General features: G+C 60.4%; 44 protein-coding genes and 2 riboswitches (1 of these 46 running past the window's edge). Of the genes, 27 read left to right on the top strand and 17 right to left on the bottom strand.

Going from position 1 to position 57,671, the window contains the following annotated elements:
• Positions 1-130, bottom strand: partial view of a porin gene (locus J4E42_RS16060; protein ID WP_008040029.1) — the 5' portion only. 1,055 nt of this gene lie to the left of the window's left edge; 130 of the gene's 1,185 nt are visible here — the first part of the coding sequence; it begins with the start codon at positions 128-130; the stop codon falls past the left edge of the window.
• Positions 131-305: 175 nt separating this feature from the next.
• Positions 306-1,112, bottom strand: a complete 807-nt coding sequence (locus J4E42_RS16055; protein WP_008034065.1) for a sulfite exporter TauE/SafE family protein — start codon at positions 1,110-1,112, stop codon at positions 306-308.
• A gap of 160 nt (positions 1,113-1,272) precedes the next feature.
• Between J4E42_RS16055 and J4E42_RS16050 the strand changes: the two genes are divergently transcribed.
• On the top strand, positions 1,273-2,136 hold the full coding sequence (locus tag J4E42_RS16050; protein ID WP_008034066.1) for an MBL fold metallo-hydrolase: 864 nt from the start codon (positions 1,273-1,275) through the stop codon (positions 2,134-2,136).
• A gap of 320 nt (positions 2,137-2,456) precedes the next feature.
• On the opposite strand, the gene bkdR is transcribed toward J4E42_RS16050, so the two are convergent.
• On the bottom strand, positions 2,457-2,945 hold the full coding sequence (gene bkdR / locus J4E42_RS16045; RefSeq protein ID WP_008034067.1) for a Bkd operon transcriptional regulator BkdR: 489 nt from the start codon (positions 2,943-2,945) through the stop codon (positions 2,457-2,459).
• A 186-nt stretch (positions 2,946-3,131) separates the two neighbouring features.
• Here bkdR and J4E42_RS16040 point away from each other — a divergent pair, with 186 nt between their 5' ends.
• The 5 genes from J4E42_RS16040 to J4E42_RS16020 all read left to right on the top strand — a co-directional run bounded on the left by J4E42_RS16040 (position 3,132) and on the right by J4E42_RS16020 (position 9,346).
• Entirely contained in the window at positions 3,132-4,367 is a 1,236-nt protein-coding gene (locus J4E42_RS16040; RefSeq protein WP_008034068.1) for a 3-methyl-2-oxobutanoate dehydrogenase (2-methylpropanoyl-transferring) subunit alpha, read from the top strand.
• Between the two features lies 1 nt (position 4,368).
• Entirely contained in the window at positions 4,369-5,427 is a 1,059-nt protein-coding gene (locus J4E42_RS16035) for an alpha-ketoacid dehydrogenase subunit beta (RefSeq protein ID WP_008040031.1), read from the top strand.
• Positions 5,428-6,699, top strand: a complete 1,272-nt coding sequence (locus J4E42_RS16030; RefSeq protein ID WP_207285629.1) for a dihydrolipoamide acetyltransferase family protein — start codon at positions 5,428-5,430, stop codon at positions 6,697-6,699.
• A gap of 3 nt (positions 6,700-6,702) precedes the next feature.
• Positions 6,703-8,085, top strand: coding sequence for a dihydrolipoyl dehydrogenase (lpdA, locus tag J4E42_RS16025; protein WP_207285628.1), 1,383 nt, complete (start codon positions 6,703-6,705; stop codon positions 8,083-8,085).
• Between the two features lie 241 nt (positions 8,086-8,326).
• Complete coding sequence (locus tag J4E42_RS16020; RefSeq protein ID WP_207285627.1) at positions 8,327-9,346, top strand: branched-chain amino acid aminotransferase; 1,020 nt, start codon at positions 8,327-8,329, stop codon at positions 9,344-9,346.
• Between the two features lie 180 nt (positions 9,347-9,526).
• On the opposite strand, the gene J4E42_RS16015 is transcribed toward J4E42_RS16020, so the two are convergent.
• Positions 9,527-10,357, bottom strand: coding sequence for a helix-turn-helix transcriptional regulator (locus J4E42_RS16015; RefSeq protein ID WP_207285626.1), 831 nt, complete (start codon positions 10,355-10,357; stop codon positions 9,527-9,529).
• 82 nt (positions 10,358-10,439) lie between these two features.
• On the opposite strand from J4E42_RS16015, the gene J4E42_RS16010 reads away from it, so the two are divergent.
• The 4 genes from J4E42_RS16010 to J4E42_RS15995 all read left to right on the top strand — a co-directional run bounded on the left by J4E42_RS16010 (position 10,440) and on the right by J4E42_RS15995 (position 14,572).
• Positions 10,440-11,552, top strand: a complete 1,113-nt coding sequence (locus J4E42_RS16010) for a cytochrome P450 (protein ID WP_207285625.1) — start codon at positions 10,440-10,442, stop codon at positions 11,550-11,552.
• A gap of 116 nt (positions 11,553-11,668) precedes the next feature.
• Positions 11,669-12,700 (top strand): D-cysteine desulfhydrase family protein, encoded by a 1,032-nt coding sequence (locus J4E42_RS16005; RefSeq protein ID WP_207285624.1) that lies wholly within the window; start codon positions 11,669-11,671, stop codon positions 12,698-12,700.
• A gap of 301 nt (positions 12,701-13,001) precedes the next feature.
• Entirely contained in the window at positions 13,002-14,240 is a 1,239-nt protein-coding gene (locus J4E42_RS16000; RefSeq protein WP_008040039.1) for an S-type pyocin domain-containing protein, read from the top strand.
• Positions 14,241-14,263: 23 nt separating this feature from the next.
• Complete coding sequence (locus J4E42_RS15995; protein ID WP_219739876.1) at positions 14,264-14,572, top strand: hypothetical protein; 309 nt, start codon at positions 14,264-14,266, stop codon at positions 14,570-14,572.
• Between the two features lie 101 nt (positions 14,573-14,673).
• On the opposite strand, the gene J4E42_RS15990 is transcribed toward J4E42_RS15995, so the two are convergent.
• Complete coding sequence (locus J4E42_RS15990) at positions 14,674-15,012, bottom strand: FKBP-type peptidyl-prolyl cis-trans isomerase (RefSeq protein WP_207285623.1); 339 nt, start codon at positions 15,010-15,012, stop codon at positions 14,674-14,676.
• Positions 15,013-15,175: 163 nt separating this feature from the next.
• Here J4E42_RS15990 and J4E42_RS15985 point away from each other — a divergent pair, with 163 nt between their 5' ends.
• From J4E42_RS15985 to J4E42_RS15970, 4 genes are all read left to right on the top strand, one after another.
• Positions 15,176-16,249 (top strand): sensor domain-containing diguanylate cyclase, encoded by a 1,074-nt coding sequence (locus J4E42_RS15985; protein ID WP_008040041.1) that lies wholly within the window; start codon positions 15,176-15,178, stop codon positions 16,247-16,249.
• Between the two features lie 127 nt (positions 16,250-16,376).
• Positions 16,377-16,982: a LemA family protein gene (locus J4E42_RS15980; protein ID WP_207285622.1), complete on the top strand. Its 606-nt coding sequence runs from the start codon at positions 16,377-16,379 to the stop codon at positions 16,980-16,982.
• 24 nt (positions 16,983-17,006) lie between these two features.
• The gene (locus J4E42_RS15975; RefSeq protein WP_207285621.1) at positions 17,007-18,026 is read left to right on the top strand and encodes a M48 family metallopeptidase; all 1,020 of its coding nucleotides are present in this window, start codon (positions 17,007-17,009) and stop codon (positions 18,024-18,026) included.
• Between the two features lie 151 nt (positions 18,027-18,177).
• Positions 18,178-19,986 carry a monovalent cation:proton antiporter-2 (CPA2) family protein gene (locus J4E42_RS15970; RefSeq protein WP_008040046.1) on the top strand — a complete coding sequence of 603 codons (1,809 nt, stop codon included), beginning with the start codon at positions 18,178-18,180 and terminating at the stop codon, positions 19,984-19,986.
• Positions 19,987-20,036: 50 nt separating this feature from the next.
• On the opposite strand, the gene J4E42_RS15965 is transcribed toward J4E42_RS15970, so the two are convergent.
• Both J4E42_RS15965 and J4E42_RS15960 read right to left on the bottom strand, forming a co-directional pair.
• Positions 20,037-21,596, bottom strand: a complete 1,560-nt coding sequence (locus J4E42_RS15965) for a TerC family protein (RefSeq protein ID WP_207285620.1) — start codon at positions 21,594-21,596, stop codon at positions 20,037-20,039.
• Between the two features lie 405 nt (positions 21,597-22,001).
• The gene (locus tag J4E42_RS15960) at positions 22,002-22,868 is read right to left on the bottom strand and encodes a LysR family transcriptional regulator (protein ID WP_207285619.1); all 867 of its coding nucleotides are present in this window, start codon (positions 22,866-22,868) and stop codon (positions 22,002-22,004) included.
• A 165-nt stretch (positions 22,869-23,033) separates the two neighbouring features.
• Here J4E42_RS15960 and J4E42_RS15955 point away from each other — a divergent pair, with 165 nt between their 5' ends.
• Together J4E42_RS15955 and J4E42_RS15950 are read left to right on the top strand one after the other, a co-directional pair.
• Entirely contained in the window at positions 23,034-24,575 is a 1,542-nt protein-coding gene (locus J4E42_RS15955; protein WP_207285618.1) for an MFS transporter, read from the top strand.
• Between the two features lie 108 nt (positions 24,576-24,683).
• A complete protein-coding gene (locus tag J4E42_RS15950) occupies positions 24,684-25,907 on the top strand; it encodes an NADH:flavin oxidoreductase/NADH oxidase family protein (RefSeq protein WP_207285617.1) in 1,224 nt (407 codons plus the stop codon).
• A gap of 151 nt (positions 25,908-26,058) precedes the next feature.
• On the opposite strand, the gene J4E42_RS15945 is transcribed toward J4E42_RS15950, so the two are convergent.
• From J4E42_RS15945 to cobW, 5 genes are all read right to left on the bottom strand, one after another.
• Positions 26,059-27,705, bottom strand: a complete 1,647-nt coding sequence (locus J4E42_RS15945) for a phospholipase D-like domain-containing protein (RefSeq protein ID WP_207285616.1) — start codon at positions 27,703-27,705, stop codon at positions 26,059-26,061.
• A 202-nt stretch (positions 27,706-27,907) separates the two neighbouring features.
• Positions 27,908-28,519 carry a VWA domain-containing protein gene (locus J4E42_RS15940; protein ID WP_207285675.1) on the bottom strand — a complete coding sequence of 204 codons (612 nt, stop codon included), beginning with the start codon at positions 28,517-28,519 and terminating at the stop codon, positions 27,908-27,910.
• 53 nt (positions 28,520-28,572) lie between these two features.
• A complete protein-coding gene (locus J4E42_RS15935; protein ID WP_207285615.1) occupies positions 28,573-29,571 on the bottom strand; it encodes an ATP-binding protein in 999 nt (332 codons plus the stop codon).
• A 153-nt stretch (positions 29,572-29,724) separates the two neighbouring features.
• Complete coding sequence (gene cobN, locus J4E42_RS15930; protein ID WP_207285614.1) at positions 29,725-33,582, bottom strand: cobaltochelatase subunit CobN; 3,858 nt, start codon at positions 33,580-33,582, stop codon at positions 29,725-29,727.
• A 3-nt stretch (positions 33,583-33,585) separates the two neighbouring features.
• A complete protein-coding gene (gene cobW / locus J4E42_RS15925; RefSeq protein WP_008035722.1) occupies positions 33,586-34,653 on the bottom strand; it encodes a cobalamin biosynthesis protein CobW in 1,068 nt (355 codons plus the stop codon).
• A 95-nt stretch (positions 34,654-34,748) separates the two neighbouring features.
• Positions 34,749-34,961: riboswitch (cobalamin riboswitch) on the bottom strand.
• Positions 34,962-35,154: 193 nt separating this feature from the next.
• Positions 35,155-35,383, top strand: a riboswitch (cobalamin riboswitch).
• A gap of 120 nt (positions 35,384-35,503) precedes the next feature.
• On the opposite strand from cobW, the gene J4E42_RS15920 reads away from it, so the two are divergent.
• The 4 genes from J4E42_RS15920 to cobM all read left to right on the top strand — a co-directional run bounded on the left by J4E42_RS15920 (position 35,504) and on the right by cobM (position 37,654).
• On the top strand, positions 35,504-35,698 hold the full coding sequence (locus J4E42_RS15920) for a CbtB-domain containing protein (protein ID WP_008040066.1): 195 nt from the start codon (positions 35,504-35,506) through the stop codon (positions 35,696-35,698).
• An 11-nt stretch (positions 35,699-35,709) separates the two neighbouring features.
• Positions 35,710-36,414, top strand: coding sequence for a CbtA family protein (locus J4E42_RS15915; protein WP_008040067.1), 705 nt, complete (start codon positions 35,710-35,712; stop codon positions 36,412-36,414).
• Positions 36,411-36,836 (top strand): cobalamin biosynthesis protein, encoded by a 426-nt coding sequence (locus tag J4E42_RS15910; protein WP_192227416.1) that lies wholly within the window; start codon positions 36,411-36,413, stop codon positions 36,834-36,836. Before J4E42_RS15915 ends, J4E42_RS15910 begins: the two co-directional genes overlap by 4 nt.
• Positions 36,837-36,907: 71 nt before the next feature.
• Positions 36,908-37,654, top strand: a complete 747-nt coding sequence (cobM, locus tag J4E42_RS15905; protein ID WP_207285613.1) for a precorrin-4 C(11)-methyltransferase — start codon at positions 36,908-36,910, stop codon at positions 37,652-37,654.
• A gap of 170 nt (positions 37,655-37,824) precedes the next feature.
• On the opposite strand, the gene nfuA is transcribed toward cobM, so the two are convergent.
• Positions 37,825-38,409 carry a Fe-S biogenesis protein NfuA gene (nfuA, locus tag J4E42_RS15900; RefSeq protein ID WP_008035804.1) on the bottom strand — a complete coding sequence of 195 codons (585 nt, stop codon included), beginning with the start codon at positions 38,407-38,409 and terminating at the stop codon, positions 37,825-37,827.
• Between the two features lie 201 nt (positions 38,410-38,610).
• On the bottom strand, positions 38,611-40,908 hold the full coding sequence (locus tag J4E42_RS15895) for a fatty acid cis/trans isomerase (protein WP_192227414.1): 2,298 nt from the start codon (positions 40,906-40,908) through the stop codon (positions 38,611-38,613).
• Between the two features lie 156 nt (positions 40,909-41,064).
• On the opposite strand from J4E42_RS15895, the gene metH reads away from it, so the two are divergent.
• Both metH and J4E42_RS15885 read left to right on the top strand, forming a co-directional pair.
• Positions 41,065-44,775, top strand: a complete 3,711-nt coding sequence (gene metH, locus J4E42_RS15890; protein WP_207285612.1) for a methionine synthase — start codon at positions 41,065-41,067, stop codon at positions 44,773-44,775.
• A 180-nt stretch (positions 44,776-44,955) separates the two neighbouring features.
• A complete protein-coding gene (locus J4E42_RS15885) occupies positions 44,956-45,174 on the top strand; it encodes a DUF2970 domain-containing protein (RefSeq protein ID WP_008035799.1) in 219 nt (72 codons plus the stop codon).
• Here the strand turns inward: J4E42_RS15885 and J4E42_RS15880 are convergent.
• Positions 45,171-46,244 (bottom strand): ABC transporter substrate-binding protein, encoded by a 1,074-nt coding sequence (locus tag J4E42_RS15880; protein ID WP_207285611.1) that lies wholly within the window; start codon positions 46,242-46,244, stop codon positions 45,171-45,173. The two genes, J4E42_RS15885 and J4E42_RS15880, sit on opposite strands and share 4 nt — an antisense overlap.
• A gap of 523 nt (positions 46,245-46,767) precedes the next feature.
• On the opposite strand from J4E42_RS15880, the gene J4E42_RS15875 reads away from it, so the two are divergent.
• Positions 46,768-48,426 carry a nitrite/sulfite reductase gene (locus J4E42_RS15875; protein ID WP_008035698.1) on the top strand — a complete coding sequence of 553 codons (1,659 nt, stop codon included), beginning with the start codon at positions 46,768-46,770 and terminating at the stop codon, positions 48,424-48,426.
• Complete coding sequence (locus J4E42_RS15870) at positions 48,410-48,904, top strand: DUF934 domain-containing protein (protein ID WP_008035700.1); 495 nt, start codon at positions 48,410-48,412, stop codon at positions 48,902-48,904. The genes J4E42_RS15875 and J4E42_RS15870 overlap by 17 nt, the downstream gene beginning before the upstream one ends.
• A 54-nt stretch (positions 48,905-48,958) precedes the next feature.
• On the opposite strand, the gene J4E42_RS15865 is transcribed toward J4E42_RS15870, so the two are convergent.
• Together J4E42_RS15865 and sohB are read right to left on the bottom strand one after the other, a co-directional pair.
• Positions 48,959-52,804, bottom strand: coding sequence for a dermonecrotic toxin domain-containing protein (locus tag J4E42_RS15865; RefSeq protein WP_207285610.1), 3,846 nt, complete (start codon positions 52,802-52,804; stop codon positions 48,959-48,961).
• Between the two features lie 192 nt (positions 52,805-52,996).
• Positions 52,997-54,019, bottom strand: a complete 1,023-nt coding sequence (gene sohB, locus J4E42_RS15860; RefSeq protein WP_008035703.1) for a protease SohB — start codon at positions 54,017-54,019, stop codon at positions 52,997-52,999.
• 203 nt (positions 54,020-54,222) lie between these two features.
• On the opposite strand from sohB, the gene J4E42_RS15855 reads away from it, so the two are divergent.
• The 3 genes from J4E42_RS15855 (at position 54,223) to J4E42_RS15845 (ending at position 57,467) form a co-directional block, all read left to right on the top strand.
• Entirely contained in the window at positions 54,223-54,933 is a 711-nt protein-coding gene (locus tag J4E42_RS15855; RefSeq protein WP_008035704.1) for a histidine phosphatase family protein, read from the top strand.
• 64 nt (positions 54,934-54,997) lie between these two features.
• Positions 54,998-55,312, top strand: a complete 315-nt coding sequence (locus tag J4E42_RS15850) for an SCP2 sterol-binding domain-containing protein (RefSeq protein WP_007976511.1) — start codon at positions 54,998-55,000, stop codon at positions 55,310-55,312.
• A 307-nt stretch (positions 55,313-55,619) separates the two neighbouring features.
• A complete protein-coding gene (locus tag J4E42_RS15845) occupies positions 55,620-57,467 on the top strand; it encodes an amidohydrolase (protein WP_032832524.1) in 1,848 nt (615 codons plus the stop codon).
• The last annotated feature ends 204 nt before the right edge of the window (positions 57,468-57,671 follow it).

Raw genomic sequence — 57,671 nt, 5'->3', positions numbered from 1 at the left:
TGGAAAACGTAGTCTGGTCCTTGTCGTACAGCATGATTTCGGCTTCGGCCATTGAGCTCAAACCCAGGGCCGACAGGCTGGCGATGAAGGCTGGCAAGTAACGGTGCTTGAAATTCTTATTGTTGTGCATGACGCGCTCCGCAGCGGGGGACTGGATGTCGGAGGCGATTATCGAAAGCGGACCGGCGGCGTCATACGCTGCCTTGGGGGTGGTTTTGAAGTGCTTTGGCGTGGCCGGTGGAGTGCAGCAAGTTCGGTGTAAGACCGGGCCACGACGAGGGCCCGGAACTTAAGGTGTAAGACGCCTAGATGCCGGCCTTGAACAGCATGTAGGCCGCGACCACCACGCAGAGGCTGGCGAAGCCGATCTGCAAGGCCCGGGCCGGGACTCGGGCGCACAACTGTCGGCCAACGATCATGCCTATGACGCTCGCGACAATGAACGCCACGCCCAGACCATCGATCCGCACCCCGGCATGAAATGCACCGATCACGCCGATGGCAGAAATCAGGCTGATGACCATCAAGGACGTCGCGACGATCCCGCGCATCTGCACATCGGTCAGTTGCTTGAACGCCGGGACAATCAGAAACCCGCCGCCGACCCCGAGCAACCCGGAGACCACACCGGTCACCGCGCCAAGTGCCGCCAGGGTTGCGGTGCATTTGGCGGTCCAGGAAAAGCGCCCGGTCTGTTGATCGAGCATGCAGTTTTTCTGGCCCCAGTTGGCGTGGCCGTGATCGCTCGGCCCTTCTTCATGGCGCTCGCGGCGCAGCATCCGCCAGGCCACCATGACCATCAGCAGGCTGAACAGAATCATCAGGATTTTTTCCGGCAGTTGATGGGCAAAGTAGATGCCGACCGGGGAAAAAATCGCCCCCAGCAAGGCGATCAACAACGCCGCGCGATAACGCACCAGGCCATGGCGCAACCCATCGACGGCGCCGACCGCCGCTGCGCTGCCCACCGCAAACAATGCAACGGGGGCCGCTTGTGTCATGGTCAAACCCAACCCCAGCACCAGGGCCGGAACCGCAAGAATGCCGCCACCGGCACCGGTCAATCCGAGGACCAGGCCCATGGCCACACCAAAAAAACTTGCCAGCAACATAAAACGCTCGTGATCCGTGAGAAGAGCCGGGAACGCCCGGTATCGATGACTGACAGGATAGAGCCCGCGCAGCTTTTTTCCTGCATTGAATTGATCGGGGCTGGTCAGCGCAGGGAAAATGAAACTACCCTGAACACCTGTCCCAAAAGAAACGGCCACCATGCCCGCCTTGATTGAAGCCTTCCTCGACCCCGCCTCATCGACCTACAGTTACGTCGTTTACGAGGCCGACGGCAGCCAGTGTGCAATCGTCGACCCGGTGCTCGACTACGACCCGGCCGCCGGGCGCACCGCCACCACCCAGGCCGATAAAATCATCGCCTTCGTGGGTGAACATCAGTTGCAGGTGCAATGGCTGCTGGAAACCCACGCCCACGCCGATCATATGTCTGCCGCGCCTTATCTGCGTCGGGAGCTGGGCGGCAGGATTGCGATTGGTCAGTCGATCAGCAAGGTGCAGGGCGTGTTCAAAGGCCTGTTCAACCTTGAGCCGGAATTTGCCGTGGACGGTTCGCAGTTCGATCACCTGTTCGCCCCCGACGAATCGTTCATGATTGGCAACCTCAAGGCCACGGCGCTGCACGTGCCCGGTCACACGCCGGCGGACATGGCCTATTTGATCGACAGCAGCGTCATTCTGGTGGGCGATACGTTGTTCATGCCGGATGTCGGCACTGCGCGCTGCGACTTTCCCGGCGGAAATGCCAATCAACTGTTCGCCTCGATCCAGAAGCTGCTGGCGTTTCCGGCCAGCGTGCGGCTTTACGTTTGCCACGACTATCCGCCTGAAAATCGCAAGCCCCAGTGCCAGACCACGGTGGGAGAGCAGCGCAAGAGCAACATCCACATCCATGACGGCATCGACGAAGCGGCATTCGTCGCCATGCGCACCCGGCGCGATGCGGGGCTGGGCATGCCGACGCTGTTGTTGCCGGCGATTCAGGTCAACGTACGAGCCGGGAATTTGCCGCCGCCCGAAGAAAACGGCGTCACCTACCTGAAAATCCCCCTGAACAAACTCTGACTCTTGCTGGCGATGGCGATTCCGAGGCCGCCATCGCCGGCAAGCCAGGCTCCCACAATTGCGCGGTGTCACACAAACCCGAACCCACCACAAAGCCCGTAGGAGCCAGCTTGCTGGCGAAGGTGATTCCGAGGCCGCCATCGCTGGCAAGCCAGGCTCCCACAATTGCGCGGTGTCACACCAACCCGCCCCCACCACAAAACCTGTAGGAGCCGGCTTGCTGGCGATAACGGTGTGTCAGGCAACAATGATGGTGGCTGATGCGCCGCCATCGCCGGCAAGCCGGCTCCTACAGGTTTTGTGGTGTTTGGGGGGGCAGGTCAATTGGTCAGGGTCAATCCATTCGCCGGCAGCGGCAGCGCGGTTTTATAGCGCACTTGCTTGAGCGCAAAGCTTGAGCGGATGTTCGCCACACCGGGCACTTTGGTGAGGAAGTCCATCATGAAACGCTCCAGCGACTGAATGGTCGGCACCAGCACCCGGATCAGATAATCCGGATCACCCGCCATCAAATAGCACTCCATCACTTCAGGACGATCCGAGATCGCTTCCTCGAAATGCTGCAACGCCTCCTCCACCTGCTTCTCCAGGCTGACATGAATGAACACATTCACATGCAGCCCCAATAGGTCGGCGTCCAACAGCGTCACTTGCTCGCGAATCAGGCCCAATTCTTCCATCGCCTTGACCCGGTTGAAGCACGGCGTCGGCGAGAGATTCACCGAGCGTGCGAGGTCGGCGTTGGTGATGCGCGCGTTCTCCTGAAGGCTGTTGAGAATGCCGATATCGGTACGGTCCAATTTGCGCATGAGAAAAAACCACCTGTTATTTTTGTTTATGCAGATTTTTTAACCTCAAATGACCACCAACGCAACGAAACACAGATAAATATTCTCCTGCGCCGGGCCTATGATGTTTGTAGGACAAGATTTCCATAACACGTGGAATGACGGTCAGCTCACTACAAGAAATTCACAAGATCGAGCGTAGAAGCCATGAACCAAGCGTATGAACCGCTGCGCCTGCACGTCCCTGAACCCTCGGGCCGTCCCGGCTGTAAAACCGACTTCTCCTACCTGCATCTGACCGATGCCGGCACGGTGCGCAAACCCCCAATCGACGTTGAACCCGCCGACACGGCCGATCTGGCCCGCGGCCTGATTCGCGTGCTCGACGATCAGGGCAATGCCCTGGGCCCGTGGGCCGAAGGCGTACCGGTAGAGATCCTGCGTAAAGGCATGCGCGCCATGCTCAAGACGCGGATCTACGACAACCGCATGGTGGTCGCCCAGCGTCAGAAAAAAATGTCGTTCTACATGCAAAGCCTTGGCGAAGAAGCCATCGGCAGCGCCCAGGCCCTGGCCTTGAACATCGACGACATGTGCTTTCCGACCTATCGCCAGCAAAGCATCCTGATGGCACGTGAAGTGCCACTGGTGGACCTGATCTGCCAGTTGCTGTCCAACGAGCGCGATCCGCTCAAGGGCCGTCAGTTGCCGATCATGTACTCGGTCAAGGAAGCCGGTTTCTTCACCATTTCCGGCAACCTCGCCACCCAATTCGTCCAGGCTGTCGGCTGGGGCATGGCCTCGGCGATCAAGGGTGATACCAAAATCGCCTCGGCCTGGATCGGCGACGGCGCCACTGCCGAGTCGGACTTCCACACCGCCCTGACCTTCGCCCACGTGTACCGCGCGCCGGTGATCCTCAACGTGGTCAACAACCAATGGGCCATCTCCACCTTCCAGGCAATTGCCGGTGGTGAAGCCACTACATTCGCCGGTCGTGGCGTCGGTTGCGGCATCGCCTCCCTGCGCGTCGACGGTAACGATTTCTACGCGGTCTACGCCGCTTCCGCCTGGGCCGCCGAGCGCGCCCGCCGCAACCTTGGCCCGACCATGATCGAATGGGTCACCTACCGCGCCGGCCCGCACTCGACCTCCGATGATCCGTCCAAATACCGTCCTGCCGACGACTGGAGCCACTTCCCGTTGGGCGACCCGATTGCGCGCCTGAAGCAGCACCTGGTGAAAATCGGTCACTGGTCCGAAGAGGAACACGTCGCCGTCAGCGCCGAACTGGAAGCAGAAGTCATCGCCGCGCAGAAAGAAGCCGAGCAGTACGGCACCCTAGCCGGCGGCCAGATTCCGAGCGCCGCGACCATGTTCGAAGACGTCTATAAAGAGATGCCGGAGCACTTGAAGCGCCAGCGTCAAGAGTTGGGGATCTGACATGAACGATCACAACAACAATATTCAACCGGAAACCGCCATGACCACGACCACCATGACCATGATCCAGGCCCTGCGCTCGGCCATGGATGTGATGCTTGAACGTGACGACAACGTCGTCGTGTTTGGTCAGGACGTTGGCTACTTCGGCGGCGTGTTCCGTTGCACCGAAGGCCTGCAGAACAAGTACGGCACCTCCCGCGTGTTCGACGCGCCGATCTCCGAAAGCGGCATCGTCGGCGTTGCCGTGGGCATGGGCGCCTACGGTTTGCGTCCGGTGGCCGAGATCCAGTTCGCCGACTACGTGTACCCGGCGTCGGACCAGATCATTTCCGAAGCCGCCCGCCTGCGTTATCGCTCGGCCGGCGAGTTCACCGCACCGATGACCCTGCGCATGCCTTGCGGCGGCGGCATCTACGGTGGCCAGACGCACAGCCAGAGTATCGAGGCGATGTTTACCCAAGTCTGCGGCTTGCGCACGGTGATGCCGTCCAACCCGTACGACGCCAAGGGCCTGCTGATCGCCTCCATCGAAAACGATGACCCGGTGATCTTCCTGGAGCCAAAACGCCTGTACAACGGCCCGTTCGATGGTCACCACGAACGTCCGGTCACGCCATGGTCGAAACACCCGGCCGCGCAAGTCCCGGACGGTTACTACACCGTGCCGCTGGACGTCGCCGCCATCACCCGTCCGGGCAAGGATGTGACCATCCTGACTTACGGCACCACCGTTTATGTGTCGCAAGTCGCCGCTGAAGAAAGCGGGATCGACGCTGAAGTCATCGACCTGCGCAGCCTGTGGCCGCTGGACCTGGAAACCATCACCAAGTCGGTGAAGAAAACCGGCCGCTGCGTGATCGTTCACGAAGCGACCCGCACCTGCGGTTTCGGTGCCGAACTGGCTGCCCTGGTGCAAGAGCACTGCTTCCACTACCTGGAAGCGCCGATCGAACGCGTCACCGGTTGGGACACCCCCTACCCGCACGCGCAAGAGTGGGCGTATTTCCCTGGTCCGTCCCGAGTGGGCGCGGCTTTGCATCGGGTTATGGAGGTCTGAATGGGCACGCACGTTATTAAAATGCCGGACATTGGTGAAGGCATTGCAGAAGTTGAACTGTCGGTATGGCACGTCAAAGTCGGCGACATGGTCGTCGAAGATCAGGTGCTGGCCGATGTCATGACCGACAAGGCGATGGTCGACATCCCTTCGCCGGTGCACGGCAAGGTGATTGCGCTGGGCGGCGTGCCCGGCGAAGTCATGGCGGTTGGCAGCATCCTGATCAGCATTGAAGTCGAAGGCGCGGGCAACGTTAAAGAGTCGGCCCAGCCTGTGGTTGCCGCCGCGAAAGAAGCGCCGGCACCCAAAGTCGAAGCTGTTGTGGCAACCAAGCCGGCTCCTGCCGCAGCGCCGCGAGCGGCCGTCTGCCAGGGCCCGATGGTGGCTCGCGAAGCCGACGAGCGTCCGCTGGCCTCCCCGGCCGTGCGCAAACATGCACTGGACCTCGGCATTCAATTGCGTCTGGTGCGTGGCACCGGCCCTGCCGGTCGCGTGCTGCACGAAGACCTGGACGCCTATCTGGCGCAAGGTCAGTCGAATGCAACGACTGCCACCGCCGCTTACGCCCAGCGTAACGACGAAGAACAGATCCCGGTGATCGGCATGCGCCGCAAGATCGCCCAGCGCATGCAGGACGCCACCCAGCGCGCCGCCCACTTCAGTTATGTCGAAGAAATCGACGTCACGGCCGTGGAAGAACTGCGTGCGCACCTGAACGAAAAACACGGTGCGACCCGTGGCAAGCTGACCCTGTTGCCATTTTTGGTCCGCGCCCTGGTTGTCGCCCTGCGCGACTTCCCGCAGATCAACGCCCGTTACGACGACGAAGCCCAGGTCATCACCCGCCTCGGCGCGGTGCATGTGGGCATCGCCACTCAAGCCGACATCGGTTTGATGGTGCCCGTGGTGCGTCACGCCGAAGCCCGCAGCCTGTGGGACAACGCCGCCGAAATCTCCCGCTTGGCCAACGCCGCGCGTAACGGCAAGGCCAGCCGCGATGAATTGTCCGGCTCGAGCATCACCCTGACCAGCCTCGGCGCATTGGGCGGGATCGTCAGCACCCCGGTGCTGAACCTGCCGGAAGTGGCGATCGTCGGCGTCAACAAAATCGTCGAACGCCCGATGGTGGTCAAAGGCCAGATCGTGATCCGCAAGATGATGAACCTCTCCAGCTCCTTCGATCACCGCGTGGTCGATGGCATGGACGCGGCGCAATTCATCCAGGCCGTTCGTGGCTTGCTCGAACAACCCGCTACCTTGTTTGTGGAGTAAGGCATGCAGATTTTGAACACCACGCTGCTGATCATCGGCGGCGGTCCTGGCGGTTATGTGACGGCGATCCGTGCCGGTCAGTTGGGCATCTCGACCATTCTGGTGGAAGGCGAATCGTTGGGCGGTACCTGCCTGAACATCGGCTGCATTCCGTCGAAGGCGCTGATCCACGTTGCCGAGCAGTTCCACCAGACGCAGCACCACAGCCGGCACTCTGCGCTGGGCATCAGCGTGTCGGCGCCGACCCTCGATATCAGCAAAAGCGTCGAGTGGAAGGACGGCATCGTTGATCGCCTGACCACTGGCGTTTCGGCGCTGCTGAAAAAGAACAAAATTCAGGTTATTCAAGGTTTTGCGAAAGTTATCGATGGTAAAACCGTAGAAGTCGGCGACACGCGAATTCAGTGCGAGCACCTGGTGCTGGCCACCGGTTCGAAAAGCGTGAACCTGCCGATGCTGCCGATTGGCGGGCCGATCATCTCCTCCACCGAAGCCTTGGCACCCACATCGGTACCGAAACGGCTGGTCGTGGTGGGTGGCGGTTACATCGGTCTGGAACTGGGGATTGCCTATCGCAAGCTCGGCGCCGACGTCAGCGTGGTCGAGGCGCAGGATCGCATCCTGCCGGCCTACGACGCTGAACTGACCCAGCCTGTTCATGATGAATTGAAAAAACTCGGCGTGAAGCTTTACTTGAAGCATAGCGTCCAAGGCTTTGATTCCAATAACAATACATTGCAGGTTCTCGAACCGAACGGCGAAACCCTGAACCTTGAAACCGATCAGGTACTGGTCGCCGTTGGCCGCAAACCCAACACCCAGGGCTGGAACCTCGAAGCGCTGAATCTGGACATGAACGGCTCGGCGATCAAGATCGACAACCGTTGCCAGACCAGCATGCGCAACGTCTACGCCATCGGCGACCTCAGCGGTGAACCGATGCTTGCGCACCGGGCCATGGCTCAGGGCGAGATGGTGGCCGAGCTGATCAGCGGTAAAACCCGCGAGTTCAACCCGACCGCTATCGCTGCCGTGTGCTTCACCGACCCGGAACTGGTGGTGGTCGGCAAGACCCCGGACGAGGTCAAGGCCGCGGGCCTGGACTGCATCGTTTCAAGCTTCCCGTTCGCAGCCAATGGCCGGGCGATGACGCTGGAATCGAAAAGTGGCTTCGTGCGAGTGGTCGCTCGTCGGGACAATCACGTGATTGTTGGCTGGCAGGCCGTTGGCGTGGGTGTTTCGGAATTGTCGACCGCGTTTGGCCAAAGCCTGGAAATGGGCGCCCGACTGGAAGACATCGCCGGCACCATCCATGCGCATCCGACCTTGGGCGAAGCCGTCCAGGAAGCGGCGTTGCGTGCGTTGGGGCATGCGTTGCACCTGTAATTCAGAACAATGGATGGCGGCAGAGATGGCCCCATCGCTAGCAGGCTAGCTCCCACTTTGGAATGCGTTCTCCTGTGGGAGCTAGCCTGCTAGCGATTTCTTGAGGCCAACACAATTTATCTGTCTGTCATCCGATAGTCCGGGCTGCGATTTAGGCCCGGAATGAAGTATTGTTGTCCCCATCCAAAAAACGTCAGAAGCCTTGAACCGTTTCGACGGTTGTTAAGTGATAGAGGGTGTCATGGGTAACGAAAGCATCAATTGGGACAAGCTGGGTTTTGATTACATCAAGACAGACAAGCGCTATCTGTCGCACTGGCGTAATGGCGAGTGGGACAAAGGCACCCTGACCGAAGACAATGTGCTGCACATCAGCGAAGGCTCGACTGCCCTTCACTATGGCCAGCAATGCTTCGAAGGCCTGAAGGCCTACCGTTGCAAGGACGGTTCGATCAACCTGTTCCGCCCGGACCAGAACGCCGCCCGCATGCAGCGCAGCTGCGCCCGCCTGCTGATGCCGCATGTGTCGACCGAGCAGTTCATCGAAGCGTGCAAGGAAGTGGTCCGCGCCAACGAGCGTTTCATCCCGCCTTACGGCACCGGCGGCGCGCTGTACCTGCGCCCGTTCGTGATCGGCGTGGGTGACAACATCGGCGTGCGTACCGCACCCGAGTTCATCTTCTCGATCTTCTGCATCCCGGTTGGCGCTTACTTCAAAGGTGGCCTGACCCCGCACAACTTCCTGATCTCCAGCTACGACCGTGCCGCCCCACAAGGCACCGGCGCAGCCAAGGTCGGTGGCAACTACGCCGCCAGCCTGATGCCTGGCTCCCAGGCCAAGAAGGCGCATTTTGCCGACTGCATCTACCTGGACCCGATGACCCACACCAAAATCGAAGAAGTCGGTTCGGCCAACTTCTTCGGGATCACCCAAGACAACAAGTTCGTCACCCCGAACTCGCCGTCGGTGCTGCCGGGCATCACCCGTCTGTCGTTGATCGAGCTGGCCAAGACACGTCTGGGCCTGGAAGTGGTTGAAGGTGACGTGTTCATCGACAAGCTGTCCGACTTCAAGGAAGCCGGCGCTTGCGGTACGGCTGCCGTGATCACCCCGATCGGCGGTATCAGCTACAACGACCACCTGCACGTGTTCCACAGCGAAACCGAGGTCGGCCCGGTCACCCAGAAGCTCTACAAAGAGCTGACCGGCGTGCAAACCGGTGAGATCGAAGCGCCAGCAGGCTGGATCGTCAAGGTTTGACCTGACCTCTGCTGCATCCAAGCCCCCCATCGTCTTGGCGATGGGGGGCTTTTTTATGAGCCAGACATTCCATTCGCCTCAGAACTGTAGGAGCCGGCTTGCTGGCGATGGTCGTTAACGATAACGCTTACTGACTGGTTCACCGCGGTGCACTGGAGTCCATCGCCAGCAAGCCGGCTCCTACAGGTTCTGTGTTTCCCGAGAGTCCGTGTCAGAAACTCCGTTTGCCAGTGTGAGTCGCTTGCCCACCCTGCCCTCGATACCGCTGACCTGACCGGCCTGGGTGATCAATCCCGGAATCAGCTCGCCGACGGGCAGATTTTGCTTCAGGTCAAACCGGGCGCCGATTTCCTTGCGGCCCAACGCGGTCAACGTCAGCGCCCGGCTGTCCAGATCCTGCGTCACCCATTTGCGCTTGATCGCCGTTTGCAGCAACGCCGCGCCCAACGAACCACCCAGATGCGGTCGGCGCATGCTCCAGTCCAGGCACGGGCAGGCAAACCGTCGGCGCTGCGTGGTCAGGTCGTTGACTTCAATGCCCAGCCCTTCGAACAACGCCTCGCCGCTGTCACTCAACCGATAAGCCTGTTCATCGGTTTCCAGCAACCAGCCTTTTTCCAGCAGCCGGTCATGCAGCAACACCGCCAGCGTGCCGGCCATGTGGTCGTAGCACGTGCGGGCAAATTGCAGGCGGTCCGGAGTGCGTGGGTTGAACGTCGGCGCGGTGTTCTGGCCGATCACCATCAACGCTTCCAGCGCCTGGGCCACGCGTTTGTCCGCGAGGCTGTAATAGCGATGGCGCCCCTGGACGTGCAGACGCAGCAGCGCCAGTTCCTTGAGTTTGGCCAGATGCGCGCTGGCAGTGGAAGCGCTGACTTCGGCAATCGCCGCCAACTCGGTGCTGGTGCGGGCGTGGCCGTCCATCAAAGAACACAACATTTTGGTCCGGGCCGGTTCGGCAATGGCCGCCGCCACCTGTGAAACACCGAGGTCGTGAAGTTCTGCGTTCATATTTCGCTCCCGGACGAATCAAGCCCCTTTCGGACTGGAGATAGTAGCAACACTTTTCCCACCACGAACAAGGCTGCGACCCATGGACCCGATCATCGCTGCGACTCATGCCGATCCTTATCCTTATTACGCGCAACTGCGCGCTCAAGGCGGACTGGTTTTTCACCAGGGACTGAAACTGTGGGTGGCCAGTAGCGCCAAAGCGGTGGCGGCGGTGCTGGCGCATCCTGACTGTCACGTGCGGCCGACTCACGAATCAGTGCCCAAGGCCATTGCCAGTGGCATGGCCGGCAAGGTCTTCAGTCAGTTGATGCGGATGAACGAGGGCGAACGCCAGCGTTGCCCAAGATCGGCGATCCAGCCGGGACTGGCGCTTATTGACGGGGAGGAAGTTAATGCGTTGGTCGGTGCGCGGTTGCTCAGCCCCGACGCCGAAGGGCTGCACAAGGCAATGTTTCTTGGCCCGGTGTGCGTAGTGGCGGCGTTGCTGGGTTTTTCGCCCGCACAGTCTCGGGTGATCAGCGAGCTGACCGGGGATTTCGTCGCGTGCCTGTCGCCCCTCAGCGCTCAGGCACACCTGGACGCTGCCCATGCGGCGGCGGAACAGTTGCGCGGTTATTTCATTGAGTTACTGGACGACCCGGACAATCAAAGCGCCCTTCTTGCCGGTATCCGCCAGCGGTTTTCGGCAACCTCCGACGACAGCGAAGCCCTGATTGCCAACCTCATCGGCCTGTTCTCCCAAACCTATGAAGCCACCGCCGGGCTGATCGGCAATGCGTTACTGGCGTTGATTCGACATCCGCAGTGGCTGAACGATTCGATCGACATTGACGACCTGTTAGCCGAAGTCCAGCGCTTCGATCCGCCGGTACAGAACACCCGTCGCTTCGTCGCCGCATCCTGTGAAATCGAGGGTATGAACTTCAATGCGGGCGATGTGATCCTGGTGATGCTGGCGTCGGCCAATCGCGATCCGCAGTTCAATGAGCAGCCTGATGCATTCATGCTTGAACGCCCGCAGCGACGCAGTTTCACCTTCGGTGCCGGTCGTCATCAATGCCCGGGGCAGGTGCTGGCCATGAGTATCGCCAGCGCCACGCTGAGGCAGATTCTGGCCTTGAAGCCCGCGCTGGAGCACTTGACCTGGCGCTACCGCCCTTCCTTGAATGGCCGAATCCCGCTGTTCTCGTGAAGAGCATGCCGGCGCATTTGTTACATCAGGTTAAGGGTGTAATGACTGGCAATGCGTTTATCGCGAGTGACTTTCTCCCTAGAGTCACTCTGATAAACGTCAGCGAGGCGCCATCGATGCAAACCCAACTGGACAAAGCCCTGAGCGCATTTGCGCGAGCAGACCTTCTGCAAGGCCCCACGCCCATTCAACGAGCCGAACGCCTCGAACAGCTGTTGGGCCTGGGCGCGCGGGGAATTCGCCTGTTTCTCAAGCGCGACGATCACATGTTGCTGGGTGGTGGCGGCAACAAACTGCGCAAACTCGAATTCCATATCGGTTCGGCGCAGCAGGCCGGCATTGATACGGTCATTACCGTCGGCGGCGTGCAGTCCAACCATGCGCGCCTGACCGCCGCAGCCTGCGCACGCCTGGGCATCGCCTGCGAATTGATCCTGACGCGCTCGGTCCCCAAGACTGATGTGGATTACGAACTCAACGGCAATGTGCTGCTCGACCAATTGTTTGGCGCGCAACTGCAAGTGCTGGCGGGAGGCACCGACTCGCTCGCCCGGGCCGAGGCTCGCGCGGCGCAACTTCGGGACGCGGGGCACAAGGTGCTGGTGATTCCCATGGGCGGTTCAACGCCCCTCGGCAGTCTCGGTTATGCGCGTTGCGCCGCAGAAATCACGCAGCAGGAGACGGCACTCGGCCTGGTCTTCAATCAGGTCGTGGTGCCCAACGGCAGCGCCGGCACCCACGCCGGGCTCGCGGCAGGCTTCCAGTTGCTGGACCGAGGGGCCTCGATGGTCAAGTCTTATTCGGTGTTGTCGGATCGAGAAACGTCAGCGACCAGAACCCTGAAATTGACCCAGGAGACGCTGGCATTACTCGGCGGCAATACCAGCGTACGACCCGAAGAGATCGTCGTTGACGGCAGTCAGTTGGGCGAAGGTTACGGTCTACCTACTGAAGCCATGCAAGACGCCGTGCGGCTGATGGCTCGCGCCGAAGGCTTGTTGATCGACCCGGTGTACTCCGGCAAGGCGTTTGCCGGGTTGGTGGCGGATCTCAAGCAAGAACGTTTTCGCACCGGGGACAACGTGCTGTTTGTGATGACGGGCGGGACACCGGGGTTGTATGCGTACCGGGAGATGTTTCAGGGTTAGCCCCAATTCGCCGAACGCCTGATCGACCGCGTTATCGTTCATCGCCGGCAAGCCGGCTCCTACAACGCCCTTTGTAGGAGCCGGCTTGCCGGCGATGGCGGCATGACAACCAACATCGTTTTCGCGCGAACATCTAAGAACAAAACACCCAGCACCATTGCCAACAACTACGTCCGTTCAGGAAAGATCAATTGAGTCAATCTTGTAACAACAGGCATGTTTTCAGATCCGTCCTACAGCCAGGCATAGCCTTCACGAGATAACGTCCGCATCGCTTTCAAAGGATGTAACAAGGACGCTCATGTCTCGCAAAACAGACATTCCACGGATTCAAAACCCACCCTCAGGGGACGGACATCACGTCACCAGCCGGTATATGACCGCAACCGAACTGGCGGAGCGGGATGCCAGACAAAAATCTTATGACGACATGATGGCCCGCCAGCAGGCTTACGAAGATCGTATTGTCAGGCAACCTCTGCAGGAAAATCGACCCACTAAGGGTTGCGTGTTCACCAAAAGCTGCAACCTCCCGTACGGAGTAATCGACCACGACAACCCAGCGGGGTTTGTTCCTGTCGAGAAACTGGCTGACTACGGAAACTTCTCTCTTCTGGGTGGTCGCGAAAGGGACGCGGCAGGAAACATTCCTCTCAAAAAAATCAGCGGTAGTGCGTTACCTGGCTCTCTTGGAACGCTTCTCTTGGGCGGGGCTGGAACGGCTGGTTTCGGGACCACAGTTGCCGGTGGTACAGGGGTAATAACTGCTGGTGTTGCTGCCGGCGCGTTAGCGGGCGTCGTTGCACTGCTCTGGCCGTCCAGTCTTGGGGACAGTTCCCTATACTCAGAGGAACAGCTCAAGACACTCAAGGAAGGTCGTACACGTGTCCGCCTGCATGTAGAACAACAGGCCGATGGAATTTTAAAGGGCTATGGGTACAACACCCAGAAGCGCAGCGACTGGGAAATGATTCCCGTCGTGCAGTTCGTGGCTCAAGGCTCTCAACAGGTGGCTGACTTTGGCAACGGGACAACGCTGATATGGACACCTGCCGTAGACCCGTCCAGCAATTCGGGAATCCCACCGCTGGAAGGTGCTCCACAAGTCCCGCACATCTGGATTTATCCGCCTACGCCAGCCGCAGACAGCATCATCGTTAATCCGATCTACCCGCCTGAGTATAAGGATTTCATTCTTGTATTCCCGGCTGATTCTGGCATCAAGCCTCTTTACATCGTCTTAACCCTGGAGTTCGATGCAGCCAGTTACCATGGAAAAACGGATACCCCAGTGAAAAGCAAGGGACCCGCCAATGGACAGGAAGCGCTCGACAACTCAGTGCAGGTAAAACCTACATCGGCACGTCGGATTGGTGTTGATCCAGAAACCAAAGAATTTGTCGTCTTTGATCGTACGGGAGGGGACATTTACCACGGCCATGTCAGGCCTTGGGATAAACTCCATCAAGATATGAAAAATGCTCTGATCAAGGCTAAAAAAGCCGACAACAAAGGAAATATTCTGGGGGTTGAAAGGTGAGTCTTCTCTATCAAGATCCATCAATGAGCCACGACGAAGCGGTCAGTCTTCTTGATACCGGCTTAGAAACAAGTATTGTCACCGCGCTGATTTCCATTGGCTTGAATGAGCAGGATAGATTTTGGGCCCAGACCATTTGCTTGAAATATCTCGACAGTGGCAGCGAGCGAGTCGTGGCATCGGCTATCACGTCGCTCGGTCATATAGCCCGCAGACACGGAACATTGGATATGAACGCAGTGCTTCCCGCCCTCGATACTGCGAAAACAAAATTCCCGGCACTTGAAGCGACCGTTGCTGACACGCTAGATGATATTGAAACTTTCATCTGACTCGCTAAATAAAAACCGGAAATCCTCCCAGCAGAACATAAAACCTGCCATCACCTCTAATCTGGATGACAGGTTTGTGTTTTCAGGCCACAACCAACAAATCAATCATCCCGCGTCAAAACTTCCAGCAATTCAATCTCGAAAATCAGGTTCGAGTTCGGCGGAATCGCCCCCATCGTGCGCTCGCCATAGCCCAAATGCGCCGGCACCAGCAATTTGCGCTTGCCACCGACCTGCATCCCCATGATCCCCTGATCCCAGCCCTTGATCACGCGTCCGGTGCCGATCACGCACTGGAAAGGTTTGCCCCGGCTGTAGGAAGAATCGAACTCGGTTCCGTCTTCCAGCCAGCCACGATACTGGGTGGTGATCAGCGCACCTTTGACGGCAGCTTTGCCGTCGCCCGCTTCAAGATCGATTACCTGCAGTTCATCATTCATCATGTTCACTCTATTGTTCACTCGCCCAATTGGACGTAACGGCGCCGTTTTCCCAGAAACGTGCGCGATTGGCAACCCATACGGCCTGTTTCTGCCACTAAGCGTGAACTAAGATATGCAGCACCGACCATAGGAATCAAAACGCCATGACGGCAACCTCTGCATGATTCATGTCTGGACCGGCGCAGCCATTTGCGCGTTGCTGCTTGCCTTGATTATCGCGCTGATCTGTCGCGAGCGTTCGCTGCGAAAGCAGCTCGACGAATATCGCGTGCTCATCACCCACCTGTCCGAACGACAAAACATCCATCAGGACAGCGACGCCGAACGCTTCAAACGCAGCCAGTATTTCGCCCGAATCGGCACCTGGGACTGGGATGTCGACACCGATCGGCTCTACTGGTCGGACGCGATTTACGGCATGTTCGGCTTCAAGATCGGCGAAGTGACGCCCTCCTACGCCTTGTTTTGCGCCTGCGTGCATCCCGACGACCGGGTCAGGGTGCGGGCCGGTGAGCTGCGTTGCCTGGAAACCGGCGAGAACCATGACGAGGAATACCGGGTCATCTGGCCCGACGGCACCATCCGCTGGTTGCGCGAGACCGGCAACGTGGTGAAAAACAACCACGATGAAACGATCAAGATGATGGGCGTGGTCCGCGACATCACCGAGGAAAAAGCCTCCGCCAGTTACCTGCAGCACCTGGCCCATTTCGACCCGTTGACCGGCCTGCCCAACCGGCTGGTGCTCGAAGAGCGTTTGTCCGAGGCGCTGGAACAAGCCCGTATCACCGCCACCCGAGTAGCACTGGTGTTCGTCGACCTCAATGGTTTCAAGGCCATCAACGACCGTTACGGCCATGCCGCCGGCGACCGCGTACTCGTCACCACCGCCACGCGCCTGAAGCGAATCCTGCGCTCAACCGACACCGTCGCCCGCATCGGTGGCGACGAATTCGTGGTCATCCTCCAGGGCCTGCCGCAAGGCGGCAGTTTGCAAGACGAAGCCCGCAACATCTGCCAGAAAATCTTCGTCGAACTCTCACCACCCGTGACCATCGGCAACGACCAGCGCCACATCGGCACCAGCCTGGGCGTCGCGGTGTTCCCCGATCATGCGCCGAGCATGGACCGGTTGATTCATATTGCAGACCTGGCGATGTATGAAGCCAAGCGCAGCGGGAATAATCAGTATCGGTTGGGCACCGAGCCCCCGGTGCGGGTTCACAGCGAATAGGGTTTGACGCTCCACTGGCCGACATGAAGCTGCACGATCAACCTGACTTGGCCGAAAGCAGTCAAGCCTTGGGTTTTCCGTTAACATCCTGCGCAAAATCTCCTTCCGTGAACAAGGACATCACACCATGAGCACTAACAGCATCGTCTTGCTGGTCATTTTGGCCGTTCTGGTTCTAGGCATTCTGTACCTCATCGGGCTCTTCAATAGCCTGGTCGCCCGCCGCAATGAAATAGCAAATGCCTTCGCGCAGGTTGAGGTGCAACTCAAGCGCCGCTATGACCTGATCCCCAATCTGGTAGCAACCGCCAAAGGTTATCTGACCCATGAGCGCGAGACGCTCGAGGCCGTCATCGCCGCGCGCAACAACGCACTGGCCGGGCTCAAGGCCGCCCAGGCTCAACCGGGCGACGCACGAAATATTGCGCAACTGAGTCTGGCCGATGGTGTTCTCAGCAGCGCCATGGGGCGACTGAATGTAACCCTGGAAGCCTACCCGGAACTCCAGGCTTTGCAGGCCATGCAGCAACTCAGTGAAGAAATCAGCAGCACTGAAAACAAAGTGACTTTCGCGCGCCAAGTGTTCAACGACGCGGTGCTGACCTACAACAATCTCAAACAAAGCTTCCCCGCCGTGCTACTGGCCGCTCGCTTCGGCCATGCCGCCGATGCCACCCCGCTGGAATTCCCCGACACCGCGTCTATTCAACAAGCACCTCAGGTTTCCTTCTAAAACGCTTTGCCCACGGATGGTCCGATGAATTTTTTTGAGCAACAGCGCCAGGCCAGACACCGAACGGCGCTGCTCGTCCTGTTGATGATCCTGTCGGTGCTAAGCCTGATCACCATAACCTGCCTCGCATTCAGTCTTGACCATGCGAATGACGGCAGCCGCAGATTGACCCTCAACTGGCAAGCCGTCGGGGTTGTGGCGCCGTTAATCATCGGCGTTGTTCTGCTGGGCAGTCTGGTCAAGTACGCAGAGCTCCGGGCCGGCGGCAAGGTCATCGCAGAAAAACTGGGCGGACGTCTGATCAATCACGGCGGGCGAACGCTCGAAGAGCAACGTCTGATCAACATCGTCGAGGAAATGGCGCTTGCCTCAGGCATCGCTGTGCCGACGGTTTATCTGTTACCGGATGAGGGCATCAACGCCTTCGCGGCCGGGTTTACCCCCGAAGATGCAGTGATCGGCGTGACGCAGGGTGCGATATCGCTGCTCACGCGAGAAGAGCTGCAAGGCGTGATTGCCCATGAGTTCAGCCATATCTACAACGGGGACATGCGTCTCAACATGCACATGCTGGCAATCATTAGCGGACTGCTGGTGCTCGGACTGGCGGGCAGCCTGATATTGGTCAAAGCGAGTCAGAGCAACCACCGTGACCAACGACTGAAACTGGCGGGTGTACTGATCGGCATTTTTTTGTGTATAGCCGGATTCGCCGGGAGTTTTTTTGGCAGTCTGATCAAGGCCGCCGTCAGTCGGCAACGTGAATTTCTGGCCGATGCCACAGCGGTGCAGTACACCCGAAATCCGCAAAGCATTGCCGGCGCACTGAAAAAAATTGGCGGTCATGCACAAGGTTCGCACATCAAGGCCGCCAGGGCGGGTGAGTTCAGTCACCTGTATTTCAATACTGGCGTGTCGTCGGCAATGGATCGTTTATTTGCAACCCATCCTGATTTGAGTGAGCGAATCCGGCGGATCGATGCGCAATGGGACGGCACTTTTCCTCACGTTGAGATCCCTCGTTCTCAACTAAAAAGGACCTGAATAAACATTGGGGGTTTCTGTTCATCGGCTTTGTTGCAGGTGAAGTACGCAACAACGCGCCATCCATACAATCATTGCAGGCCTGGCTTGCGCCCGTCGTCTCAGCCTTTATCCTTGTACCCCCCGCCGTACCGAGTTCTGGAGTTTCCCCATGCCCCATGAAGGCAACCTGTTGCAAGCCGCTGTCGTGTTCCTGTTCGCGGCGGTGCTCACCGTTCCTTTAGCCAAGCGCCTGCAACTCGGGGCGGTGCTGGGTTATCTGTTTGCCGGGGTGATCATCGGGCCGTCGGTACTGGGGCTGATCGGCAACCCGCAAAGCGTCAGTCATATTTCCGAGCTCGGCGTGGTGTTGCTGCTGTTTATCATCGGCCTGGAGCTGTCGCCGCGACGCTTGTGGGTGATGCGCAAATCGGTGTTTGGCGTCGGTCTGGCGCAGGTGCTGCTGACCGGATCGGTGATTGGCGTGGTGGCGCTGTTCGTGTTTGGCCAGCCGTTGAACAGCGCGATTGTTCTGGGGCTGGGCCTGGCACTGTCCTCCACGGCCTTCGGCCTGCAAAGCCTGGCCGAACGCAAGGAATTGACCAGCCCCCACGGGCGCCTGGCATTCGCGATTCTGCTGTTCCAGGACATCGCAGCGATCCCGCTGATCGCCATGGTGCCGTTGCTGGCGGGCGGTGATCACACCACCACCGCGACCGAGGATTTGAACCACGGCTTGCGCGTTTTGGGCAGCATCGCCGTGGTGGTGATCGGCGGCCGGTATCTGCTGCGACCGGTGTTCCGTGTGGTCGCCCGCACCGGTCTGCCGGAGGTTTCCACCGCTACTGCGTTGCTGGTGGTGATCGGCACGGCGTGGCTGATGGATCTGGTCGGCGTATCGATGGCACTGGGCGCGTTCCTCGCCGGTTTGCTGCTGGCGGATTCCGAATACCGCCACGAACTGGAAGCGCAGATCGAACCGTTCAAAGGCCTGCTGCTGGGGCTGTTTTTCATCAGCGTCGGCATGGGCGCGAATCTCAGCCTGCTGCTCAGCGCGCCGATCACGGTGCTGGGCCTGACCCTGCTGCTGATCGCCATCAAGCTGCCGCTGCTTTTTGTCGTGGGGCGGCTGGCTGGCGGTTTGGGCAAGGTCAGTGCGATTCGCCTCGGCATCGTACTGGCGGCGGGCGGTGAGTTTGCGTTTGTGGTGTTCAAGATCGGTCGCGACCAGGGTTTGTTCGAACCGCGCCTGTACGATCTGCTGGTGCTGACCATCACCCTGTCCATGGCGGTGACGCCGTTGTTGTTGCTGATCTGCGCGCGACTGGTCAGCCCCAAGGTGCAGCCGGTGGTGGTGCCGGAGAAATTCCGCGAGATCGACACCGACGAGCCGCGTGTGGTGATTGCCGGCATGGGCCGGATGGGGCAGATCGTCGCCCGTATCCTGCGCGCGCAGAACATCAAGTTCGTCGCCCTCGACACCTCGGTGGAAACCATCGAACTGTCGCGCAGCTTTGGCGGCGTGCCGGTGTTCTACGGCGACCCGATGCGCCCGGAAATCCTCAGCGCGGCCAAGGTCGAGCAGGCGGAATATTTCATCATCGCCACCGACGACCCGGACACCAACATCAAGACCGCCGAGGTCGTGCACCGGCTGTATCCGCACATCAAGATCATCGCCCGCGCCCGTAACCGTCAGCATGTGCACCGGTTGGTGGACCTGGGGGCCGAGGCGATTCGGGAAACCTATTATTCGAGCCTGGAAATGAGCCGGCGCACGCTGGTGGGATTGGGCCTGACCCAGGCGCAGGCCGATGCGCGGATCAAGCGTTTCCAGCATCACGACGAGCAAGTGCTGGAAGCGCAGCATGCGGTGTATGACGATGCGGCGAAGGTGTTGCAGACCGCGCAGGAAGCCAGGGCAGAACTGGCGAAGCTGTTTGAGTCGGATCAGCTGGAAGAGCAATCCGCGAAGGGTTGAGGTGAATGTGAGGGCCTCACCGCGATGAGGCCCTCAAACTCAACGAACAATCACCCGCCGATCCGCGCCAGGAACACCCGCGTCACCCGCCGCTCTTCAACCGCCATCACCGTCATGCGCCAGCCTTCCCACTCATGGCTGTCGCCAATCATCGGCAGTCGATCAAGCATGCTCATCACCAGTCCCGCCAAGGTCTGATAGTCCTCGGTCGGTTCTACGGCGAACCCGGTCCGCTGGCGAACCCGCATCAGGTTCAACGCACCATTGACCCTGAACCCGCCCGGCTCTTCCACCACGTCCGGCCCCTCGATTTCGCTGGCGTCGGGCAACTCACCGGCAATCGATTCGAGAATGTCGGTCATGGTCAGCACGCCAACGAAGTCACCGAACTCATTGACCACAAAGGCGATGTGCGTCGAGGCCTGGCGCATCTGTTCCAAGGCATTGAGGATCGAATAACTGTCCAGCAAGTTGATGGTCTTGCGCGCCAGATGCTCAAGGTCCGGCTCGTTGCCGGCCAGGTATTCCTTGAGCAATTCCTTCTTGTGCACGAAGCCCAGCGGCTCATCCACCGCACCGTCGCGTATCAACGGCAGGCGCGAGTAGGACGAATGCATCAGCCGTGTACGAATGGCTTCTGCATCGTCGGACAGGTCGATGTGATCGACGTCGGCGCGGACCGTCATCAACGTGCGAATCGGGCGTTCGGCCAGTTGCAGCACGCCGCTGATCATCACCCGCTCACGACGGTCGAACAGCTCTTCGCTCGGCGCCTCGCCGTTGTCGAGCATGTCGGCAATCTCTTCGCCGACCTCTTCCACCGCCAGTTTGCGCCCCCCCAGCAAACGCAAAACCGCATGGGCCGTGCGCTCGCGCATCGGTCGCAGGCCCTGCATGGACTTTTTGCGGCGCGCCCGGGCGATCTGGTTGAACAACTCGATCAGGATCGAGAAACCAATGGCCGCGTACAGGTAGCCCTTCGGAATATGGAAGCCCAGGCCTTCAGCGGTCAGCGCGAAGCCGATCATCATCAGGAAACCCAGGCACAGCATGATCACCGTCGGGTGTGCGTTGACGAAACGGGTCAGCGGCTTGCTGGCGACAATCATCAGGCCGATGGAGATGATCACCGCGATCATCATGACCGCCAGCTCATCGACCATGCCCACGGCGGTAATCACCGCGTCGAGGGAGAACACCGCGTCGAGCACCACGATCTGCGCGACGATCGGCCAGAACAGCGCGTAAGCCGTGTTGGACGAGCGCTGGCCGACATGGCCTTCAAGTCGCTCGTGCAATTCCATCGTCGCTTTGAACAACAGGAACACACCACCGAACAACATGATCAGGTCACGGCCGGAGAAACTGTGCTCGAACACCTCGAACAGCGGCTGGGTCAGGGTCACCAGCCAGGAAATACTCGCCAGCAGGCCCAGGCGCATCAGCAAGGCCAGGGACAAACCGATGATTCGTGCACGATCACGCTGCTCGGGCGGCAGTTTGTCCGCCAGGATCGCGATAAACACCAGGTTATCGATGCCGAGCACCAGCTCCAGTACGATCAACGTCAACAGGCCCAGCCACGCGGTGGGGTCAGCTATCCATTCCATAAAAACGTCTCGATCTCTTCAGTGAATTCAGAATGCCGGGCACGGCAAGGCGCGGCGCAGAGGCCGTGGAGCTGCAATGACAAGGGTGTTCGGAAGGCGAAAGACCGGGTGTTTCGCGTGTATCAGGCGCGCACGATGGCGCTGAAGGGAAGGATAACTGGGGGGCTCCGAGAGGGTGTTCATGCAAGTCCTGAAAGGAAAAAGGCCTTGGAGCGTACAGGTGAAAGCGACTTTTCCTACAGCCAGAAATCATTACAAAATCTGTAACCAGCAGCAGATTCTGTGTTTTTGAAGCCGCCTTCGTCGGAATGCCGCCCAGACCAAGCCCGCTCCCACACTTGACCGTGTTCTATCAAATAATGGAGATCAAATGTGGGAGCGGGCTTGCTCGCGAAGCTTTTGCTCTTAGCGATGTTTGACCTGCTCGATATACCTGACAACCGCCGCCGATTTCTCAAACCGCCGATACACCAACGACAACCACGAGCTCGCCTCACACCCTTTGATCGACCGGTAAACCACACCGGGCAACCCGACGTGCCCGACCACCGACTCCGGCACCACCGCCACGCCCTGCCCCAGCGACACCAGCGCCAGTACCGCCACCAGCCCTCCGGGTTGCGCCCCGAGTTTCGGCGCAAACCCACCCTCGGCGGCGACTTGCAAGGTGCCGCTGATCTGCTCCGGCAGGATGAACGTCTCGCCCTGCAAATGCTCCGGGCCAATCTCGCTCAAACGGCACAGCCACGACTCGCTCGACAGCGCCAGCACAAAACCTTCCGCGTCGAGGCGAATGGCTTCCAGCCCCTCGGGCAACGTCATGGGCGAACGCACATAACCGATATCGAACCGGCCTTCGAGGACCATCGCCGGCAAGCTCGCCATCGGGCTTTCGCGCACGTTGAGGCTGACGTCCGGGCATTCGCGGCTGAACGCCTGCACCTGCTTTTGCAGCAGGCCCGAGTACACCGCAGAGGCCACGTAACCCAACTCGATATGACCGATATCCCCTCGCCCGGCGCGCTGGGCGTTGCGTTGGGCGTACTCGAATTGCCGCACCGTCGCCTCGGCTTCAATCAGCAGTGCGGCGCCGGCTTCGGTCAGGCTGACTTCACGGGTCTGGCGCACGAACAGTCGCGTGCCGAGTTCGTTCTCCATGTCCTGGATCTGTCGAGTCAGGGTCGGCGGTGCGATACCGAGTTGTTCGGCAGCACGCGTGAAGTTGCCTTGCCGGGCAACGGCCAGAAAGTAGCGGAAATGCCGTATGTCCATGGACGCATTAGCTCAAAGGTAATGAAGTGCCGGTTTTCGGCTAACGAAGCGCACAAGCGGTCGCGATAAGCTCATTCGGCAATCACAGTAGAGAGCCCACAGCATGTACGTCAAACCCCTTTTCGCCGTTACAGAAAGCAGCCTTGTGCAAAAGGCAATCCGCTCATGAGCCGCGTCAATCCGCGCCTCACATTGCTGACCGCCTCTGGCGTGTGTTCGTTGATCGTCCTCGATACCAACATCGTCGCCGTCACCCTGCCGACGATTGCCCGGGACCTGGGTGCCAATTTTGCCGACATCGAATGGGTGGTCAGCGCCTACATGCTCGCCTTTGCCGCCCTGTTGCTGCCGGCGGGCAGCATCGCCGACCGCTTCGGCCGGCAGAAAACCCTGCTCTGTGGCCTGGGCATTTTCATTCTGGCGTCCATCGGTTGCGGTGCTGCGCCCAACGCGTTGTTCCTCGACATCGCACGGGCGATCAAGGGGGTCGGCGCGGCGTTGCTGCTGACCTCGGCCCTGGCCTCTATCGGCCATACGTTTCACGATGAAGTGGAACGGGCCAAGGCCTGGGCGTTCTGGGGCGCGTGCATGGGCGTGGCGATGACCGCCGCGCCGACCGTCGGCGGCTTGATCACTGAATTCATTGGCTGGCGCTGGATCTTCTACCTCAATTTACCGGTGGGCCTGTTTCTGATGGTCATGGTCTGGCGTGCGGTGCCGGAATCCCGCGACCCTCAATCCGCACGCCTCGATCCGTGGGGCAGCCTGGCGTTCAGTGGCAGTTTGCTGTGCCTGATCTGGGGTCTGATCGAGGCCAACCGGATCGGCTGGAACAACCCGATCACTTACGCCCGACTGATCGGCGGCGCGCTGTTACTGGGGTTGTTCGTCGTGATCGAGCGGATGCAGCGGCGGCCGATGGTCGACCTGCAATTGTTCAAACATCCGCGCTTCATTGGCGCGCTGCTGGGGATGTTTGCCTACGCCGGTTGCGCGCAGGTGATGATGACGTTGCTGCCGTTTTATCTGCAAAACGGCCTGGGTTTCTCGGCCATCGCCTCGGGACTGGGCATGTTGCCGTTTGCCCTGACCATGTTGATTTGCCCGCGTATCGGCGTGCGCCTGGCCAGTCGATTTGCCCCGGCCACGTTGATGGCGACCGGTTTGACCCTGGTCGGCAGCGGCAATCTGCTCAGTGCCTGGGCGGTCAGCAGCGGCGGTTACCTGCCTTTTGCCCTGGCGATTGCCGTCACCGGCGCGGGGGCCGGGCTGCTCAACGGCGACACGCAGAAAAACATCATGGCCTGCGTGCCCAGGGAACGCACCGGGATGGCCTCGGGCATGAGCACCACCATGCGTTTCAGTGCGATCGTGCTGGCGATCGGCGTATACGGCGCGTTGCTGTCCAGCCATGCCGAACAGTTGTTGCGCGCAGATTTGTCGCCACAAGGCGCGCAATGGCTCGCCCAGACCCAGGGCATCGCGTCGCGGGTGGTGGCCGGTGACATGCCGGCAGCGCTGGACCTGTTGCCGGAAGCCGCACGCAGCGTGGTCGAACCGTTGGCCCGACAGGCGTTCGTCGGCGGCTTCAGTCTCTTGTTGTTGGTCGCCGGGTTACTCGCATTGCTGGGGGCGCTGGTGGTGGGTACGCTGATGCGCAATCCGATTCCCGCCCCATCGGCTGCCGCCATCAGCGCGAAGGCTTGAAGGGCGCCAGAGCCAATTCACCAATTTCCATCCCGGTCTCGTTTTCCTGCTTGACATTAAAGTTAGCTTTAAGCTTAGCCTCTATTCTCCACTGATGAGGAGTCAAGCATGTCGCCCTTCCAAGCGTTGAATTTGCCCAACGGCCAGACAATCGGCAATCGCATTGCCAAAGCGGCGATGGAAGAGAACCTTGCCAACACCGGGCAGGCGCCGTCCGATGCACTGTTTCGCTTGTACCAGGCCTGGGCCAGGGGCGAAACCGGGTTGTTGCTGACGGGCAATGTGATGATCGACCGCCGCGCCATGACCGGCCCCGGCGGCGTGGTGCTGGAAGATGAACGCGACATGGAACGCTTTCGCCAATGGGCAACGATTGGCCGCTCCGGTGGCGCGCAATTCTGGATGCAGCTCAATCATCCGGGGCGCCAGACCATGGCCAACCTCGGCCAGCAAGCGTGGGCGCCCTCGGCGGTGGCGCTGGATCTCGGTTCATTTTCCAAGATGTTTGCCGAACCCAAACCGATGTCCGAGGGCGATATCGCCGAGGTAATCACGCGCTTCGCCACCAGCGCTGCCCTCGCCGAAAAGGCCGGTTTCACCGGCGTGCAGATTCATGCGGCACACGGTTACCTGATCAGCCAGTTCCTGTCGCCATTGACCAATCGCCGCACCGACCGCTGGGGCGGATCGCTGGAGAATCGCGCACGCTTGTTGCTCGACGTGATCAGCGCCGTTCGCCAGGCCGTATCACCGAAGTTTTGCGTCTCGGTAAAACTCAACTCGGCCGACTTCCAGCGCGGTGGCTTCGACGCCGACGATGCCCGCCAAGTGATCCAGTGGCTCAACGAGCAACCGATCGATTTGCTTGAGTTGTCGGGCGGCAGCTACGAAGCACCGGCCATGCAGGGCGAGGCACGCGATGGCCGGACCCTGGCGCGGGAAGCGTACTTTCTGGAAATGGCCGGCGAATTGGCGAGCGTGGCGCGCATGCCGGTGATGGTGACCGGCGGGATTCGGCGTTTGGCGATCGTCGAACAAGTGCTGGACAGCGGCATCGCCATGGCCGGTATCGGCACCGCGTTGGCCCTCGAACCGCAGTTGGTCAAACACTGGCGCGAAGGCCGAAACAGCCATCCGCAACTGCCGCCGATCCAGTGGAAACGCAAACCGTTGGCCTCGCTGGCGAGCATGGCTGTGGTGAAATTCCAGCTCCAGCGCCTGAGCCGTGGCCGCAAGCCCCGGCCGGAGGTGTCGGCAGTCTGGGCGCTGATCCTTGACCGTTTGTACATTGGCCGGCGTACGCGGCAGTACCGACAGGCGATGGGGAAGTAATCGGGGGGAAGTTCAAAGTTCCACTGACGCGGGGAGACCGTGTCGCCCCCATCGCCGGCAAGCCGGTCTCGCTCCCACATTTGGTCGGTGGCGTACACAAATCCCATGTGGGAGCGAGCCTGCTCGCGATGGGGCCATTGGATACACTGATTTACCGTCCGGAGAATCGCAGTCGCGACAGCTGCCGCAAATCCCCCGCCAGGTAATAATCATCAGTCCAGCTGTCATCCGCCCTCAACGGCTGCACCTGTTTGAGCGCAAGCTTCTTCGCGAAGTAGCGAAAGCGGTAATGCTCGTAGAACCGCAGCAACTCCAAACCATAACGATCAGCCAGATCGGTATCGCCGCGCACGATCAGATAGTTCTCGTCGTTGCCGTTACTGGCCGCAGCGCTGAGGTTGTGGCTGCCGCTGATGATCGTCGGCGCGTCGCTGGTGAAGTCGGTGACCACGGCTTTGGTGTGCACCAGCAGATTGCCCTTCTGGCCCTTCATGTTCTCTCGAAGCCAGCCCTCCAGCCCGGTGTTGAGCAGCGCAGTCGCGGCAAATTCGGCGCTGCGATCAGCGTGAAAACCGGTGATGCGGCTGGCGGTGTTTTGCAGGCCGTAACGCAAAATGTCGTCGTGGGGCTGGCCGAGCAGCGCGTTGAGAATGTCATCGGGCAAGGCGAACGCAGTGACAAACAGCACGTCCTTTTTCGCGGCGTTGATGATCTCGACAAACGCCCGCAAATCACCCTGCCCCGAACGCGGTGAGAACCCGGCGAACAACGGCTGCTGCGGGTCTATCGGGTTGTGTTGCGTGATCCATTGCCGGGTGGCGCCGACGTCGTCCGGTGTCGCCCAGACTTGCTCGAAGGTCTGCAGATAGCTGGCGCTGATGCGCGCGTCGTCCAGCACATGCACCACGTTGGCCTGTCGATAAACGCCATTGGGCGTGAAGTTGGTGCTGCCGCACAGCACCGCTTCAGGCTGAAGCTGCCCGGCGGCATCGACCCGGCTCAGCACCATGAATTTGTTGTGGAAGATGTTATGGGTGACACGCCCGCGCTTGTTCGCCGCCGGGATTTTTTCCAGGCTGGCCTGGTTGATGACGGTGTCGTCATCGTCGGGTTGTGCGTGATACAGCACGCGAACCTTCACACCCCGTTCGAACGCCGCGTTGACGGCATCGACGATCACCTGCAACTCGTACTCGTAAATGGCAATGTCCAGCGCCCACTGACCATCCACCGCCCGTTCGATAAACCCCAGCAGGCGCCCGAGCAAACCGTTTTCCAGCCACTGGCGCGGCGCATCGGGCCAGGCCTCGATGGGCAGGTTCTTGTTGGCGCTGATCAACGCGTCGAGGTCGGGAAACTTGCGCTGGAATGCCTGGCTGGCAGCCACCGCGCGGTTGAAAATCACACTCTGATTGTGCGGCAGGCCGTTGTCGGACGTGACAGTCACTTCGAGAAATTCGCCCAGCTGCGGTGCATCCGCGCTGCCATAGGCGAGGTGGATTCGGTAATGGATCGTCATCCCCGGATTGACCGCATAATCGGCCCAGCGAAATTTCTGCAGCGGCGCGAGGTCGCTCGGGGTGGCGTGAAACTGCGGGAACGTATGAGCCTTGCCGGGGAACGTCAGGCTATTGAACAGGAACAACCAGGGCTTGCTGCCTTGCTGTTTTTCGATGGCGAAACCCAGCAGGCCTTTGCGGCGGGATTCGGCCAGGTCCATGGCCAGCAGCACGCCGTTGGTGCCGGCGTAGGCTTTGACGCGGAAATCGTCCTGACTGTTTGTGGCTAGAACACGCATGCTTCACTCCTGTGAATGGCTGCTTTCAGAGCATAGGGCAGGGATGCCGGTAAGCCGTGATTATCCAAAACCAAATGGATGCCATCGCGAGCAGGCTCGCTCCCACATTAGATCTACAGTGAACACATTATTTGCGAACGACATAGCCCCCCTGTGGGAGCGAGCCTGCTCGCGATGGGGCCAGAGTAAACACCCAAATAACTCAGCCTGAAACCATCTCATCGATATGCCGATAATCCGTTTGCAGCTCCGCTGCCAACTGCCGCGCCCGCCCCAGCCGGATCGGTCCACGCTCGATGTCGATCAGCAGCCCCGGACACTCCAGCGCCGGCAACCCCGACCACTCCTTCAACCGGCCATCGGTCACCAGCAACAACCGTTGTTGCTCCGCCGGGAAGCGTTTTTGCCGGACCGCGAGCCACCGCCCCGCTTCGCCCAATGCCGCCAGCAACGGCGTACCGCCGCCCGCGCCAAGGCCATCGAGCCAGTGGCGCAACCCGCTGGAAGCTTTCAACCCTTGCACTTGCCACTTCGGCGCATGGCCGCTGGCGGTCAGCAACGCCAGGTGCGCACGCTGGCGATAAGCGTCGTCGAACAACTGCGCCAACAGCCCCTTGGCGTCGCTCAAGGCCTGATGGCGACGTGTCGAGGCCGAGGCGTCGACGATCACCAGCCACAGTTCATGGGGCGAACGGGTGCACAACTGAAACAGCACATCCTGGCGCTGGCGCGGGCGGCCGTTGAGCAAGGTGCCGGGCCAATTGATCGAGCCGCTGCGGGCGGCATGACGCTTACCCTGTTTGCCGTGGTCCAGCCGTCCGGCGCGGGGTCTGGCATTCGCCCCCGCGTCAGATCGAGGGCGAATGCCTAGGGCTTTTTTGGCCAGCTCGGCACTTCACGTCGAGCACCGACCGGCAGCGCCTGCGCCGGCATTTCGCCCCATTGGCCCTGACCTTCGCTCGGGCTGGATGGTTGCGGGGCGGGTTGCCGGGCCTGTTGCGGCGCTGGTGGCGACTGTTCGCGACGACGATGGCGCAAGGCGAACTCGGCAACGGCATCGATATCTTCCTCGGCAATGGCGCTCGCCCCCCGCCATGCCGCATGGGCACGGGCGGCACGCAGCCAGACCAGATCGGCGCGCAGCCCATCGACACCGGCGGCGAAACAGCGCTCGGTAATCTGTGCCAGCGCCTCATCGTCCAGGGGGATGCTCGCCAGTGTGCTGCGCGCTGTCTGGCAACGCTCACGCAAAGACTGCTGCTGGCTTTCCCACTCGGCGCAGAAGCGTTGCGGATCGCTGTCGAAATCCAGCCGCCGACGGATGATCTGCCCACGCTGGGCGGGTGCGGTATGACCGCTGAGGGCGACGTTCAGGCCAAAGCGGTCGAGCAGTTGCGGACGCAACTCGCCCTCTTCCGGATTCATGGTCCCGATCAACACGAACTTTGCCGAATGCCGATGGGAAATGCCGTCACGCTCGATCAGGTTGGTGCCGCTGGCGGCGACGTCGAGCAGCAAGTCCACCAGGTGATCGGGCAGCAGATTGACTTCATCGACGTAGAGCACGCCACCGTCAGCCTTGGCCAGTACGCCGGGAGAAAACTGCGCACGACCTTCGCTCAGGGCGGCATCAAGGTCGAGGGTGCCGACCAGGCGTTCTTCAGTGGCGCCCAGCGGCAAGGTGACGAACTGACCGCTGGCGAGCAGGTCCGCGAGGCCTCGGGCCAGGGTGGATTTGGCCATGCCGCGCGGGCCTTCGATCAGCACGCCGCCAATTTTCGGGTCGATGGCGGTGAGGTACAAAGCGAGTTTGAGATCGTCGGCGCCGACCACGGCGGAGAGCGGGAAATGCGGGGTGTCGGTCATTATCAAATCTCGGTCATGGTCGGTGAAATGCTTCTAACTGTGGGAGCGAGACCGGCTTGCCGGCGATAGCGGTGTGTCAGGCAAATCAATATTGACTGACCCAACGCTATCGCCGGCAAGCCGGTCTCACTCCTACAGGGGATCTACGGTGTGTCAGGTGTCTTCTTCTATGTCCAGCAGCAGGTTTTCCAGTGCTTCTTTATAGGCGCCCGGCTCTTGCCACATCCCGCGCTGCTGCGCTTCCAGCATCCGCTCCGTCATGTCGCGCAACGCATGGGGATTGTGCTCGCGCACAAAATCCCGGGTCGCCGGGTCCAGCAAATACGCATCGGCCAGCAACGCGTATTGGTGATCGTCGATCAACTGCGTCGTCGCGTCGAAGGCGAACAGGTTATCGACCGTCGCCGCCAGTTCAAACGCACCTTTGTAGCCGTGGCGCTTCACGCCGTCGATCCACTTCGGATTGGCCGCCCGCGAGCGGATCACCCGGTTCAGTTCTTCCTTCAACGTACGAATTTTCGGCAAGTCCGGTTGGCTGTGGTCGCCATGGTAACTAGCCGCCGCTGCACCGCTGAGGCTTTCCACGGCCGCGAGCATACCGCCCTGGAACTGGTAATAGTCATTGGAGTCGAGCAAATCATGCTCGCGGTTATCCTGATTTTGCAGCACGGCCTGAACCTGGCTCAGGCGCTGGGCGAACTGCTCGCGGGCCGCCGTGCCTTCGTCGGCACCGCCGTAAGCGTAGCCGCCCCAGTTGAGGTAAACCTCGGCCAGGTTCTCGCGGCTCTGCCATAAACGACCATCGATTGCCCCTTGCACGCCAGCGCCGTAAGCACCGGGTTTGGCGCCGAAAATGCGCCAACCGGCCTGCCGTCTGGCCGCTTCTTCATCAAGGCCCGATTGCAGCAACGCTTCGCGTTCGGCGCGGACCTTGGCCGCCAATGGATTGAGATCGTCCGGCTCATCCAGCGCAGCGACTGCCTGCACCGCCGCATCGAACAGGCGGATCAGATTGGCAAAGGCATCACGGAAGAACCCGGACACGCGCAAGGTCACGTCCACGCGTGGGCGGTCGAGCAGGCTCAGCGGCAGAATTTCGAAGTCATCGACCCGCTGACTGCCCGTCGCCCAGACCGGGCGCACGCCCATCAGCGCCATGGCTTGCGCGATGTCGTCGCCGCCGGTGCGCATGGTCGCGGTGCCCCAGACCGACAGGCCGAGCTGACGCAGGTGATCGCCGTGGTCCTGTAAGTGCCGCTCGAGAATCAGGTTCGCCGATTGGAAACCGATGCGCCACGCGGTGGTGGTCGGCAGGTTGCGCACGTCCACCGAATAGAAATTGCGCCCGGTCGGCAGCACGTCCAGCCGCCCGCGACTCGGCGCGCCGCTAGGGCCGGCGGGGACGAAACGACCGCTGAGGGCGTCGAGCAAGCCGCGCATTTCCGCCGGGCCGCAGGCGTCCAGGCGTGGTGCGACGACTTCGCGCAGGTTGTCGAGGATGGAGCTCACATCAGACCACCCCGGCCCCTGTAGGAGCGAGCCTGCTCGCGAATGCGGTGTGACAGGCAAATCAATGTCGACTGACACTCCGCTTTCGCGAGCAGGCTCGCTCCCACAGGGTTTGGGGGTGGCATTTAAAACTTGTGAAATCAGTTGAGCGGCGAACAGTTCGAGGCGTTCGCGAGTATCGCCGGCAGTTCGCCAGACTTCATCGTCGAGCGATTGCAGCTCAATCGGTCGCGGCCCAACCCAAGGCTCAGCCAACGCGCAATCCAGCGGATCAAAGCCCAACCCAAACGCCTTGGCCAACGCCCGCAACAAACTCGACTGCGCGCCACGGCCATCGCCCCGTGGAATCCGCAACAAAGCCAACAACGTGTCGATGCGCAGACGCCCGCTCGGCGACTCGCCAAAGATGTGCAAGCCATCGCGGATCTGCGACTCCTTCAGATCGCACAAATACGTGTCCAGACGCGGCAGCCAGATCGCTGCATCGGCGTCGCTGTCGAGCTTCTCGTCCAGTTGCAGCTCACGGTCGATGTGCGTGTCGCGCACCAGTTGCAGAATGTCGCGCTGCAATTCACGGGCGCGGCGCGGGTCAAGCAATTGCGCTTCGTAATACTCGTCGGCGAGCAGTTCGAGGTTACGCAGCGGGCCGTAGGTTTCGGCGCGGGTCAACGGCGGCATCAGGTGATCGATGATCACCGCTTGCGTGCGGCGCTTGGCTTGGGCGCCCTCGCCCGGATCGTTGACGATGAACGGATAGATGTTCGGCAGCGGCCCAAGCAGCGCATCCGGCCAGCAATGCTCGGACAGCCCGACACCTTTGCCCGGCAGCCATTCGAGGTTGCCGTGCTTGCCGACGTGGATCACGCCGTGGGCGCCGTAGGTGTTGCGCAACCAGAAATAGAACGCCAGATAACCGTGAGGCGGCACCAGGTCCGGGTCGTGATAGACCGCGCTCGGGTCCACCTGATAACCGCGCGCCGGTTGAATGCCGACGAAGGTCAGGCCGAAACGCAGGCCGGCGATCATCATTCGCCCGTCACGGAACATCGGATCGTTTTGCGCGGTGCCCCAACGTTCCAGCACTGCCTGGCGATTAGCCTCGGGCAAGGCGTTGAACATCAGGTTGTAATCATCCATCGCCAGGCTTTGCTGGCACGGGCGCTGATCGAGGGTGTCGAGATCGTTGCTGACGCCGCCGAGCAATTGCTGGATCAGTTCGGTGCCGCTGCCCGGCAGTTCGGCCGGCAGCGGGTAACCTTCTTGATGCAGCGCACGCAGGATATTCAGTGCAGCGGCCGGTGTGTCGAGGCCCACGCCGTTGCCGATGCGCCCGTCGCGGGTCGGGTAGTTGGCGAGGATCAGGGCAATGCGTTTTTCGCTGTTCGGCACCCGCGCCAGATCGATCCAGCGCCGCGCCAGTTCGGCGACAAAGTCCATGCGTTCCGGTTGTGCTCGATAGCACACCACGTCGGACTGACTGCGCTCACTGCGCCACGCCAGGTCCTTGAAGCTGATCGGGCGACTGATGATCCGCCCGTCCAGCTCCGGCAACGCGATGTGCATCGCCAGATCCCGGGGGCCGAGGCCCTGCTCGCTGGCACGCCAACCGGGTTCGTTGTCCTGGGCGCAGATGGCCTGGATCACCGGGATATTGCGTCGAAACGGTCGCAAGTGCGGCGCTTCGGGGCTGGATTGGGCGAAGCCGGTGGTGTTGAGAATCACCGAGGCTTCGACGTCATCCAGCCAGTCCTCGACCACCGAGAGGCAGCCGGGCTCTTTGAGACTGGCCACGGCAATCGGCAAGGGATTCAACCCCGCCGCTTGCAAACGCTGGCAGAAAACATCAATGAAAGCGGTGTTCGCCGCCTGCAAATGCGAACGGTAAAACAGCACCGCCGCCACCGGTTGATCGGCCTGCCAGTCGGCTAGCCAATCCTGCAGTGCGGCGGGACTTTTTTGTGGGTGGTAAATCGCTGTGCGCGGCAGGGTTTGCGGTTCGGCCCACGCGTAGTCGCGCTCCAGCCAACGAGTGGCGAGGCAGCGAAACAGATCGAGCGCGTTGGCCATGCCGCCCTGACGCAAGTAATGCCAAAGCCGGTCGCGGTCTTCGGCAACCACCGTGCTCAGGTCGCTGAGTTCCGGGTCCGGGCGATCATCGCCGGGCACCAGAATCAGCTGCACGCCGCGCTGGGAGAGCTCGACCAACCGCTCGACGCCGTAACGCCAATACGCAATGCCGCCGTGCAGCGAGATCAGAATCACCTTGGCGTGGCGCAGCACTTCGTCGACATACAAATCGACCGAGGCGTGGTTCTGCACCTGCATCGGGTTGGCCAGACGCACGCTCGGGTAATCGTCCGGCAACTGTTGCGCGGCTTCGGCGAGCAGCGCGAGGCTGGAATCGCCGCTGCACAGGATCACCAGCTCGGCAGGGGTTTGTCCAAGGTCGGCAATGTTGTCATCCGAGACGAAACCGCCGGGCTGGGTCCTGAGCAGGTGCATGGGTTAAACGCTGAGCGCGGCGCGCAGTTGCGCTTCGAGTTGCGCGGCGTCGAGCGCCTGGCCGATCAGCACCAGACGCGTGGTGCGCGCTTCGTCGGCGCCCCACTGACGGTCGAAATGCTTGTCGAAACGCGTGCCCACGCCCTGGATCAACAGGCGCATCGGCTTGTTCGGGATCGCCGCGAAACCCTTGACCCGCAGGATGCCGTGCTTGACCACCAATTGCGTCAGCGCGTCCATCAGCAGGCTTTCGTCGGCTTGTGGCAGTTCGATGGAAATGGAGTCGAACGCGTCGTGATCGTGGTCGTCATGGTCATCGCCGTCGTGGTGATGATCGTGGTGGCTATGACGGCTGTCGATGTGTTCTTCGGAACCGGCGCCGAGACCGATCAGCACGTCCAGTGGCAGGCGACCGCTGCTGGCTTCGATGACTTTGACGGCGGGCGGCAGTTCTTCGGCGACTTCCAGGCGTACGCGGGCCAGGTCTTCGGCGCTGATCAGGTCGGCCTTGTTGAGAATCACCAGGTCGGCGCTGGCCAGTTGGTCGGCGAACAGCTCGTGCAGCGGCGACTCGTGGTCCAGGTTCGGGTCGAGTTTGCGCTGGGCATCCACTTGGTCCGGGAACGCGGCGAACGTGCCGGCCGCCACGGCCGGGCTGTCGACCACGGTGATCACCGCATCAACGGTGCAGGCGCTGCGGATTTCCGGCCACTGGAAGGCCTGGACCAAAGGTTTTGGCAGGGCCAGGCCCGACGTTTCGATCAGGATGTGATCGAGGTCGCCGCGACGGGCCACCAGTTCGCGCATTACCGGGAAGAACTCTTCCTGGACGGTGCAGCACAGGCAGCCGTTGGCCAGTTCGTAGACGCGGCCGTTGGCTTCTTCTTCGGTGCAACCGATGGAGCACTGCTTGAGAATTTCGCCGTCGATGCCCAGCTCGCCGAACTCGTTGACGATCACCGCGATGCGGCGGCCCTGCGCGTTATCGAGCATGTGCCGCAGCAAGGTGGTTTTGCCCGAGCCGAGGAAGCCGGTAACGATGGTGACGGGGAGTTTGGCCAGTGTTTTCATCGGATGCCCTTTGGCAAGGTGGCGGGCATGCGGGACGACGACCGCAGCGACAGGCGCGCGGAAGAGTTCGCCACCGGATCACCCCGCCCGGTTGTAGTGAGAATTCGTGTCGAGGCAGGTCTCCTGGCTGACGGTGTGCCTGTCGCGAGACTGGCGTTGGCTGCGCCTTCCCGCGAACCCGTTGGACAGGTTTGCAGTGGCGTGGCAGCGAACATCACCGTTCACAGTTGCGGGGGCAGCCGCGGCATCGACCGCGTTCCCTTCTTAGCTCCGGCAAACGCCGAAGAACCTCGAATGCGCAAGGCTACGCATGGTGTGGGGGCGGGTCAATGTCTTGTGGTAGCCGCACGGGCCCCTTCGCGGGCAAGTCGGGTCGCCGCATCGCTCGCTCCTACAGAGAAATGCGATCCCCTGTAGGAGCGAGGCTTGCCCGCGAAGGGAGCGACTCGGTTTCGAGTTGAGAACCCTTGCCAATTGACGCCCAACCCCCGCCCATGCTCTCCTACACACCTTGTTACGGGTGCCCTTCACAGGGTGAAACGGGAAACCGGTGATTCATGTGCTTTACTCAAAGCCATGTCAGTCCGGTGCTGCCCCCGCAACGGTAAGCGAGCGAAGCGTCAGATCCACTGTGCCAGCAGTTCGGCATGGGAAGGTGACGCTTGCAGGTTTCGGCTGACGCCAAAGCCCCTCGTGAGCCCGGAGACCGGCCCGCAACACAAAGTGACGATTTACGTTCACTGAATAACAAACCCGCGGTGGGCGGGCGCTGTTTGAATCTCTGCGAGCCCGATTCGCAGGGGTCTTCCATGCGCTCTATTCACCCGCTGACAGACCAGAGGGAAGCGCCATGTCGATCATCAGCAGCACCGGCCACACATCCACCAGCACCACCACGACCACCCTGGCTCAACGCCTGACCGCCGCAGTCTGCGCGTCGATCCTTGGCGCGTGCCTGGTGTATTTCGCCGGTTTCTCGCACATCGAAGCGGTGCACAACGCTGCGCACGATACCCGTCACAGCTCCGCCTTCCCGTGCCATTGAGACCTGTCGACATGATCAAGCGTATTGCGCAAACCGCAGGTTTCACAGGGCTGCTGGCCGCCCTGTTGCTGACCCTGCTGCAAAGCTTCTGGGTCGCTCCGCTGATTCTGCAGGCCGAGACTTACGAAAAATCCGAGCCGGCCGCTGTTGAAGTTCATGAACACGCCGCCGGTGCCGCCGCTCACACCCACGATGCAGAAGCCTGGGAGCCGGAAGATGGCTGGCAGCGCGTGCTGTCGACAACTGGCGGCAACCTGGTAGTGGCTGTCGGTTTCGCCCTGATGCTCGCGGGCCTCTACACGCTGCGCTCGCCGACCAAAACCTCGCAGGGCTTGCTCTGGGGCCTGGCCGGTTACGCAACGTTTGTACTGGCGCCGACCCTCGGCCTGCCGCCGGAACTGCCGGGCACGGCAGCAGCTGACCTGGCACAACGGCAAATCTGGTGGATCGGCACTGCAGCGTCCACCGCCGTCGGCATCGCGCTGATCGCTTTCAGCCGCCACTGGCTGATGAAGATCCTGGGCGTTGCGATTCTCGCCGTCCCTCACGTGATCGGTGCACCACAACCGGAAGTGCACTCGATGCTCGCGCCGCAAGCCCTGGAAACGCAATTCAAAATCGCTTCGCAGCTGACCAACCTTGGATTCTGGCTGGCCCTGGGCCTGATCAGCGCCTGGTTGTTCCGCCGCAAAAGCGATGGTCAATACCACGCATGAGCGACACCAGCACAGCGCCGACGTTAGTGGTCGGCCTGGGCTGCCAGCGCGGCTGCCCCGTCAGCACGCTTCGGGCGTTACTCGATCAGGCATTACAGGCGCATCAAATCGGACTTCAGCAGATCACGGCGTTGGCCAGCATCGACCTGAAGCGCGACGAACCGGGCCTGATCGAGCTTGCCGCGCAACTCGAATTGCCGCTGACGTACTTCAGCAGTGAAGAATTGGCCGGTTATCAACCGCAACTCAGCCACCGTTCGGAAATCGCTTTTGAGCGCACCGGCTGCTACGGCGTAGCAGAAAGCGCCGCCCTCGCCCTTGCCGAACAACTGGCCCAGGCGCCGGCAAAACTGCTGATTTCCCGACAAAAATATGCCCAGGCGACCCTGGCATTGGCCTGCGCGGCGCAAAATCCCCGATAATCCTCGCCTTCGATCATGAGCAATCTTCATCTGAAGCCTTGCCCAGCCCCCTTTTTTGACAGGAAACGACGATGACCGTCTATTTCATTGGCGCAGGTCCCGGCGACCCGGAACTGATCACCGTCAAAGGGCAGCGGCTGATTCGCAGCTGCCCGGTAATCATCTACGCCGGCTCACTGGTGCCCGCCGCCGTGCTGGAAGGCCACAACGCCGAACAGGTGGTCAACAGCGCCGAACTGCACCTGGAACAGATCATCGAGCTGATCAAAACCGCCCATGCCAACGGCCAGGATGTGGCGCGGGTGCATTCCGGCGATCCGAGCCTGTATGGCGCGATTGGCGAGCAGATTCGTTACCTGCGCGAACTCGATATTGCGTTTGAAATCATTCCCGGTGTTACCGCGACGGCGGCGTGTGCAGCGCTGTTGGGTGCGGAGCTGACGTTGCCGGACGTGTCACAGAGCGTGATCCTGACTCGCTACGCCGACAAGACCGCGATGCCGGCCGGTGAAGAGCTGGGCAGCCTGGCGCAGCATGGGGCGACCATGGCCATTCATTTGGGGGTGAATCACCTGGAGAAAATCCTGGTTGAATTGCTGCCGCATTACGGCGCGGACTGCCCGATTGCGGTGATTCACCGGGCGACCTGGCCGGATCAGGATTGGGTGGTGGGGACGATTGCGGATATTGCCGGAAAGGTTGAGGCGAAGGGGTTTCGGCGCACGGCGTTGATTCTGGTGGGTCGGGTGTTGGGCAGTGATCAGTTCAGTGAGTCGTCGCTGTATCGTGCCGGGCATGCACATTTGTATCGGCCATAGGGCCCCATCGCGAGCAGGCTCGCTCCCACATTAGATCTGTGGTGGACACAGTGTTTGGGGCTGGTCACGATCCCCAGTGGGAGCGAGCCTGCTCGCGATGGGGCCAATGAATTTCACCCATAAAAAAACGGCGCTCACGGGGCGCCGTTTTTCATGTCGCAGCGAACACCTTAGTAGTAGGCGTTTTCTTTCTGCGTGTGGTCAGTCACGTCACGAACACCCTTGAGCTCGGGAATGCGCTCGAGCAAGGTGCGCTCGATGCCTTCACGCAGGGTGACGTCTGCCTGGCCGCAGCCCTGGCAACCGCCGCCAAACTTCAACACGGCGATGCCGTCATCGACCACATCGATCAGGCTGACCTGACCGCCGTGGCTCGCGAGCCCCGGGTTGATCTCGGTTTGCAGGTAGTAGTTGATGCGCTCGTTGATCGGGCTGTCGGCGTTGACCATCGGGACTTTGGCGTTTGGCGCCTTGATGGTCAGTTGGCCGCCCATGCGGTCGGTGGCGTAGTCGACAACCGCATCGTCCAGGAAAGCTTCGCTGAACGAGTCGATGTAAGCAGTGAAGCTTTTCAGCCCCAGCGCAGTGTCTTCGGGTTTTTCTTCGCCCGGCTTGCAATAAGCAATGCAGGTTTCGGCGTACTGGGTGCCAGGCTGGGTGATGAAGACGCGGATGCCGATGCCCGGGGTGTTCTGCTTGGAGAGCAGATCAGCCAGGTAATCGTGGGCGGCGTCGGTAATGGTAATAGCGGTCATGGAAACTCCTCGCAGGCTTGGGCGCAGTTTACGCCAATCATCGCGCCGCACAAAGTCCTAGTATTTTTGTCGGGAAAGATTACGACAATACCCCCTTCCTAATGTAGGAGCGAAGCTTGCTCGCGAAGGTGTGTCAGGCGACATGTATGTAGCTGATACACCTTCGCGAGCAAGCTTCGCTCCTACGTTAGTTAGGGGGATTCAAAGATTTTCGTAGCGGTTCATGTCCAGCACGCCCTCTTCCACCGGGTCGGTTTCGTGGACGTACCGGCTCAGGTCATGGAAGTAGAACCAGAATTGCGGATGACTGCGGCGAATCCCCCAGCGTTCGACGATTTTCTCGAAGCGATTGGCATCCTTGGCGTTTTCCATCGCCTCGACAAAGGCTGGCACTTGATCGGCGGGAATGTTGAACATGAAGTTCGGATAGCTGCTGAGCACTCCCGGAAAAATGGTCAGCGTGTCGAGCCCCGGCTGATAACGCAGCGACTCACCGAGCAGGAATGCGACGTTGCTGTGCGCGCGGTTGCGCAACAGGCTGTAAACCTCGCGTTTGCCGCTCGCGGCTTCGATACGCAACATCGTCGCTTCCGGCAGTTGATCAATGACCTTCAGCCCGGCGGCGGGCCGTGAGGTCAGGCGACTCAAGGCCTGCTCGGCGCTCTGCAAATCCGGGTCGATGTTCGGCCGCGAGCAATAGGCCCCGTCGCAGCGGTTGATCGGATCGGGCTTGGCATTGAGCTCGCCGTAACGGGCCAGCAGCTGCATGGAGAAGTCGCGTTTCGGGTCTTTTTCGTCGAGGTTCAGTGCCGTCGGCTTGTCGTTGTCGATGGCCTCGTAATCCAGCCACATCTTGAATTTACCGCTGCTCTGGTACCAGTCGTCGAGATAGTCGTCGCGTGAATCGGCGGGCATCAGGCGCAGGAAGTTCTGCTCGGCGCCATTACGGATCAGGTCGAAATACAGGCGCGTCTGCGCTTGATGGGAAACGTTGCCGTACACGTCGAAGTTGACCGCCAACTGATAATACGTGCGCTCCAGCAACGGAAAATCGAACAGCCACATCGTTTGCGGCACATCGCCGATCAGGCCCTTGTTCACCGAAGCGCTGTCGAAATGCCGGAAGATGGTCAGCAAAGCATTGTCGTTGCCGGCCCACAAAGTCGACCAGCTCGGCGCGGGCGCGTCAGCGTAGTTGTCGCGGCGCAGCACTTCATACTCGTTACGTTTGTCACGGTAGTCATGCCACAGGCTCAGCACGCTGCCGACATCGTCGTTCTGCCCCGGCATGGCCAGCAACGGCGTGGCCTGGCCGCGGTAGATCGGGTCGATGATGTAGAGATCATGTTCCGGCGCCTGGAACAGCGCCCAGAAGTTATCGCGAATCACATCCGTGGCGATCTGCCCACGGCACACCGGCCCGCGGATAAACGTGCGCACGAAATATTCGGCGTTATCGAGCATGAACTGATAGCGCGCCTGCGCCGGAATAGCCTCGAACGTGGCAAACGGATTGGCCCGGCGTTCCGGACCGTACCCCGGCAAGGCATTGGCCTGCCAGTTGCCGTTGTAAAACAGGCTTTTGACCCGCGCCATCTTCGCCGCGCTCAGCGGGTAGGTGATGTGGGTCTTCTGCACGATCACGCCCTGCACCGGCCACAACCGGTAATACACCTGCGTGCCCGGATCGTCATTCGGGCGGCGGGTGTTGATCAGGTCAATCGGCTGGCCGGTCGGCGTGCGCGAACGCACCCACTGGAAGAAATGCCCCGGCTCACCGTCCTTGAAGTAAATGTGGGCAAGGAACCAGTGCTCGAACAACCAGCGCCCCACCAGACTCTGCCGGGCGCCCGGCGAGTTGAGCAGGTTTTCCCACTGCACCACTTGCAAGGCTTCTTTCGCCGAAGGCACCAGGCCTTGTTCATCGATCGGCGCACCCGAGGCCAGCCAGCGTTGCAGCGTCTGGTACTGCTGATCGGTCAGGCCGGTGACCGCCAGCGGCATGCCTTCCTTCGGATGAGCGCCCGCGTAACCGTCGAACTCGGCCGGCATCGCGCACATGTTTTCACGATTGAGGCCCAGTACGATGTCTTCCGGCAATTTGGCGTTAGGCGTCAAAGGCGTTTTGTGACCCAGTTCCAGCATCCGCGCCATCAACGCGGCCTGGCTGCCCTGGGCGTCAAGTACGGGGTAGAAGCCTTTTTGCTGCCAGGCGTGCTTGCCGAAGGCGTCATAAAACAACCGGGTCGGCGCGGCCGCCTGGCTGCGGTCGCCGTCGTAAACCGGGACTTTCGACGCACCGCGCGCCGCGCCTTCGCCGCTGCCCAGGTTGAGCTGACAGGCGGCGTCATTGCAGGCATGGCAGGCCACGCACTTTTCGGTGAAGATCGGTTGGATGTCGCGGGTGTAGGAAATGGCAGCGGAAGGCGCCAGGCCCTGCGCCACGGCGCCCCAGCTTAAAAACAGCAGTACGCTGCTGATGACGACGCGATACGACATGTCCCTGTTCCCGATCCTTGAAAAAACGCAGCGATTCTACCGGGACAGCGCGCCGACCAACATGAGCGATATTCATGCAATTCCCCGACATGCTCTAAAACCGCACAGGTTTGCTATGATTCCGCCCCTTCGTCATGGTCTTTCCGAGTAGTCCCAATGTCCGATCGCAGTGTTCGCCTTCAAGCCCTCAAGCACGCCCTCAAAGAGCGCATTCTGATTCTCGATGGCGGCATGGGCACGATGATCCAGAGCTACAAGCTCGAAGAACAGGATTACCGTGGCAAACGCTTTGCCGACTGGCCAAGCGATGTCAAAGGCAACAACGACCTGTTGGTGCTGACGCGCCCGGACGTGATCGGTGGCATCGAAAAAGCCTACCTGGATGCCGGCGCTGACATTCTGGAAACCAATACCTTCAACGCCACGCGGATTTCCATGGCCGACTACGGCATGGAAGAACTGGCCTACGAACTGAACGTAGAAGGCGCTCGCCTGGCCCGCAAGATCGCCGATGCGAAAACCCTCGAGAACCCGGACAAGCCGCGCTTCGTCGCCGGCGTGCTCGGTCCGACCAGCCGCACCTGCTCGCTGTCCCCGGACGTGAACAACCCCGGCTATCGCAACGTGACCTTCGATGAACTGGTGGAAAACTACACCGAGGCCACCAAAGGCCTGATCGAAGGCGGCGCCGACCTGATCCTGATCGAAACCATTTTCGACACCCTGAACGCCAAAGCCGCGATCTTCGCCGTGCAAGGGGTGTTCGAAGAGTCGGGCATCGAGCTGCCGATCATGATTTCCGGCACCATCACCGACGCCTCCGGCCGTACCCTGTCGGGCCAGACCACCGAAGCGTTCTGGAACTCCGTGGCCCACGCCAAACCGATTTCGGTCGGCCTGAACTGCGCCCTCGGCGCCAGCGAACTGCGCCCGTACCTGGAAGAGCTGTCGAACAAGGCCGGCACCCACGTTTCGGCGCACCCGAACGCCGGCCTGCCGAACGAATTCGGCGAGTACGACGAACTGCCGTCGCAAACCGCCAAGGTCATCGAAGAGTTCGCCCAAAGCGGCTTCCTCAACATCGTCGGTGGTTGCTGCGGCACCACGCCGGGCCATATCGAAGCCATCGCCAAAGCCGTGGCCGGTTATGCACCGCGTGAAATCCCGGACATTCCCAAGGCTTGCCGCCTCTCGGGCCTGGAGCCGTTCACCATCGATCGCAGCTCGTTGTTCGTCAACGTCGGCGAGCGCACCAACATCACCGGCTCGGCCAAATTCGCCCGCCTGATCCGTGAAGACAACTACACCGAAGCCCTGGAAGTCGCCCTGCAGCAGGTCGAAGCCGGCGCCCAGGTGATCGACATCAACATGGACGAAGGGATGCTCGATTCGAAGAAGGCCATGGTGACCTTCCTCAATCTGATTGCCGGCGAACCGGACATCTCCCGCGTACCGATCATGATCGACTCCTCGAAGTGGGAAGTGATCGAAGCCGGCCTGAAATGCATCCAGGGCAAGGGCATCGTCAACTCGATCAGCATGAAAGAAGGCGTCGAGCAGTTCATCCATCACGCCAAGCTGTGCAAGCGCTATGGCGCTGCAGTCGTCGTGATGGCCTTCGACGAAGCCGGCCAGGCCGACACCGAAGCGCGCAAGAAAGAAATCTGCAAACGCTCCTACGACATTCTGGTCAACGAAGTCGGCTTCCCGCCGGAAGACATCATCTTCGACCCGAACATCTTTGCCGTGGCCACCGGTATTGAAGAACACAACAACTACGCTGTGGACTTCATCAACGCCTGTGCCTACATCCGCGACGAACTGCCGTACGCGCTGACCTCGGGCGGCGTGTCGAACGTGTCGTTCTCGTTCCGTGGCAACAACCCGGTGCGTGAGGCGATTCACTCGGTGTTCCTGCTGTACGCGATCCGCAACGGCCTGACCATGGGTATCGTCAACGCCGGCCAACTGGAGATCTACGACCAGATCCCGGTGGAATTGCGCGACGCCGTCGAAGACGTGATCCTCAACCGCACCCCGGAAGGCACCGACGCCCTCCTCGCCATCGCCGACAAGTACAAGGGCGACGGCAGCGTCAAGGAAGCCGAGACCGAAGAGTGGCGCGGCTGGGAGGTCAACAAACGTCTTGAGCACGCACTGGTCAAAGGCATCACCACGCACATCGTCGAAGACACCGAAGAATCGCGCCAATCGTTCGCCCGCCCGATCGAAGTGATCGAAGGCCCGCTGATGTCCGGCATGAACATCGTCGGCGACCTGTTCGGCGCCGGTAAAATGTTCCTGCCGCAGGTGGTGAAATCCGCTCGCGTAATGAAGCAGGCCGTGGCCCACTTGATCCCGTTCATCGAACTGGAAAAAGGTGACAAGCCGGAAGCCAAGGGCAAGATCCTGATGGCAACGGTGAAAGGCGACGTGCACGACATCGGCAAGAACATTGTCGGCGTGGTACTCGGCTGCAACGGCTACGACATCGTCGACCTCGGCGTGATGGTGCCGGCCGAGAAGATCCTGCAAGTGGCCAAGGAGCAGAAGTGCGACATCATCGGCCTGTCCGGCCTGATCACGCCGTCGCTGGATGAAATGGTCCACGTCGCCCGCGAAATGCAGCGCCAGGACTTCCACCTGCCGTTGATGATCGGCGGCGCGACCACCTCCAAGGCACACACGGCGGTGAAGATCGAGCCCAAGTACAGCAACGACGCGGTGATCTACGTGACCGACGCCTCCCGCGCCGTGGGCGTGGCGACGCAGTTGCTGTCCAAGGAATTGAAAGCAGGCTTCGTCGAGAAGACCCGCCTGGAATACATCGACGTTCGCGAACGCACCGCCAACCGCAGCGCGCGCACCGAACGCCTGAGCTACCCGGCGGCCATCGCCAAGAAGCCGCAGTTCGACTGGAGCACCTACGCGCCGGTCAAACCGACGTTCACCGGCTCCAAAGTGCTGGACAACATCGACCTCAAAGTCCTGGCCGAATACATCGACTGGACGCCGTTCTTCATCTCCTGGGACTTGGCCGGCAAGTTCCCGCGCATCCTCACGGATGAAGTGGTCGGTGAAGCCGCCACCGCGCTGTACGCCGATGCCCAGGAAATGCTCGCCAAACTGATCGACGAAAAACTGATCAGCGCCCGCGCAGTGTTCGGCTTCTGGCCAGCCAACCAGGTGCGTGACGACGACATCGAAGTCTACGGCGATGACGGCAAGCCATTGGCCAAGCTGCATCACCTGCGTCAGCAGATCATCAAGACCGACGGCAAGCCGAACTTCTCCCTGGCCGACTTCGTTGCACCGAAGGACAGCGAAATCACTGACTACGTGGGTGGCTTCATCACCACCGCCGGCATCGGTGCCGAAGAAGTGGCCAAGGCGTATCAGGACGCCGGCGACGATTACAACTCGATCATGGTCAAGGCCCTGGCCGACCGTCTGGCCGAGGCCTGCGCCGAATGGCTGCACCAGCAGGTTCGTAAGGATTACTGGGGTTATGCCAAGGACGAGACGCTGGACAACGAGGCGCTGATCAAAGAGCAATACACCGGCATCCGCCCTGCTCCGGGCTACCCGGCGTGCCCCGATCACACCGAGAAGGCCGCGCTGTTTGCCCTGCTCGACCCCGAGGCCGCCGAAATGCGTGCCGGCCGCAGCGGCGTGTTCCTCACCGAACACTACGCGATGTTCCCGGCGGCGGCGGTCAGCGGCTGGTACTTCGCTCACCCGCAGGCGCAGTACTTCGCGGTAGGCAAGATCGACAAGGATCAGGTGCAGAGCTACACCTCGCGTAAAGGTCAGGAGTTGAGCGTGACCGAACGCTGGTTGGCGCCGAACCTGGGTTACGACAACTAAGCCCAAGGACACCCCCCCACCTGTAGGAGCTGGCTTGCCAGCGATGACGGCCTTGAATTCAACACAAATCCAAAGGGCCTCATCGCCGGCAAGCCGGCTCCTACAGAATTGTGTTCGGCTCCGGGTTTAGGCCTCGGGATTGTCTATGCTTACCACTCACACATCCGTGACGAGGGGTTTATGGACGATCCAGTCGACAACAAGCCGCCTACTTTCTGGCAGATGCTGCACAGCGTCATGGCGGCGGCGTTCGGGGTGCAAAGCGGAAAGAACCGTGCGCGGGATTTCACCCACGGCAAGCCGAGTCATTTCGTGATTCTGGGGATTCTGTTCACGGCGGTGTTTGCGTTGACGCTCTACGGCATCGTGCAACTGGTGATCATGCTGGCCGGGGTTTAGCGCATCAGGGTTTGCAGGCTGAACGGATAGCGATAAGACACAGGCCGGCCCTTGGCCGACATTCGGCGGAAATTCACGCCGTAGTCCGGCGATTCACCCATGGCCAGCATTCGCCTGGCGGTTGCCCTGTCGACCAGTTGCAGCAGCGGGATCTGGCGGTCACGGCCGCCGTACCGGCTGATGTCCACGCCCCGATCAAGGTCGTGCACCTGCACCAGTGCCCAACCGCCCAAAGTGAAATGCCCGCCCAACAATACGCTCAACTTTCCATCGACCTTTGCCTGCAACGCGGCCGTCGAGGTATTGACCGCGCTGAACAATGCGTCCTTTCCGGGCACACCGCCCGTCTCCGAATAGGCCTGCATGGCGCCAAACGCCATTTCGTCATTGGCTGACCACACCAGCGAGACTTTCGGGTAGCGCCGGAACAGCAACTTTGCCTGTTCATACGCACGTTCGCGGGTCCAACCGCTGTAAACCAGTTGCCGCAAACGCACTTGCGGGTGCTCGGCCAGCGCTCGCATCATGCCTTGCTCACGCAGTTGCGCCGACGGCGTGATCTTCAGGCCGGAGAACGCCAGCAACTCGATCACCTGGCCGGGCGCCACGGGCGGATGCTGGCGAATCAGCTCCTTGGCCATCAGGTAACCGCCCTCCTCGTCGTTGGGCACCAGGCTGCCCAGTCGATCAGGGCGTTCACCCAGCAGGCTCATTTGGTTGGCCGTCAGCGACGCGTTGACCATAAACAGTTTCACGCCGCTGCCTTGCGCCAGGCGCAACACTTGCGGGGCAATGTACTGTTCGTTGGCGAAGATCAGATAGTCCGGACGATCGGGACCTTGAAGTGCACGGCGCGCTTGCGCCAGCGTGAGTTCCGGCATGCGCCGGGAATAGAGAATCCGCAGGTCGATACCCAGGTCCGTGGCGGCCGCCTGCATGAATTGCGAATAGCTGACCCAGAAGGCTTCGTCAGTTTCCCCGGGATTCAGGAACAACACCGATTCCGCTCGCGCAGCAGGGCCGTAAACCGTGCCGAGCAGCAACAGAAAGGTGTAGAAAAACTTCAACATGGATCGTCCGAGCCCCCGGAAATTCGCCGCGCATTATAGCCAGCGAACACCCGTAAAACGGCGTTTATTACAGTTTTTGTCCGACAATTGTCGGGACCGGGCCCGGACGGGGTCGGTTATTGATGGCTGACCCAGAATACCGCTGTCCCCACGACCAGAATGATCAGAAACAGAATGGCCCAGGCATCGACCGTACTGTCAGGCTTTGAAGCTTTGGTAGGGTTGCTCATTGCATCGCCTCTTGTCGGTTTTATCGGTGATTGCATAAAGACTCGACCACAGTTAAGACGATGATTGCCCACACCACAAATACGGGTTTAGTAATAACGATTCTCGTTAGTCGATTTGGTTCTTTACATATACTCAAACATCACTTTTGCGCATAACTCCAAACTGGTATCTTGCCCCGGCTCCGTTGGGAGTGCGCGGCCGTGCGCGCAGAATTGCCGAGGCAGTATCGGAGACTTTCCAGGCGAAAAACGCAACTGGATCCGACCGGCCCAAGCCTGAGAACAGGACTTATATGTACGTATACGACGAGTACGATCAGCGGATCATCGAGGACCGCGTCAAGCAGTTCCGTGATCAGACCCGACGCTATCTGGCAGGCGAGCTGAGCGAAGAAGAATTCCGCCCTCTGCGTCTGCAAAACGGGCTTTACATCCAACGCTTCGCGCCGATGTTGCGAGTGGCGGTGCCTTACGGCCAGCTGACTTCGCGCCAGACGCGAATGATGGCGAAGATTGCCCGCGACTATGACAAGGGCTACGCCCACATCAGCACCCGCCAGAACGTGCAGTTCAACTGGCCGGCGCTGGAAGACATCCCGGACATCCTTGCCGAACTGGCGACCGTGCAGATGCACGCGATCCAGACCAGCGGCAACTGCCTGCGCAACGTCACCACCGACCAGTTCGCCGGTGTCGCTGCCGACGAGCTGATCGATCCGCGCCCATGGTGCGAGATCGTCCGCCAGTGGACCACGTTCCACCCGGAATTCGCTTACCTGCCGCGCAAGTTCAAGATCGCCATCAACGGTTCGACTTCCGACCGTGCAGCCATCGAAGTCCACGACATCGGCCTTGAGCCGGTGCACAACGCCGCTGGCGAACTGGGTTTCCGTGTGCTGGTCGGTGGCGGCCTCGGTCGTACGCCGGTAGTCGGGGCGTTCATCAATGAATTCCTGCCGTGGCAAGACCTGTTGAGCTACCTCGACGCCATCCTGCGCGTGTACAACCGCTATGGCCGTCGGGACAACAAGTACAAGGCGCGGATCAAGATCCTGGTCAAGGCCCTGACACCTGAAGTCTTCGCGCAGAAAGTCGACGCGGAAATGGAACACCTTCGCGGTGGCCAGACCACGCTGACCGAAGCCGAAGTGCATCGCGTCGCCAAACACTTCGTCGACCCGGACTACAAGGCGCTGGACAACCAGACCGCCGAACTGGCCGAGCTCGACAAGCAGCACCCGGGCTTCGCCCGCTGGCGTACCCGTAACACCCTGGCGCACAAAAAGCCGGGCTATGTTGCCGTGACCCTGTCCCTGAAGCCGACCGGCGTTGCGCCGGGCGACATCACCGACAAGCAGCTCGACGCCGTGGCCGACCTGGCCGATCGCTACAGCTTCGGTCAACTGCGTACGTCCCACGAGCAGAACATCATTCTGGCCGACGTCGAACAGTCCCAACTGTTCGCCATGTGGGGCGAATTGCGCGAGCAAGGTTTCGCCACGCCGAACATCGGTTTGCTGACCGACATCATCTGCTGCCCTGGCGGCGATTTCTGCTCGTTGGCCAACGCCAAGTCGATCCCGATCGCCGAGTCGATCCAGCGCCGTTTCGACGACCTGGACTACCTGTTCGACATCGGTGAACTGGACCTGAACATCTCCGGCTGCATGAACGCCTGTGGTCACCACCACGTCGGCCACATCGGTATTCTCGGGGTGGACAAGAAAGGCGAAGAGTTCTACCAGGTATCCCTCGGCGGCAGCGCCAGCCGTGATGCGAGCCTGGGCAAGATCCTCGGCCCGTCCTTTGCCCAGGACGCCATGCCAGACGTGATCGAGAAGCTGATCGACGTGTACATCGAACAACGTACCGAAGACGAGCGTTTCATCGACACCTATCAGCGTATTGGCATCGACCTCTTCAAGGAACGCGTCTATGCAGCGAATAATTAAGAACAACGAAGTCGTCGACGAAACCTGGCACTTGCTGCCCAAGGATTTCAACATCGACGAGATCACCAACTGCGACGACTACATCGTCCCGTTGCAGCTGTGGCGCGAACACAGCCGCATGCTCCTGGCCCGCGATGGCGGCCTGGGCGTGTGGCTGGATGCCGATGAAGAAGCCGAAGAAATCGGTGAAGACGTGGCGAGTTTCCAGGTCATTGCCTTGAACTTCCCGGCCTTCACCGATGGCCGCAATTACTCCAACGCCCGCCTCCTGCGTGACCGTTACGGTTTCAAAGGCGAACTGCGGGCGATCGGCGATGTGCTGCGCGACCAGTTGTTCTACATGCATCGCTGCGGTTTCGACGCCTTTGCAGTGCGCGCCGATAAAGACCCGTACGAAGCTCTGGAAGGTCTCAAGGACTTCTCGGTGACCTATCAGGCCGCCACCGACGAACCGCTGCCGCTGTTCCGTCGCCGCTGACCACATAAAGCCCTGACCCCATGGGATCAGGGCTTTATCAGCTCCACCAATCTGCTATCGCTCGATCGGAATCGGTTGCCCCAAGACCACCCAGTCCCGGTATAGCTGCGCACGGTTTTCCAGCACCGCGAAAACCGCAAGAGGGTTGTCGAAAGCGCCCTCCGGCATAGGTGTATTCCTGCTCAATCGCCCCCACAACTGGTCCGAAGCGTCTGCTTCCGTCAACAGTCGCCATACCCGTGCCTGAAGGTCTGGATAGTTGACCTGGAAATCCGGGGTGAGCGTCAATGTGTTCATGGTCCCTAAAAACCGCCCGCCACCTGGCTTGAGCGCCAATCGCTGCCAGATTTGCAGCCGGGCATCGAGCAGCCCTGCTTCAGTCCCGTTCAACCAGGCCGCCGGATTCCCATAGTCAGGCCCCGCCGCACTCAACCACAAGTTGATCCCCGTTTGTTCTCGATGCGTAATCAGTCGCCGCAACGTGTCTTCGTCGGTCAACGGGTTGTTCCACAGCAGCACCCGGTCCCTGGTGATGGCCTGGTTCAGCACCGCCTGGGGGACCCGCGTGATCCGGTTATCACGCAAATCCAGGGAGGTCAGGTACGGCTCATGCGTGATCCCGACCGGGCATCGACTTATTCCGGTATTCCTCAGGTTGAGCTGACGCAGGTTATTCAAGCCGAGCACCATCGGTGGTACGCCCAACGGGTTGTCACTCAGGTCGAGGCTTTGCAGACTGGTCAGATCGGTCAGTTGTGAAGCGGCGCGCTCACTGAATACCAGTTGGGTGGCGCGCAGATTGAGTGAGGACAGGTGTCTCAACCCGCAAAGGGAAGGAGGCAAGGCGCACCCCTCGTGGCCGTCCTCGGAGAAATGACGCAAGTCGACGTTTTCCAGATTTAACGTCTCAAGATTCGGGAAGCTTTCGAGAAAGCCGTTCAAACTGCCCTCCTCGGTCAGATGGAAGCCTTGCATCGACAATTCGAGCACATCGTCCAACCGGACACTCAGAGTGGGCAGTCGGTGATAGTTCTCGAAGGCAAGATCGAGCCTGACGCCGTGCAGCTGCTCGCCTGAGTACAGGCGATTTAGCGGTGGCCCGCGTTTTTGCCAGATAGCGACAAGCTCTACGGCAAGCTCAGTCCTGATCGCTCGCTCCTCATTCAAACCCGTTTGCAGGACATGCGCATTGTGCACGGCGATTTGCGCATGGCTCATACCCGCAGCGGCTTCGTCGCCCATGGCCAGCAAGGGAAGTTCGATGTGTTCAATGTCTTGCGCGGCTTGATCGACCCAGTCCATCAACTCGGTGTTGAGTTGGTGCAACTGAAGATTCAGCCCGTCGATGTGCGCCTGCACGGATACACCCGCACGCTGTATGACCTGATCCGCGTCCGCGTCGGTGAAGTCCGGGTAAATGTCCTTGATCTGTAACCGGGTGGCCTGCAGTTTCATGGCGTCACCCTGAGGCGTCGTCGGGTAGCCTCCACCGCGCAGCCCCTGCCGCTCGAAGGTCAACCCGGAGTCGAGCCTTTGCAAGCCAAGCAGGGTTTCGGTTCGGGACAATGCATGATCGCTGAGGCTGAGCCGCAACTCGCTGGCTGGATCCAGCGACGTGAGATGCAACAGTGAGCGCTCCTCCTCCGACAGCACGCCGAGGATCGCGTCGTAGAAATCCGTTTGCCTGCCTTGCCGCAGATAACGGTCTCCCACCTTGATGACGTTTCGGGAATGCGGGGTATCAAGTGGCCCGCAACGGTCAAGAACCCGGCCAGTGGACGAACCGTCGAGAACCTCGATCCGCAAGTCCTGGGGCCAGCCGGGCAGGTTTTTCAGGGAATGCAATGCCAGCCTGTCCGTCTCGGCGTTCACCACCGAGCGCAGATAAAAGCCTTCATAGGCACGATTGAGCCGCACATGCTGTTGGTATTGCCGTGCCTTGCTGTCCAGACGTGCGAAAACCTGCCTGGCCTCGGCCATCTCGGGCGCTCTTTGGATATCCACGCCATAGCGGTCGAGCATTTGCTCGATAGCGCTTGTTGGCAAGCCCCGGTATTGGTCCTGGAACAACCGGACCCATTCAAGCTCTGAACGTTGCAGTTCAGCGTAACGTTGGCCGAATAGCACCGGGGCCCCGGCCGGCCCGAGCTCCTGATCGATCCTGAAGCGATTGATGGTGTCAGCCAACAAGGGCGTCGGCGAGCGGCCAGTCAGGATCAACCGCAGCATGTCGTCGTCAATCGTGCTGACCTTGCCGATTTGCGCCAGCACTTCATCGCTGAACGAAGCCACAGAGGGGCCAATTGCGCGAATGAGTTCGACGCGGGTCGCCGGCACCACGTTCGAAGGGCCTGGCGTTGGGGCAACGGCCACTTCCGGCACGGGCCTTGCGCCTTCCTCTGCTGAATCGACGATGACTGCGTCACCTTTTTGCGCCACCTCCGCGACGATCGGCAAGGCATTGAGCAAGCCAAAAACAGTGCGCGTCACGCCCTCTGAGCGCTCGCTGGATGTCTTGCCGTTGACCACCTGATCAATGCCGTAGCCCGCATCGATAAGCCCGGCCAACGCCAATACCCCCTCGCCTCCCGGAACGAACAACGCCAAGGGCCCAAAGCGGTTGACCCACTGCACAAGCGGCTCAACGACCGCGCTTAGATTGTCACGATTGACCTGGGCATCGTCACGGATGCTTTTGATGCTGGCCCGGGCTGCCTGCTTCATCGTCAGCACGCACTGGGCAAACGGATCGGTGTCAGATGCCGGATCGTCGTAGCCAATGTACTCGTCCGGGTCCCAGTAGCCGTCGTTGTTGAAAAAACCGGCATTGTTCGTCAGCCAGTGTTTTGCCGGATACAACGCCATGCCATCCAGCGCCGTCAGAACACCGGCATGAAACGTACCGTCTTCGCGGTCATCTTCAGCAAAGTGGGCGGCCAATGCCTGCCTGGTCTCACTCACCCGGCCTTGAGTGGCAATCCATTGGTGCAGTTGAACGGCATCGGCGAATTCGTGCAGCGGAGAAGAGTTGCCGGGAATGTACAACAGCACTCTGGGGCTTGCGGTGTCGCGAAAGGCCCAAGTATCGGTCGCGGTATAACGGTAGAGCTTTAACCGGCCGATCCTGACCGAGGAAGGCGCGTGAGTCGGTGCTTGCAGTTGCCCGGTGGTCAGTGTTTCCCATGGCTGATCGGGCGGTAAACCCGCCGCTCGCATCGCCAGTTCCAGGCCTTTTGGCGACAGGCGTTGTTCGTGAAATTGCAACCAGGCGGCCATGACGAACGCCGCTTTGACCGACGTCCTCAGCGCGTAAGGTTCGGCTGCAACAAGTACGTCATCGGCTGGCCAGGCTTGACCGAGATACGCTTCGTACAAGTCCTTCAGTTCCAGTTCCCAGACCCATTTCTTGTAATCGGCAGGCCGCAGGTTGATCTGTGTTGAAGGCCCGTAAACTTGCGGTGTGGTTTGGCGATAGATGCCTTCATACGTCTGGTGATTACCGCTGCCGTGGTCGGCGAACTCATCGACGTTTTTCACAATGCGTACGGCAGGCCCGATATCCGGCGGCGTGTACAGGCCGAACGCTGTTTCAGCGAAACGCCCGTCACCCACAGTCTGATAGTTGGATAACAACGTTTGCAGCAGCGAGCGGGAACTCGCCACTTGCCCTTGCTCGATACCGTTTTCTGCTGGATGGCCCTTGTAGTTGTAATCAAGCGTAACCAGCAAGGCTGTCTGCGGATCAATTCCCTGGCCCCATTTTTCCTTGATCAGGTGTTCGCCAAACTGGCCGGGGGTCTGGGGCAGCGCGATATCCAGCGAGGCTTTCAGTTCGTCGCGCATTCGTGCAGAGGGCGCTGGATGCGGGCCGGCAGCGTTGTTATGAGGGAGCTCTTTCATGGTGCATTCCATTGCAATCATTTCAGGAACACCACCCTACCCAACCCGGGCTGCCGAAAAAGCCGGACCGATTGACAGTGACGATAGGAAATTTCGCTGCATGCGCACGGAAAGCGCGGCCTTGCGAAAGGCAAAAAAAAACCGTGGAGGCTATCCACGGTTTCATTTTTCAGGCGACGGTGTTTTGAAAAATCACCAGAAGCGTTGCTGGGTCAACCGACTCCACCAGCTCAGCAATACGCGATCGACCGAGCCGCTGGCCGCCATGCCGATGCGCTCTTGCAGGCTTTTGCGTTCGGCGTAGTGCAGGTGATAAAGCTCCGATTTCTTCGCGCGCTCGGCGAGGTATTCATCGCTGGTCTTGAGCTCGTCCACCAGTTGCTTGTCCAGCGCCGCAATGCCGAGCCAGATTTCGCCGGTCGCCACTTCGTCGATGGCCAGTTGCGGGCGATAGCGGGAAACGAAGTTCTTGAACAGCTGGTGAGTGATGTCCAGGTCTTCCTGGAACTTCTCACGGCCCTTCTCGGTATTTTCGCCAAACACGGTGAGGGTGCGTTTGTACTCGCCGGCGGTCAGGACTTCAAAGTCGATGTCGTGCTTTTTCAGCAGGCGATTGACGTTGGGCAACTGCGCCACCACGCCGATCGAGCCGAGAATCGCGAACGGCGCGCTGATGATCTTCTCGCCGATGCACGCCATCATGTAACCGCCACTGGCCGCGACCTTGTCGATACACACGGTCAAAGGCACGCCGGCATCGCGGATGCGCGCCAGTTGCGAGGATGCCAGGCCGTAGCTGTGAACCATGCCGCCACCGCTTTCCAGACGCAGCACCACTTCGTCCTTTGGCGTGGCCAGGGTCAGCAGCGCGGTGATCTCGTGACGCAGGCTTTCAGTGGCCGATGCCTTGATGTCACCGTCGAAATCCAGCACGAACACCCGCGGTTTTGCTTCGGGTTTCTTCTTTTGCTTTTTCTCGGATTTAGCCTCGACCTTGCGCAAGGCCTTGAGCTGGTCCTTGTCGAGCAAGGTCTGCTCCAGGCGTTCGCGCAGCCCTTTGTAGAAATCATTGAGTTTGCTGACTTGCAACTGGCCGGCCGACTTGCGTCGACCTTTGCTGCGCAATGCCGCGAAACTGGCCAGGACCACCAGAATGGCGATCACCAGTGTCACGGTTTTAGCCAGGAAACTGGCGTACTCGGACAGAAAATCCACAGTCACTCCTTCAATACAATGCGCTGCATAAACGCGCGCGGGATACCATCAGCATACCCATGCGCCGGCTCGGCGGCCAGCCGTGAAACCTCTGGCAACAGGCCTGTAACGGGCATTTCAAACAAGCGTATGTTTTTTCATTGACAGCTCACCGCCATCCTCATAACCTCGCCGAACCTTCAACGTACCGGGAAGACGCGGACGTGGGCACTATCTATTTGATTCGACATGGCCAGGCCTCCTTTGGTGCAGACGACTATGACGTCCTGTCGCCGACCGGTATTCGCCAGGCAGAAGTCCTCGGCCGGCATCTCGCCGAACTGGGTATCAGCTTCGACCGCTGCCTCTCGGGCGACCTGCGCCGTCAGCAGCATACGGCCAACAGCGCGCTGGAACAGTTCGCGGCCGTGGGCCTGCCGGTGCCGACCGTGGAAATCGATTCCGCGTTCAACGAATTCGACGCCGACGCGGTCATCCGTGCGCTATTGCCGGCCATGCTCGACGATGAGCCCGAAGCGCTGGACATCCTGCGCAATGCCGCGCAAAACCGCGCCGAGTTCCAGCGTATTTTCGCGCTGATCATCGAGCGCTGGCTGGCCGGTACGTATGACACACCGGGCCTGGAAAGCTGGCTGGGCTTTGTCGAGCGGGTGCAGGCCGGCCTGCATCGCATCCTCGAAAGCGCCGACAACACCCAGAAAATCGCCGTGTTCACCTCCGGCGGCACCATCACTGCCCTGCTCCACCTCATTACGCAAATGCCCGCCAGGCAGGCCTTTGAACTGAACTGGCAAATCGTCAACACCTCGCTCAACCAACTGAAATTCCGTGGTCGCGAGGTGGCACTGGCTTCTTTCAACAGTCATGCGCACCTGCAACTGTTGAAAGCACCGGAACTCATCACGTTTCGCTGAGTCCGGACTATTGTGACCCTGGCTGTAATCACCCAGCTCTAATTACCCAAGAAAGGATCGAACCATGACCTCCGTAGCTGATGCCGTACAAGCAATGAAAGCCAAGTTCAACCCAGCCGCTGCTGCCGGCCTGGACCTGGTTTTCGGTTTCCGCATCGACGACACCAAGAACTTCTCGCTGATCGTCAAGAACAGCACCTGCGAACTGCAAGAAGGCGAAAACCCGGACGCCCAGGTCACTCTGGTGATGGACGGCGAAACCCTGGAAGGCATCGTTGACGGTTCGACCGACGGCATGCAAGCGTTCATGGGCGGCAAACTGCGCGCTGAAGGCGACATGATGCTGGCCATGAAACTGTCCGAGCTGTTCCCAAGCTAAGACGGCGGTTCCCGCGCTCGGGAGCCTCTCTGGTTGCATACGAATCCCGCCCCTTGTGGCGGGATTCGTCGTTTTTCACCTTTGGAAAACGGCTGTCGGTGAATTTGCGGTCTATATTCCTTCTGGCCGCATGCGTCAGACATCGGCTGTTCTGTCCCCTTTTTCTTCTATGAAAGAACCGAGCGGAGAACACTGCATGAGCCCACCTGACGAGCACGACGGTTTCAACCGTCGACGTGTACTGCAAGGCCTTACGGCAGGTGCCGTCGGCGCCTGGATCAGCCCGCTAATCGCAGGGAGTAAAACCATGCCAGATGCCCCGGCCGACCTCATTCTGTACAACGGACGCCTGCACACCGTCGATCGCAAGAAACCCCAGGCCAGTGCCGTCGCGATCAAGGACGGACGCTTCGTGGTGGTCGGCAGCGACGCTCAGGCCATGGCCCTGCAAGGTCCCGGCACGCAAATTATTGATCTGCACGGTCGCACGGTGATTCCCGGCCTCAATGACTCGCACCTGCACTTGATCCGTGGCGGCTTGAATTACAACCTTGAGTTGCGCTGGGAAGGCGTGCCGTCCTTGGTCGATGCCTTGCGGATGCTCAAGGATCAGGCCGACCGCACACCCACGCCGCAATGGGTACGGGTGGTCGGCGGCTGGAACGAATTCCAGTTCGCCGAAAAGCGCCTGCCAACGATTGATGAACTGAACAAAGCCGCGCCGGATACGCCGGTGTTCGTGCTGCACCTCTACGACCGCGCCCTGCTCAACCGCGCCGCGTTGAAAGTAGTCGGCTACACCCGCGACACGCCGAACCCACCGGGCGGTGAAATCCAGCGAGATGCCAACGGCGACCCGACCGGCATGCTGATCGCGCGCCCTAACGCGATGATTCTGTATTCGACCCTGGCCAAGGGCCCGAAACTGCCGCTGGAGTACCAGGTCAACTCGACCCGGCAGTTCATGCGCGAACTCAATCGCCTCGGCGTCACCAGCGCCATCGACGCCGGCGGTGGTTATCAGAATTATCCGGACGACTATCAGGTAATCCAGCAACTGGCCAAAGACCAACAGCTGACGGTGCGGATCGCCTATAACCTGTTCACGCAGAAACCCAAGGAAGAGCTGACTGACTTCAAAAACTGGACCGGCACGTCGCATTACGGCCAGGGCGACGATTTCCTGCGGCACAACGGTGCCGGGGAAATGCTGGTGTTTTCGGCGGCGGATTTCGAAGACTTCCTGGAACCACGCCCGGACCTGCCGCAAACCATGGAGCAGGAACTGGAGCCAGTGGTCCGGCATCTGGTAGAGCAGCGTTGGCCATTCCGCCTGCACGCCACGTACAACGAATCCATCAGTCGCATGCTCGATGTGTTCGAGAAGGTCAATCGCGACATCCCGTTCGACGGTTTGCCATGGTTTTTCGACCACGCCGAAACCATCACCCCGCAGAACATCGAGCGCGTCAAAGCCTTGGGCGGCGGCATTGCGATTCAGGACCGCATGGCCTTTCAAGGCGAGTACTTCGTCGACCGCTACGGCGCCAAGGCTGCCGAACACACACCACCCATCGCGCGTATGCTCGCCGAAGGTGTACCGGTCGGTGCCGGCACCGACGCCACGCGGGTGTCGAGCTACAACCCCTGGACTTCGATGTATTGGCTGGTCAGCGGCCGCACTGTCGGTGGTCTGGCGCTGTACCCGCAAGGCTTGAGCCGCGACACGGCGCTGGAATTGTTCACCCACGGCAGCGCCTGGTTCTCTTCCGAGCAGGGCAAGAAAGGCCAGATCAAGGTCGGGCAACTGGCGGACCTGATTGCGCTGTCGGCGGACTATTTCCACATCGAGGATGAAGCGGTCAAATGGATCGAGTCGGTGCTGACGATTGTCGACGGCAAGATTGTCTATGGCACCGCCGAGTTCGAGAAACTCGGGCCGCCGCCTGTACCGGTGGTGCCGGAATGGTCACCGGTGGTGAACGTGCCGGGCCATTGGAAACCGTTGGCGCCGATGACGGCGCAGGTTCATCAGTGTGTCGGGGCTTGCGCCGTGCATGCCCATAGCCATGAGCGGGCGCGATTGTCTTCGGCACCGGTCAGTGATTTTCAGGGATTTTGGGGGGCGTTTGGTTGTTCGTGTTTTGCGTTTTGAATTGAACGGCGAAAGCCTGGCCTGAGATTGGCGTTGCTCTCACGGGGGTCACCTTGGACCCTGTAGGAGCTGGCTTGCCAGCGATGGCTGCGTATCAGGCGACGAGTTTTTTGATGGTGTACATATCCATTACTGGGGTGACGGCGGCTATTGGTTCCGCTTTTACAGCGGGTCACTTGGAAGAGCGCCAAGTAACCAAGCGCC

It is taken from the genome of Pseudomonas sp. FW300-N2A2 (assembly GCF_017351735.1).
Classification (GTDB): Bacteria; Pseudomonadota; Gammaproteobacteria; order Pseudomonadales; family Pseudomonadaceae; genus Aquipseudomonas; species Aquipseudomonas migulae.
This window is presented reverse-complemented; position numbering and strand designations above follow the sequence as displayed.

Bases quoted from the DNA above. Each gene is read 5' to 3' on its own strand.
- J4E42_RS16055 (WP_008034065.1), bottom strand. From the start codon at position 1,112: ATGTTGCTGGCAAGTTTTTTTGGTGTGGCCATGGGCCTGGTCCTCGGA.
- J4E42_RS16050 (WP_008034066.1), top strand. From the start codon at position 1,273: ATGCCCGCCTTGATTGAAGCCTTCCTCGACCCCGCCTCATCGACCTAC.
- bkdR (WP_008034067.1), bottom strand. From the start codon at position 2,945: ATGCGCAAATTGGACCGTACCGATATCGGCATTCTCAACAGCCTTCAG.
- J4E42_RS16040 (WP_008034068.1), top strand. From the start codon at position 3,132: ATGAACCAAGCGTATGAACCGCTGCGCCTGCACGTCCCTGAACCCTCG.
- J4E42_RS16035 (WP_008040031.1), top strand. From the start codon at position 4,369: ATGAACGATCACAACAACAATATTCAACCGGAAACCGCCATGACCACG.
- J4E42_RS16030 (WP_207285629.1), top strand. From the start codon at position 5,428: ATGGGCACGCACGTTATTAAAATGCCGGACATTGGTGAAGGCATTGCA.
- lpdA (WP_207285628.1), top strand. From the start codon at position 6,703: ATGCAGATTTTGAACACCACGCTGCTGATCATCGGCGGCGGTCCTGGC.
- J4E42_RS16020 (WP_207285627.1), top strand. From the start codon at position 8,327: ATGGGTAACGAAAGCATCAATTGGGACAAGCTGGGTTTTGATTACATC.
- J4E42_RS16015 (WP_207285626.1), bottom strand. From the start codon at position 10,357: ATGAACGCAGAACTTCACGACCTCGGTGTTTCACAGGTGGCGGCGGCC.
- J4E42_RS16010 (WP_207285625.1), top strand. From the start codon at position 10,440: ATGGACCCGATCATCGCTGCGACTCATGCCGATCCTTATCCTTATTAC.
- J4E42_RS16005 (WP_207285624.1), top strand. From the start codon at position 11,669: ATGCAAACCCAACTGGACAAAGCCCTGAGCGCATTTGCGCGAGCAGAC.
- J4E42_RS16000 (WP_008040039.1), top strand. From the start codon at position 13,002: ATGTCTCGCAAAACAGACATTCCACGGATTCAAAACCCACCCTCAGGG.
- J4E42_RS15995 (WP_219739876.1), top strand. From the start codon at position 14,264: ATGAGCCACGACGAAGCGGTCAGTCTTCTTGATACCGGCTTAGAAACA.
- J4E42_RS15990 (WP_207285623.1), bottom strand. From the start codon at position 15,012: ATGAATGATGAACTGCAGGTAATCGATCTTGAAGCGGGCGACGGCAAA.
- J4E42_RS15985 (WP_008040041.1), top strand. From the start codon at position 15,176: ATGATTCATGTCTGGACCGGCGCAGCCATTTGCGCGTTGCTGCTTGCC.
- J4E42_RS15980 (WP_207285622.1), top strand. From the start codon at position 16,377: ATGAGCACTAACAGCATCGTCTTGCTGGTCATTTTGGCCGTTCTGGTT.
- J4E42_RS15975 (WP_207285621.1), top strand. From the start codon at position 17,007: ATGAATTTTTTTGAGCAACAGCGCCAGGCCAGACACCGAACGGCGCTG.
- J4E42_RS15970 (WP_008040046.1), top strand. From the start codon at position 18,178: ATGCCCCATGAAGGCAACCTGTTGCAAGCCGCTGTCGTGTTCCTGTTC.
- J4E42_RS15965 (WP_207285620.1), bottom strand. From the start codon at position 21,596: ATGGAATGGATAGCTGACCCCACCGCGTGGCTGGGCCTGTTGACGTTG.
- J4E42_RS15960 (WP_207285619.1), bottom strand. From the start codon at position 22,868: ATGGACATACGGCATTTCCGCTACTTTCTGGCCGTTGCCCGGCAAGGC.
- J4E42_RS15955 (WP_207285618.1), top strand. From the start codon at position 23,034: ATGAGCCGCGTCAATCCGCGCCTCACATTGCTGACCGCCTCTGGCGTG.
- J4E42_RS15950 (WP_207285617.1), top strand. From the start codon at position 24,684: ATGTCGCCCTTCCAAGCGTTGAATTTGCCCAACGGCCAGACAATCGGC.
- J4E42_RS15945 (WP_207285616.1), bottom strand. From the start codon at position 27,705: ATGCGTGTTCTAGCCACAAACAGTCAGGACGATTTCCGCGTCAAAGCC.
- J4E42_RS15935 (WP_207285615.1), bottom strand. From the start codon at position 29,571: ATGACCGACACCCCGCATTTCCCGCTCTCCGCCGTGGTCGGCGCCGAC.
- cobN (WP_207285614.1), bottom strand. From the start codon at position 33,582: ATGCACCTGCTCAGGACCCAGCCCGGCGGTTTCGTCTCGGATGACAAC.
- cobW (WP_008035722.1), bottom strand. From the start codon at position 34,653: ATGAAAACACTGGCCAAACTCCCCGTCACCATCGTTACCGGCTTCCTC.
- J4E42_RS15920 (WP_008040066.1), top strand. From the start codon at position 35,504: ATGTCGATCATCAGCAGCACCGGCCACACATCCACCAGCACCACCACG.
- J4E42_RS15915 (WP_008040067.1), top strand. From the start codon at position 35,710: ATGATCAAGCGTATTGCGCAAACCGCAGGTTTCACAGGGCTGCTGGCC.
- J4E42_RS15910 (WP_192227416.1), top strand. From the start codon at position 36,411: ATGAGCGACACCAGCACAGCGCCGACGTTAGTGGTCGGCCTGGGCTGC.
- cobM (WP_207285613.1), top strand. From the start codon at position 36,908: ATGACCGTCTATTTCATTGGCGCAGGTCCCGGCGACCCGGAACTGATC.
- nfuA (WP_008035804.1), bottom strand. From the start codon at position 38,409: ATGACCGCTATTACCATTACCGACGCCGCCCACGATTACCTGGCTGAT.
- J4E42_RS15895 (WP_192227414.1), bottom strand. From the start codon at position 40,908: ATGTCGTATCGCGTCGTCATCAGCAGCGTACTGCTGTTTTTAAGCTGG.
- metH (WP_207285612.1), top strand. From the start codon at position 41,065: ATGTCCGATCGCAGTGTTCGCCTTCAAGCCCTCAAGCACGCCCTCAAA.
- J4E42_RS15885 (WP_008035799.1), top strand. From the start codon at position 44,956: ATGGACGATCCAGTCGACAACAAGCCGCCTACTTTCTGGCAGATGCTG.
- J4E42_RS15880 (WP_207285611.1), bottom strand. From the start codon at position 46,244: ATGTTGAAGTTTTTCTACACCTTTCTGTTGCTGCTCGGCACGGTTTAC.
- J4E42_RS15875 (WP_008035698.1), top strand. From the start codon at position 46,768: ATGTACGTATACGACGAGTACGATCAGCGGATCATCGAGGACCGCGTC.
- J4E42_RS15870 (WP_008035700.1), top strand. From the start codon at position 48,410: ATGCAGCGAATAATTAAGAACAACGAAGTCGTCGACGAAACCTGGCAC.
- J4E42_RS15865 (WP_207285610.1), bottom strand. From the start codon at position 52,804: ATGAAAGAGCTCCCTCATAACAACGCTGCCGGCCCGCATCCAGCGCCC.
- J4E42_RS15850 (WP_007976511.1), top strand. From the start codon at position 54,998: ATGACCTCCGTAGCTGATGCCGTACAAGCAATGAAAGCCAAGTTCAAC.
- J4E42_RS15845 (WP_032832524.1), top strand. From the start codon at position 55,620: ATGCCAGATGCCCCGGCCGACCTCATTCTGTACAACGGACGCCTGCAC.